The sequence below is a fragment of the Streptosporangium album genome (assembly GCF_014203795.1).
Classification (GTDB): Bacteria; Actinomycetota; Actinomycetes; order Streptosporangiales; family Streptosporangiaceae; genus Streptosporangium; species Streptosporangium album.
Genome location: NZ_JACHJU010000004.1, coordinates 284,557 through 341,133, shown reverse-complemented (window position 1 = coordinate 341,133; position 56,577 = coordinate 284,557). Strand labels below are relative to the sequence as shown.

The window sequence follows — 56,577 nt, the reverse complement described above, 5'->3', positions numbered from 1 at the left end:
TCGTTCGGGACGAAGTCCTCCGCGGCGGCGCGTTCGATCTCCTCCCAGGTCTCGCCCCAACCATGAGCCGGCGCGATGTCGGTGAGAAGCCGCTGAACCGACTCCACCAGGATGGCTCCCGGCGCGACGACGTTCGACGTCACACCGAGCCCTTGAGGTCGCGCGCGAGAGAGAGCGCGAGGTTGTGCCGGGCGGCCAGCGAGGCGTTGTAATGGGGTTGGAGGTTCATCGGCTGCAGTGCCAGTCCTCCTCCGACCTGGATCACCCGCCCCCAGCGCCGTTCGCACATCTGTGGCACCAGCCGCTGGCCACCCCCGCGGAGGTCACGACCCGGTCGTCTGCGACATAGATCACGTCGCGCACCACGACCGCCTCCGGGTACAGGCGGGCCAGTTCGTCCTGGACCGTGTGGTGCGTGGTGCAGCGACGGCCGTCGAGCAGCCCGGCACGATGACGAGATCTTCGGGCGCGAGGGCCGGCCAGGTGTCGTCGGCACGCAGGGGCAGCCCCTGCACGGTGGCGACGTCCTTGTCCTCTGAGACGTAGGAGATGGTGTGGTCGTATCCGAGATCGGCCGCCGTGGAGAAGACTTGAGCGGGTCCGGCCACATCGAGCAGGTGCACCCGGGGGATGAGCAGGAAGACGACGCGTGGCATGGTCCGATCGAGCTTACTCGCCGGGGTCGGCGAACCTATGCGCTGGTCAGCTCGTCGACCGTGCGGATGGTGGCGAAGGTGACGTCGAAGCCCAGGTCGGAGGCGACCCGGGTCGTGGTCTCGCAGCACTGTTCGGTCCGGAGGCCGCACACGGTGAGTGCCCGGACGCCGCGGCTCGTGAGGAACTGGTGGAGGTTCGTGGTGGTGAAGGCGTTGTGCGCCGTCTTCGTGATCAACGGTTCGTCCTCGTGCGGGACGAGACCGTCCATCAGGCGGACGTACCCGCGGGCAGGGTCGAACAGTGCGCTGTTCATCCGTCCAGGATGCGGTGATCCGGCGGCGGGCTGAAGGCACAAGGCGGTCAGGCCGTGGACCGATCCGGTCATCTCCGCCTCCGGAGGGGGCGCCGGACGGCGAGGCCCGGCACCGTCACCGTCGGCGGTCTCAGATGCCCACACGTACGGCGATGCCGTCGAGGACGCAGTCCAGCCCGATCTCGAACTGCCATTGCGGGTCGTCCTTGCGGGCGGCTTCGAAGGTGTAGCGCCGGTAGGTGGGATAGTGGCCGGTGTCCATCAGCCAGATCATCTGCGGGGCCAACCCCGTCCGCACCTCGTCACCGCTGGACCATCCCTGGCCCTCCATCAGCTGGTGCAGGGCGATCTCGGCGTGAGTGGTGCCGTACACGTAGGCTTCGACGGTGCGGACGACGGCCATCATCGTGTCGGCGTCCAGGCCCAGGTCGTCGAGTGCGGTCAGGCTCCGTTCCGCCACGGCCATCCGGTTCGGGGTCAGCGCCAACAGCGCCTGCGGGGAGAGCTGGGCGAGCCATGAATGCTTCAGCATCAGGGCGCGGGTGCGGATGGCGAGGGCCCGCACGCTCTCCCGCCAGCCGGTGGCGTCGGGAAGCTGCAGTTCGGCGTAGACCAGGTCGACCATCAGTTGCAGGACGTCGTCCTTGCCGGACACGTAGCGGTAGGCCGCCATGGGGGCGACGCCCAGCTCGGTGGCCAGGCGCCGCATGGTGATGGCGTCGAGGCCCTCGGCGTCGGCGATCTCGACCGCCACCGAGGCGATCCGGTTGGGTGTCAGGGTCTGGCGGGGCGCCGGAGCGGGGCGTTCAAGGCGCTCCCACAGAGAGGTGTGCGCCTTGCCGTCGTCTTTCTTCTGAGCGGCCATGGATGCGGTTCCCTTCCAGGTCACGGTGTATACACCGTATCAAGATTAGACAACGTACACAGCCATGTGTACGTTGTACTCGCTAAGATACGTTGTACACATCAAGGGATCCCTCATGAGCGACATGAACGACAACCGCCTTCAGATCGCGGTCCTCCTCGGCAGCACCAGGGACGGACGGTTCGGCCCGGTCGTGGCGAACTGGCTGCTCAGCCACTTCGCGCGGCGCGAGGACATGGACGCCGACCTCATCGACCTGGTCGAGACCCCGCTGCCCACCGTCTTCCCGGTTCTCGGGGAGCCTCCGGCCTCCCCGGAGGCCAGGGAACTGCTGGCCGCCGTGTCGCCGCGGCTGGCCACGGCCGACGCCTTCGTCATCGTCACGCCCGAGTACAACCACAGCTTTCCGGCGGTGCTGAAGAACGCCATCGACTGGCACGGCAGGGAGTGGCATGCCAAGCCGGTCGGCTTCGTCTCCTACGGTGGTTTCTCCGCCGGCCTGCGCGCGGTCGAACAGCTCCGTCTCGTCCTGGCCGAGCTGCACGCCGTCACCATCCGCGACAGCGTCGGCTTCCAGGGCGTGTGGGCGCAGTTCGACCCGGCCGGTACGGCCACCGACCCGGCCTGTGACGTCGCGGCCAAGACCATGCTCGACCAGCTGGCCTGGTGGGCGCATGCCCTGCGCGAGGCCAGAGCCGTCCGCCCGTACTCGGCCTGATGCCGCTCCGGGAAACAGCGATGAACCACAGCGGACCACCGGCAGGACGGCGGTCGATCTACTTCGGTGTCTTCGGCCTGATGCTCGGCATGTTCCTGGCCATGCTGGACGGCCTGATCGTCGGCACCGCGCTGCCCACGATCGTGGGTGACCTCGGCGGGCTGAACCACCTGTCCTGGGTGGTGACGGCCTACCTGCTCGCCGCCGCCGCGACCACTCCGATCTGGGGGAAGCTCGGCGACCTGTACGGCCGCAAGGGCACCTTCATGGCCGCGATCCTGCTCTTTCTGGCCGGCTCGACACTCGCCGGTCTGTCTCAGGACATGGGTCAGCTCATCGCGTTCCGCGCGGTACAGGGGCTGGGGGCGGGCGGGCTGATGGTCGGCGCGCTGGCGATCATCGGCGTGCTGGTCCCCCCGCGCGAGAGCGGCCGCCTGCAGTCGATGATCGGCGCGATGCTGCCGGTCGCCTTCGTCGGCGGACCGCTGGTCGGTGGCTTCCTCACCGACCAGCTGAGCTGGCGCTGGACCTTCTACGTGAACGTGCCCATCGGGGCCGTCGCCCTGCTGATCATCGGCATGGGGATCCGGCTGCGGACCGAGCGGATCACGGCCCGCATCGACTACGCCGGCGCGCTGCTGCTGACCGCCGCCATCCTGGCCCTGACCCTGCTCGCCGGCTGGGGCGGGAGCAGCTACGCCTGGTCCTCACCGCAGATCCTCACCCTGGGCACCGCCGGCGTCCTGGCGCTGGCCGGATTCGTGTACGTCGAGCGGCGCGCCGTCGAACCGGTCATCCCGCCCCGGCTGTTCCGCAACCGCAACTTCACCCTCGCCCAGGTTCTCAGCTTCCTCGTCGGAGCGGTCATGCTCAGCGTGACGAACTACCTGCCGCAGTACATGCAGTTCGTCCGGGGAGCCTCTCCGACGGCCAGCGGCATGCTGCTGCTGCCCCTGATGTTCGGCATGCTCGCCGCGCAGCTCACCACCGGCCACCTCGTCAGCCGCAACGGCCGCTACCGCGTCTACCCGATCCTCGGCGGCGCCGTTACGGTGACGGGCGCCCTCGCCTTGTTGCTGCTCGACGTGGACACCGCTACGGCTGTCGCCTCGGCCCTCACCCTGGTCGCCGGGCTCGGCATGGGCCTGCTGATGCAGAGCACCATGCTGATCACGATGAACAGCGCCGACGCCCGTGACATGGGCGCCGCCAGCGGGACGGTCACTTTGGTCCGCACCATCGGCGGCTCGCTGGGCATCGCGCTGCTGGGTGCCCTCTACGCGGGCCGCATGGAGGCGAGCCTCGCCGGGGGGCTCGGCGCCGAGACCGCGCACCGGATGGCCGCCGGGGGCGGTGACCTGACGCCGGCCCTGCTGCGGGACATGCTCCCCTCCGTCCGCGAGGCCTACCGGACGGCCGTCACCAGCGGCCTGCACGGCATCCTCCTCGGTGCCGCGGTCCTGTCGGTGATCGCCTTCGCCGCCTCCTGGCTCCTCCGCGAGATCCCGCTCCGCACCGGAGCCCTGGTAGGGGCCGGTCTCGAGGAAGACGGTCCGTGAGGAACATCGGAGGGCCTGTGTCCATGGCGGCTCCTGGGCCGCGCACTTCGACCAGCTCACCGGCCTGCCCCGTATGGAGGGGTCATACGGTGCGGCCACGGCGTTCGGCGGGCGCCATGCGGGCGGCGTAGCCGGCGAGCATCGCCCACAGGGTGCCGCCCATGACGCCGGCCAGCAGCCGGGCCACGAAGATCAACTGTCCCGGCGCACCGGCGTCCCCGCCAGGATGCTGCGCTACTACGAGGAGCAGGACCTGCTGCATCCCGAGCGGACCGACAACGGCTACCGCTCCTACGACGCATCGGCGGTCTACCGGGTTCAGCAGATCCGCGGGCTCCTCGACTCCGGCCTCACCACCGAGATCATCCGTAATATCCTGCCCTACCTGAACAGGCCGGACGAGATCCACCTCCATCCGGAATGCCTGACCCCGGAGACCGACGGGCTGCTGCGGGGCGAGGCCGAGCGGATTCAGCAGCGCATCGACTGCCTGACCCGCAATCGCGACGCCATCCGGGCCTATCTCGCCGTCGTCCAGCCGGACACCGCGCCACGCCCTCGCCCGGGTCCCCGGCCCGACGGCGGGCCGGGGAGCGCGAAACAGCCACAGCCGTATGGGGCCGGCCATCGAGGCCGCCTTAACGGTAACCGAAGAAATTCGAAGTAGTCCTTGACAGTTGGAGCACGCGAGACTGAGGCCTCGCGGTATGAGGAGGAGAGCGTTGTCCCAGGTAACGGTGGTCGAAGTGCCCCAGTGGCAGGGATCGTCCTCCCCGGCGGCCGTCCGGCTGGCCGAGGGGGCCGCCCGGCTGGCCGCCATGATCCCCGACGCCGAGCACCTGCGCGTGACGATCGGAGAGACCCTCGCGGAGACCGCCGCGAGGACCCGGGAGGCGCTTTCGCGGGCCCGGGGCGGTTTCACGGTCACGGTCGGCGGAGACTGCGGCGTGGAGCTCGAACCGATCTCGGCGGCTCTGCGAGAGTACGGCGAGCGGCTGAGGGTCGTATGGTTCGACGCGCACGGCGACCTCAACACCCCCGATTCGTCCCCCTCGGGCGCCTTCCACGGCATGGTGTTGCGCACGCTCCTGGGTGAGGGGCCACCAGACCTGGTGCCCGATCGAGTGCTCCGGCCGGAGCAGGTCGTCCTCGCCGGGGTCCGCGCACTGGACCCCGCTGAATCTGAATACGTGCGAGTGACGGGCCTGGGCGACCTGTCCGCACTCGCCGACGGGGCGGCGCTCTACATCCACCTCGATCTCGACGTGCTCGACCCGGAGTTCTTCGGCTCCGTCGGCACCCCGGAGCCCGGAGGCCTTCTCCCCGGGGAGCTGACCGATCAGATCGCCGCCCTGGCCTCGCGATTCGAGGTCGTGGGACTCGGCGTGACCGAGTACGAACCCGCACGCCCTCAGGACGACGACCTGCTCGCCAAGCTGGTTCCCGAGCTCGTGACGCTCTGCGGTGCTTCGGCCGCCTGGCAGATCGAACGGCGTGCCGCCCAGGCCTGGCCCGCCTCGTTCACCGAGGATCGCGAGGGCTGGTTGCTGAGACACACTCCCGGCGGGGGGTGGAAACGCTCGAACTCCGCGCTGCCGCTGCTCGGCCGCACGACCACAGTCGACGAGGTCGAGGCCTTCTATCGGGAGCGGGGACAGCCGGCATGCGTCCAGGTGAGCCCCGCGGAACATCATCGCTCGCTCGACGCGGCACTGGCGGCCCGCGGCTATGCCCTCACCGGTAAGACCCTGGTGCTCACCGCCTCGACCGCCGACGTCATCGCCGAGACCACGTCGACCATCCCCGTCGAAACGGTGGACGACCCCGCCCGCTGGCCCCGGCTCTTCGCCGGCCTGGACGGCCGTCCGGCCAGCAGCGAGGTCATCGCGCGTATCGCCTCGCCCACCGCTCTCCTGGCCGTCGACACAGCCGGGCGGACCGCCGGCATGGGACTGTTCGTGGCCGACTCCGGCTGGGCGGGGATCTTCTGCATGGCGACCCACCCCGACCACCGCCGCCGGGGCGTCGCCACCGCGATCCTGGGGGCCGGCGCCCGCTGGGCGGCTGGTCAGGGGGCCGAACGCCTCTATCTTCAGGTCGAAGAGCACAACGAAACAGCCCGTAATCTCTACGCCCGGATCGGCTTCACTCCTTCACACACCTATCACTACCGGCAATGAGCGTCCGTCCGTTCTTCTTAATTTCGCCATAGAGAAATTGGAAGGGCTCATGTCGACTCAGGAAGCGGCCGTCCGGGCGGCCGCGCCCGAAGACCTCGGCCGCATAGCCGAGATCTTCTCCCACTACGTCATCGGCGGCGTCACCACCTTCGAGGAGGTCCCGCCGACCGTCGCGCACCGGCGGCAACGGTTCGGCGACCTGGCGGAGCGCCGGTTGCCGTGCGCCAAACGCTGTTCCCGATAATGGGTTGTCGCGCCTGACCGCGGTCAGCCAGAGTTCTGGAATGCGCAATGTCCTTCTGCTGCCCGGTGCCGGCCGTACCAAGGCGGACTGGCGGCTGGTCAGGCCGGCTCTGGACCACTCTTGAGTCCCGGCGGTGCCGTGCGGGCGCACGATCACCACGGTGGCGCTCTTTCCCTCGTGCCGCCCAGGTCGTCCCGTGTTCCCTAGATCACGTGCTGCGGGCACGGCGCCGCAGGACACGCGGGTCCGGTCGCTGTGGCGCGATCGCGACTTCGGCGTCTTCTGGGCCGCGCAGACCCTCTCGGTCGCCGGAGACTCCTTCGCCTACATCGCGGTCCCGCTGCTGGTGCTGCAGGCGACCGGGTCCGTGGCCCAGATGGGCCTGCTGACAGGCATCTCGGGGGCGGCGTCGGTCGGCGCCGGGATCTTCGCCGGGATTCTGGTGGACCGGTTCGACCGGCGGTCACTGCTGATCTGCTGCGACCTCGCCCGGCTGGTGCTGTACGCGGTCATTCCCCTGGCATGGGCGATGGGCCCGCAGGTCGGGGTCTTGTACGTCGTGTTGCCGGCCGCCGAGGCCGTCGGCATGGTCTTCCAGGTGACCTATGTGGCCGCGGTGCGCAACCTCGTCGGGGAGGAACAGATCACCGAGGCCAACGGTCGGCTCTACGCCACCTCAGCCGCGGCGGGGATCCTGGGCCCCGTGCTCGCCGGTGTCATGGCCGGGCACTTCGGCCTGACCACCGCGATCGCCATCAACGCCGCCAGCTTCGCGGTGTCCGCCGTCGCCGTTTACCTCATCCGGATCGACAGACGCCAGGCGCCGGCGCCGACCGGCGCCGGGACGCGGGCTGCGGAGCCGGATACCCCGATGCCGGACGTGGGCGGTACGGTGGCGCGGGAGAAACGGGCCTGGCAGGAGCTGCTCGCCGGTGTGCGCTTCCTGTGGGCGAACCCGGTCCTGCGCACCCTGACGATCCTGCTGTCCTTCTTCATCTTCCTGACACTCGGCCTCACAGATATCGTGATCTATCGCCTCAAACACGACCTTGGCCAGTCCGATTCCACCGTCGGCACCGTACTCGGAGCCGCCGCCGTCGGCACGGTCGCAGGCGCCCTGCTGGTCGCGCGCCTGCGTCAACGGCTGGGGTTCGGGCCCTGCTGGATCGGCGCGCAGTCGGTGTGCGGGCTGGCCATAGCCGGGATCGGCTCCGTCGGCACCTCCTGGGGCGTGGCCGCGCTGATGGGCGTCTACCTCGGCTGCGTCAGCGTGGCCGGGATCTGCTCGATGTCGCTGCGCCAGCAGGTCACCCCCGACCACCTGCTCGGCCGCGTCACCTCGGCATTCTGGACCATCCACTTCTCCATGGGGCCGGTGGGAGCCGCCGGTCTGTCGTGGGTCGCGGCCCGCTTCGGAGCCACCACGGTCTGCGTGATCGCCGGTACCGGTTGCCTGCTCATCGCGGTCGCCGCCCTCTTCACCCCGGCACGCCGTCGGCACCCTGAACGTGTGGTGGCCGACACGTGAGCAGGGCGCCCCTGGACGCAGAGCAGGCCCCCGGGGTGGCGCGGGCGTTCAAGGCTCTGGACGATTCCGGTACGGCTGCGCATCCTGTCGGTCGTGGCGAGCCACGCAGCGTGGTCTCGGCCGTGACCTGACCCAGGACGTGGGTCGCCACGCACGGTCCAGCCTCCGCAAAACCCTTTGCGCGACGGCAGGAACGGCCGCCACACTCTCGGGATGATGGAGAGTTCGCACATCGACGGACGTGCCGGAATCGATGCGTCGCTGGTGAAGCGACTGATCGCGGACCAGTTCCCGGAATGGGTCGGCCTGTCCGTGACACCGGTCGAGGTCGATGGCTGGGACAACCGCACCTACCGCCTCGGAGAGAAGATGACGGTGCGTCTTCCGACCGCCGCCGGCTACGCACCGGCGGTGGACAAGGAACATCGATGGCTGCCGATCCTCGCGCCGTCGTTGCCGGTTGCTGTTCCCATGCCGCTGGCGAAGGGGGCTCCGGGCGCGGGATATCCGTTCAACTGGTCGATCCGCAGGTGGTTGGAGGGCGAGACCGCCAGCCCTGACCGCATCGACGACCTGCCCGCGTTCGCGGCCTCGGTGGCCGATTTCATCCTCGCCCTGCAGCGCGCCGACGCGACGGATGGGCCACAGGCGGGTGCGCACAGCTTCTACCGGGGTGCCTCTCCGGCACACTACGACGACGAGACCCGTCGCTCCCTCGCCGTGCTGGACGGCCGCATCGACACCGACCGGGCATCGGCTGTGTGGGACACCGCCCTCGATGCGACCTGGGCCGGGGCGCCGGTGTGGTTCCACGGTGACTTCGCGAGCGGCAACCTGTTGGTCAGGGAGGGAGGGCTGGCTGCCGTCATCGACTTCGGAACATCGGGTGTCGGCGATCCCGCGTGCGATCTGGTGATCGCGTGGACGATGTTCTCGGGCGATAGCCGGGAGGCCTTCCGCAGCGCTGTCAGCCAGGACTCCGCCACGTGGGCGCGGGCCCGGGGCTGGGCACTGTGGAAGGCGCTGATCGTCCTGGCAAAGGAGATCGACACGGACGAGAGGCAAGCCGCCGCCAACCGCCGCGTGATCGATGAAGTTCTGTCCGATCATGATGGCGTCGGCTGGTAGTGCTCTGCCAGGTCAGCCTGTTGTGGCTGTTCGGGCCAGCCGGCCGGGTGGTGGTTCGATGGATCCGAAAGCATGCGCCCGTCCCGATCTGGGCGTGTCCTCCATGACCGTGGCGAGTTCCTCCCGCAGGTGCTCATAGGTGGGGGCCAGTTGTCGCAGCCCCAGTTCCAGGGCTTGATCATCTCCGGAGACGAGAGAGTGTTGCAGGCTTCCGAGGGTCGTGGACGGTGATCGCCCCACCTCCGTGCGGGGCGTCTTCGTAGTAGGCGATGCCGGGGCCGGTCGGGACCACCCCGGCATCGCTCAGGCGGCGACACAGTTCGTCGTAGAGGGGCCCGATGACCGGTCCGACGTCCTGTGGATCGAAGCTCATGGCTGTGCCGGTCAGCTCGGCCAGCCGGACGGGTGGAAGGCTCTTGACGGCGATGTCGTCGGTGGGCATACGCCCCTCGCTCTCGATCGTCCGGAGCCTCGCCTCGACCTGGGTCAGCCGGGCCGCCGCATCGGTCATGGCCGCCTCCAATTCCGCCTGCCTCAGCCGCAGCATGCCGCGTAGTTCCTCGACGCTCACGTGCTCGTTGAGGATCGACTGGACCTGCTGAAGGGTGAAGCCGAGGTCCTTGAGCGCGATGACGCGGTTGAGCCGGGCGAGCTGCCCGGCCTCGTAGAGGCGGTAGCCGCTGGCCGGATCGACGTGGGCGGGACGCAGCAGCCCGATGGCGTCGTAGTGACGCAGCATGCGGACCGACACGCGGCCGTGCTTGGCGAAGTCTCCGATGGTGAACATGGTGCCTTCCAGTGCAGGGCCTCACACAGTGGCAGGGTCAAGTGCATCGCTCAACGAGTGGTGTGCCCGGAAGGCCGTGGCGCTCCTCTGCGACCGGGTGTCGGCACGCATGAGTGTGAACCCTCCCGGTCGAGATTGCCCGGACAGAGCAGCACCACGGCCGGGTGCGGCCCGTTACCTGCGGGCAGGGCCAGAGTGTCGGCCATGACCAGCCCGTCGTCCGCGGTCACCGTCATGCCGATCTCCCGTATCGACGGCACAACGTCATGCTGCATTGACTCTCCTGCGGAGTAGGTGGGCTCTGGACACTTCCTCGCGAACCCCCTGAGCTTCTATTGCTTCATTGAAGTTCTGAGTTGAGACTTTCCTCACGGGCTAACGGCTCAGGTGCTGTGAACACTTCGAAAGCCTCAAACGAAGGTGGATAGAGCCGTGTGGCTCAAGCAGCCCTCGGCAACCTCGACCTCGACGGGATTCGCCCTCCTCTGCCCGTTCCTGTGCTGTCTGCCCTGATCGGCGGGGTCCATTCCCGGGACCCGGTAAACAGGTGGAGGCGGCGTGATCCGAGCTGTTAGTGTCGCGATCATGTCCAGCCCCGAGGCGAACAGACGCTAGCCACCGGTCGACCGGTGGCTGACCCGCTGTCGAGTTGAAGCCACGCGGCCGAAGAGGTCGCCGGCCTGCCTCCGCACGGCTGCCGTCGCCGGATCACCGTACTGTGGGCTGCCCCCAAGGCGGTCGTGCGCCGATTCCCCGGCGTCGACGGATCTCCTTCGTGAGCGAAGCGCGGTCGTCGAGTCGTGTCCGTGAAGAGACCGGACGGTCATCTGCGCTGCCACCCGTCGTGATGAGCGGGCGCGGCCCACCCCACCCCGTTGATCTACTAGCCGTCTCTGGAGCTTTTCATGCCATTCGCCGTCTACATGCTCGGGCTTGCGGTGTTCGCCCAGGGCACGTCGGAGTTCATGCTGTCCGGTCTGATACCGGGCATCGCCGGCGACCTCCACGTATCCATCGCGGCCGCCGGGCTGCTGACCTCGGCGTTCGCGATCGGAATGGTGATCGGTGCGCCGTTGATGGCGCTTCTCAGCCGACGATGGCCACAGCGCCGCGCGCTGGTCATCTTCCTCTGCGTCTTCGCCGCCGTCCACGTCATCGGCGCCCTTACCCCCAGCTACGGAGTGCTGCTCGCGACGCGCGTCGTCGGGGCGCTGGCAAACGCCGGGTTCTGGGCCGTTGCCCTGGCGGCCGCGGTCGGCATGGTCGATCCCAATGCCAGGGCGCGCGCCACCTCCGTTGTGGTCGGGGGTGTCACCATCGCCTGCGTGGCGGGGGTCCCCGCCGGCGCACTGCTGGGAGAGCAGTGGGGATGGCGATCGGCGTTCTGGGCGGTGGCCGCCGTCTCGGTACCGGCCATCATCGCGATCGCAAGGACGATTCCGGAAGGACGGCCCCGGTCCACCGGCACGAGCGCCCGCGGGGAACTGCGCGTCCTGACCAGTCGTGAGCTCCTGTTGACCCTGCTGATGAGCACACTCGTGCAGGGCGCGACGTTCTGCACGTTCACCTACCTTGCGCTGCTGGTCACGAACGTCACCGGTTTCGGCCCTGGATGGGTGCCCGCCGTGCTCGCACTCTTCGGGTTGGGCTCGTTCGCCGGTGTCACCGTCGGGGGCCGGCTCATCGATGCGCGGCCGGTCACGCTCATGATGGCCGGCATGGCGTCGCTCGCCGTCGGCTGGACCGTGCTCGCGCTGACCGCGGGGAACCCGGTGGCAGCGATCATGCTCGTCTTCATCCAGGGGATGCTCTCGTTCGGCACCGGGCCGGCATTGATCTCGCGAGTGCTCCACCTGGCGGCCGACGCGCCGACCCTGGCCGGTGGGTCCGCCACGGCAGCCTTCAACGTGGGCGCCACGATCGGTCCGTGGTTCGGCGGGCTCGCGATCGGCGCGGGGTTCGGCTTCCGCTCGCCGGTGTGGGTGAGCGCGCTGCTGATGGTCCTTGCACTCGCCGCAGCCGGTGTGGTGCCAGTGGTACGGCGTGCCTCAGCACGTGGTCGCGAGGAGATCCCGGCGGCGTAGCGCCGACTCGGCTCTGCCCGGCTCCCCGTATGGGGAGCCGGGCAGAGAGCCGGACACGGCCTCTTCGCCCGTCGGTTACCTGTCCGCGGTGAGCGTTCCCGCCGCGCCCCAGCTGTCGGTGGGCACCTCGTGGATCCAGACCTGAACGGTTTCGGCGGGGACCTGGTAGGCGTCCACGAACGCGTCGGTGATTTTCCTGACCGGCTCGCGCTCAGGAGCCGTTCCAGGCCGGGAGGCGGGGATACGCGGCGGACCACGAGCGAGGTGACCATCGCCAGCCGTGATTCGCGGAACGGCATCCCGGCCAGGTCGGCGAGTAACACCTCGGGCGCGCCGGCGAGCGGATGGTGGGCGGGAAGCACGGCGACCAGTGGATCCCGCCACACCGGCAGGGCGGTCAGACCGGGATGCCCGGCCACCTCCCGGGCGCCGGCGACCGCCGCTCTGGCCCGCTCCTCGGCCTCCAGCACGGCCCGCGCCTCCGGCAGGAACCGTTCGCCCATCGTGGTCAGCCTGACGTGTCTGGGCGAGCGGTCCACCAGCTCAACTCCCAGCTCCCGCTTTCCGTGCGGCGGCGCGTCGGCCTGGCCGTGCTCGCGATCAGTACGTTCGTCGTCGTCACGACCGAGATGCTGCCGGTCGGCCTGCTGCCCTCGATCAGTGAAGACATGGGCGTCGCGCGGTCACGGGTCGGACTGCTGATCACCTTCTACTCGCCTTCTTCGAGTCCGAGGGCGGGCCGGTGGCGGCGTTCGACCACGCGGTGGCGCCGGCTTACCGGTGGCCGATCGACGACCTTGCCGGGCTGGCACACGAGGCCGAGTTCGTCGAGGTCGGCCGGATGCTGCGTGAGCCCCGAGAGGGGGAGCGGTTCCGCCGAGGTCACCTGTTGCTGCGTAGACAGTAGATTCGGCGACTGGAGGCACAGGTGGAGGTCTGTCATGGTTTCGATCTCCCGCGGCGGAGTGTTAGGCGGCCAGCCCCAGCGCCGATGGTGCCGGCCTTGCCGTAGAACAGATCCGCGTTGATCGATGACGCTCCACCGGGCCGCGACCGCGGCGTGCAGGGCCCGCAGGGTCTGTCCAGTAAACCCGTACAGTCCGCCTCGTGCACTCCTCCTGCTATCGCGGGGTCCTCGCCCGCCGACACAGGAAACCAGCACAACAATCCTGAACCGCCCTCCGGGGCTAATGGGAGCTACCGGGTCACTTCGGCCCTTGAGGCGTGTGCCGCGATGAGTGGCCCGCACGGTTCTGAGGGGGCCGGGGCGCAATAATGCGCTCCGGCTACCCGCCGAGTACAGGGCCGTGATGCTGGCAGCGGTTCGGTATAGACGTACTGGAAGATCAGCGTATTCAGCGGTCGACTGAACTGCTGGAGGTGTTTGCGCAGTTCAGGAGACTGCCACTTATGAAGGTGGCTATGGCGCCGGTCGCGCTTTCGTCAGCCGAGGTCGAGTTCAAAGTCGAGGCCGCGGAGTTCGGCGCGTGCGGAAATCCCGAGTTTGGGGAACGCCCGGTACAGATGCGAGCCCACCGTTCGCGGGCTGAGGTGCATCCGGTCGCCGATCTCGCGGTTACTCAGCCCTTTGGACGCGAGCCTGGACACCTCCAGTTCCTGCGGGCTGAGCAGAACGGCGACCGCCCGGATCTGGTGCGGTACGGCGCCGCCGGCCGCGCGGAACTGGGCGACCGCGCGCCGTGCCCATGGTGCCGCTCCTAGCGCCTCGAACGTCTCGCCTGCGGCCCTCAGTATCGGCTGGGCCTCGATCCTGTGGTGGTTGCGGCGCAGCCATTCCCCGTAGAGAAGTTCGGTCCGCGCCCGATCGAAGGGGTGCTGGTCGAGCCCGCCGCCCGCGAGCGCGCTCCGGTAGTGCGACTCGGCGTGCGCGTCGTCTGCCAGGATCGCGCGGTAGCGGTGCTTCCGGGCCAGGGCGGCGGGCCCGCGGATGCCGCCGGTCTGAGGTTCCATGGCCGCGACGACCCGCCGGGCCGGTTCCGGATGTCCAGCGCGCACGGCGGCCTCAACGAGGTCCGGGAGCATCGCGAAGGCGACGAAGTCATTGGACCGAGGTGAACCTCGGTCGACCAGGCGCATCAACTCCGTGAATGCCTCCCCTGACGCGTCTTCGCCCAGCGCCAGCAGCCCCAGGGCGCCGGTCGCGGTCGCCGCGGCGATACGCTCGCGCAGCGGGAGCGCGATCTCCAGCGCCTGCCGGGCGAGCTTGCGGCATTCCGCGGCCTCGCCGCGCACGGCGGCGAACCGGGCCGACTGGGCGAGGAAGTTGGCTGTCCATCCCCGCTGGCCGGTCTCGTAGCTCAACCGCAAGCCCTCCTCGGCATGCGCGGCCCCCTCGGTCCAGCGCCCGAGCCGGAACTCGATGTCGGCGTGGTAGAACAGCACCTCGGTCAGGAGCGCGGGAGAGCCCGCGGCGCGGACCCGGCGGCCGGTGGCTTCGGCGAGCCGGAGGGCCTGGTGGTCGTCGGGCCCCATCCAGCCGATCACGGTCGCCCACATCCACTCCCGCTCACCGCCCCCGCCCCCGGCCTGGACCATGGCGCCCGGCAGTTCCCACAGTTCGGCCCCGGTGATGACACCCTCGTAGCCCTCGAGGAGGCCTTCGGCGGCGCGAAGCGTCGCCGGGGAGCAGTCCAGGTCGGTGATGCGCCTGGTCGCCAGCATCGTCGCCTCCATGTCTCCGGCGTGCAACGCCGATCCCGCCGCAAGCGTGAGGATCCAGGCTGCCTCCTCGGGTTCGGTGGATGCCATGAGCTCGGCGCACCGCATCAGGTGTGAGTAGGCGATCGCGGGGTCCCCGCTGTACAGCTCGATGGTCCCGTTGAGCTGGGCCAGTATCGCGGGGGGCACGGGCTCGGCCATGACCTGGTCGACGAGCGTCCGTGCCAGGCCGGGCCGGCCTGCGTCCAGCGCCACGAAAGCGGCGGTCACCGTCCTGCGGCAGCGGTCGATGGGCGACTCGCTGAGCCGCGCGGCCTGCTGCAGGACGGAGATCGCCGCGGCCGCGCCACCGCGCCGTCGGGCGGCGTCGGCGCCTCGCTCCAGCGCGGCGGCGATCTTCTCATCCGGTGCGGTCGTGGCCACGGCGAGATGCCAGGTCGCCTGGTCGTCCTCTCCGGCGGCGCTCAGGTACGCGGCGATGGCCAGATGCGCGGCGCGGCGGCGGTCGAAAGAGGCGTCGGCGTAGACGGCGGAGCGGACCAGCGGATGCCGGAAGCGGATCTCGACCCCGGTGAGCTGCACCAGTCCCGACCGCTCGGCCGGGTCCAGAGCGTCGGCCGGTAGGCCCAGCCGGGCGGCGGCTCCGAGGACGGTGCCGACGTTCCCGCTCTCCTCTGCGGCCGCCACCAGCAGCGCCGCGCGGCCGTCCGCGGACAGGGCTTCGACCTGGCGCAGGAACGCCGCGCGGACACGGGCGCTCACAGGCAGGGTTCCGGTCATGGCGAGGTCGGGCAGGGCCCGCTCGGGCTCGTCGAGCCGGGCCAACTCGATCAGCGCCAGCGGGTTGCCACCGGTCGCCGCGACGAGGGCATCTCGTTGACGGGTGGGCAGCGTCCAGCCGTACGCGTCGAGCAGTTGCGCGGCGTCCTCGGGGGGCAGTCCGTGCAGCACCAGTTCGGTCAGCCCGGCCGTATTGACCGGCAGCGGTTCGGGTTCGCGCACGGCGAGCAGCATCGCGACGGGCTCGCCGGCCAGCCGGCGAGCGGCGAACAGCAGGGCGGCGGCGGAGGCACGGTCCAGCCACTGCACGTCGTCGACCGTGACCAGCAGAGGGCGGTCCGCCGCCACCGCCGCGAGCAGGGTGAGCACCGCCGCCGAGACCAGGAAGTCCGAGGCAGGGGAGTCGGCTATGCCGAGCGCGCCGCGCAGCGCCTCGGCCTGGACGCCGGGCAGCGCGTCGAGGTGATCGAGCACCGGCCGCAGCAGCCCGAGTAGCCCGCTGAACGCGTGCTCGACCTCGGATTCCACCCCGGCGCACGCGAGCACCCGCATGGGCTCGGGGGCGGCTGCGGTCTCGGCGGCATGGCGTAGCAGTGAACTCTTGCCTATCCCCGCTTCGCCGCGCAGGACCAGCACCCCGCTGCGTCCGCTCCGCGCGTCGGCGAGCAGCCGGGCGACGGCTTCTTGTTCCCCGTGCCGACCGTGCATCACGTGTGAGTCCCAGGTCTCCACCGGCGGTCTCCCGGGTGACTGCAGTCGGTTCGACTCTGGCCCCAGATCCGCGTCCCCGCGAGGCTAGCCCCAATGGGCGGGTAACGCCCGCCGACCCCGACGACGATGAGGAGACCCTCTGTGGCCACAATGCTGGGAGGACCGGGCTCGGTGCCCGACGAGGACGGGGCCGAGGCACCGCCTCCGCAGCCGGCGGCGCGACCACGGCGGCGGCGCCAGTTTCGCTGGATCATTCCGCTGTTCATCGTGATGCTCGCTTTCGTGGTGTATTCCGTGCCGCCGTACCTCACCTTCGATCCGGCGCAATCGCGGGTCGAGGTGTCCGATTCTCCGCCATTCTTCTATCCCCTGCTCGTGGCGCACATCATGTTCGGCACGGTGGCCCTGCTGACGGGGTGCTTTCAGGTGTGGCCGTGGTTCCGTCGTTCGTTTCCCCGGGTGCACCGTTGGATGGGGCGAGCGTACTTCTTCCTCGGGGTCTTCCCGGCCGGCATCACCGTGCTCGGGGTCGCTCCGTTCGGCCACACGGGGTTCGGGGGGAACGCTGGGAACACCATGCTGGGCGTGGTGTGGCTGATCACCGGTATCGCCGGATGGCGGATGGCGCGGCAGCGGCGGTTCCCCGAGCACCGCAGGTGGATGATCCGCAGCTTCGCGCTGACCACGTCCATCGTCGTGAGTCGTCTGTGGGCCGGGGTGTTGCTCCTTGTCCAGCTTCCGCGGCTCGACACCGCCTACGGCGGCGACGAGCAGGCGATGATCATGGCGATCGGAGCCGCCGGTGTTTGGCTCAGCTGGGTCGTCAACCTGGTGATCGCGGAATGGTGGCTGGAGTACACGGACCATACCGGCAAGCCCAGGTCCCGCAGGCGCCCGCGGGGAGGCGTCGCGTCCGCACCGGTTTCCGCATCCGCACCCGTGTCCGGGAGAGGACGTTCCGCGGGCTGAGCCGGATGGCCGCGTCCGAAGGCCGCCCGCCGCAGCTGGGCGTTCTCCTCCTCCAGCAGCCGTCGCTTGACACCACAACATGCTCGGGTGTCTGGGGAAACGTTCGGGAGGAGGAAGCCAGTACGAGGCGCATTTCAACGAGCACCGTCCGCACCTTTCTGGCACCCGCAGGGTCTCATCGATACCCAGCACCTTCGGGGTTCCGGCTCGCGCAGGAGGGCGTTGGCGTGGTCGACGAAGTGCCGGTGCATCAGCGGCCAGCCCGACTTGGTACGCCTCTTGGTGCGCGAGTTCCTCACTGCGGAGTACCAGCTGCCACGTTGGGGCGAACCATCGCGGCCCCACTCATCCGGCGAACGCCGTCGACGGCATGCCCACGGCGCCCAACTGGTCGATGGCGAGCACTGATCCCGCGGGGTCGTTGCCGGAAAGATCGAGCCCTTCACGGGCCGACGTGATGTACAGGATGTCGAGACGGGATCCGCCGAACGTGCAGGAGGACGGCTGGTGCACGGGCAGCGGGACCTCGCCGAGCAAGTCTCCGTCCGGAGAGATCCGTGCCAAGCGGTCGCCGCCCCATACCGCGACCCATAGGCACCCTGCTGTGTCGACGGTGAGTCCGTCCGGCATGCCTGTGCGAGCGGGGATCCGGAACAACGTGCGTCGACGACTGATCCTGGTGGACCCGGGATCGGTGTCGAAGGCCGAAATCTCGCCGGCAATGGTGTCGGCGAGGTAGAAGGTGCGTCCATCGGGACTCCAGCCAAGCCCGTTGGGCAGGGCCAGTTCCTCAAGGACAACGCGGCTTGTCCAATCCGGCATGAGGACATGCAGAGCGCCTTTGCCGGGCTGGAAATCCATCGTGGTACTGCCGGCCCAGAGTCGCCCCTGCCTGTCGCACTTCGCATCGTTCATGCGCTCGCCGTCGGGCAGGATCGCGCGCCGGATGTTCATCGATCCGTCGGCTTCGACGGTCGCGAACCCTTCGGCCGTTGCGGCGACGAAGCCTCCGCTGCGTCGTGGTACCGCGGCGCCGACGAGCGTCGGCAGCTCGACGCTGGTGGTCTGACCGGTGGTCGGGTCGCTGGTATGGATGTGTCCGGCGGGGATGTCGACCCAGTGCAGGCGACAGATCTCGGCGTCCCACACCGGCCCTTCGCCGACTCGGGCCCTACTGGGAACCGCAACCTCAGCCGTCATCTGGAGTCCTCGGTCATCCCCGGCTGGCCGGGCCGGCCAGGGCTGACCCAGCGGCTGTTCGGGACAAGTGGAAACCAGTCTGGCCGACCGGGATCACGGTCGTAACGGATGTTCTCCCTCATTCGGGAAGCACCACCGCGGCGTTGGCCAGCAGCCCACCATCAACGGGTAGCGCGATACCGGTGATGAAGCTGGCGCGGTCACTGGCCAGGAAGGCGATCGCTTCGGCAACCTCATCCGGTTGCGCCACTCGTCCCAGTGGGTGCATCCGTCCCCAGGACTCGACCAGTGCTTGCGCGGCTTGGTCGCTGCCGTCGGAGAAGGTGCGGGCCGAGAACCGCAGCATCGGGGTGTCCACCGATGCGGGACAGACGGTGTTGACTCTGATCCCGTTCTTCGCCTCGTCGATCGCGATCGATCGTGCGAGTGCGTTGAGCGCCCCTTTGCTGGTGGTGTAGGCGGCGACGGCGTTTTGGGTGACGAAGGCTTGAACGGAGGAGACGATCACGATCGCCCCCGTTCCGCGAGCGCGCAGGTGGGGTAACGCGTGCTTGATGGTGTGGAAGGCGCCGGTCACGTTGACGGCGAGCACCTCGTTCCATTCATCGGCGCTGGTCTTCGCCGCCGTGCCGTAGCGTTGGATTCCGGCGGCGGCGACGACGATGTCGAGTCCGCCGTGTGTGGCGGCGACGTGTGCGACGAGTTGCGCGGTGGCGGTCTCGTCGGTGACGTCAACGTCGACGTGTTCGATACCTGGAAGCGGAGCTTCGGAGTCACGTGTCGGTGGGACACCCGCGGCCACGACCGTCGCGCCGCGCGCCGAAAGCACTCGGGCTGTCGCGCGTCCAATGCCGCTAAGTCCACCAGTGACGATGGCGACCTTGCCGTCGAACTCCGCCACGATCCACTCCCTTGATATCGTCCACGGGCTCCGCGCCGTGGACGGCGCGGGGGTCAGCCGCGGTGGGCATTTTCGTTGAACGATCGCCGCAACTGTCGTGCCAGGACGGGCTGTGAGCCGGTTGCGCGGGTTCACTCTAAACAACGTTGTCTCAAGCCGCTAGTCTGATCTTGTCGCAACCTGGCGCTGTTCCGGGCGGTGATCCTCAGGCTGCGTTTGACGGTCTCCCGACGTCGTGTCGGGGTGCTGGTCCGCGGTTGGTGGAGCCGGGTGGTCGTCCGGGGTCGGGCTTACCGGGTTTCGGTTTGCTGGCTGGCAAGGCGGTCTTCGCGTGGATGTTCGTTCGTTGGGCAGTGAGGAGAAGAGTTCGTGACGGCAGAGTGGATCCGGTGGCCCGCCAACGTCGTGGCCCGGTTCGGCGGCGAACCCGTGGCTTTCGGAGGCGATTACAACCCTGAGCAGTGGGACGAGAGCGTGTGGCACGAGGACGTGCGATTGATGCGCGAGGCCGGTGTCAACCTCGTCACGGTCGGTGTCTTCGCCTGGTCGACGCTGCAGCCGGCGCCCGATCGATGGAACTTCGGATGGCTCGACCGCGTGCTCGACCTGCTGCATGCGAACGACATCGCCGTCGATCTCGCCACGGCCACCGCATCGCCTCCGCCGTGGCTCACCACACAGTTTCCGGAGGTGCTGCCCGTCGATCGGTACGGGCGGATGATGTCGCAGGGCGGACGCCAGGCCTGGTCGCCGTCGTCGCAGGTCTATCGCGAGCACTCGCTCGCGCTGGTGGAGAAGATGGCGGAGCGCTACGGCGAGCACCCGGCTCTCGCGCTGTGGCACGTGTCCAACGAGCTCGGCGGCCACAATTCGCGGTGCTACGACGACGCGAGCGCCGTGGCCTTCCAGAGCTGGCTGAAAGAGCGGTACCGGGACTCGCTCCACGAGCTGAACGCCGCGTGGACGACCGCCGCGTGGAGCCAGGCCTACTCGGCGTGGGAGCAGATTCAGCCTCCGCGGGTGACGTTCACCGACTCGAACCCCACTCACGTGCTGGACTTTGACCGGTTCAGCTCCGACCGGCTGCGCGAGCAGCTGCGAGCAGAGACCGCCGTGCTGCGGCGTGTCACCCCGGCTGTGCCGATCACCACGAACCTGGTGCTCTTCGACGCCGGAAAGAACATGGACTACAGCTCGTGGACCGACGACCTGGATCTCATCGCGAGCGACCACTACCTCAGGTCGACGCCCGACGCTCACGTCGAGCTGTCGTTCTCGGCCGACCGGGCACGCGGCTTGTCGCAAGGGAAGCCGTGGCTGCTCATGGAGACGGCCACCAGTGCCACGAGCTGGCGCCCTGTCAACCCCGCGAAGCGCCTCGGGCAACTCCGGCGGGACGTGTTCTCCTACGTCGCCCGCGGATCCGACGGGATCTGCTTCTTCCAGTGGCGGGCCGCCAACGCGGGCGCCGAACGGTTTCATTCCGCGATGCTCCCGCATGCCGGTGCCGACAGCCGGAAGTTCCGGGAGGTGACGGCGCTCGGCGTGGAGCTCGCATCCTGTGCCGAAGTGCTCGGAACCCGGGTAGTCGCGGACTGCGCGTTGCTGTTCTCCGAGGAGTCGTGGTGGGCGGCCGAGCGAGAGTCGCATCCGCACAACGGTCTCTCGTACATGGAGTCCGCCCTCAATTGGTACCGGAGTCTCTGGGAGGCGGGCATCACCGTCGACGTCATGCCGCCGTCGGCCGACCTGTCGGGCTACCGACTGATCGTCGTGCCCATGCTCTACCTGGTCTCCGACCACGACGCAGCCGCCATTGCCGCCGCCGCAGACGCGGGGGCGACCGTGATCGTCACCTACTTCTCCGGCATCGTCGATCCGCTCGACCGGGTACGGCTCGGCGGTTACCCCGGGGCGTTCCGCGAGCTGCTGGGGGTGCGCGTGGAGGAGTTCGCGCCCATGATGGAGGCGGACTCCGTGGAGATCGACGGGGTCACGGGGCCCACCCGGGTCTCGACCTGGCACGAGGAGATCGATCTAACGGATGCGGTGGCCGAGGCCCGGTACCTCAGCGGCGACTTCGCGGGTGCGCCGGCGATCACGCGCGCGACCCGAGGCGCAGGGGAAGCCTGGTACGTGGGCGTGGAACTGGCCGCCGGCGCCCGAGCGCGTCTGGTGGAGGCGATCGCGAAGCGGCTTGCGGCGGCGACACCTTCCGACGGCAGACTCGAGGTCGTGACGCGCCGCTCGGCCGATCACGACTACGTCTTCCTAATCAACCACGGCGACACCGAGACGACCGTTCCGGGGGCGGGAGCCGACCTGCTGGACGGGTCCGTTCACGAGGGGGAGATCACGGTGCCCGCGGGCGGGGTGAGGGTCGTCAGACGGGCCGGCTGAGCGAATCAGGGCACCGGCCGCGCCGCCTCCTCCAGACGGATACGCGTGCGTGAGATCGATGATGACGAGGGCAGACGGCTGCTGCGGATCATCCGCCGCGGTACGGGGTCGGTGGTGACCTGGCGATGGGCCCAGACGGTGCTGCTGTCCGCGCAGGGCATGCCCGTGGCAAAGATCGCCGAAGTCACCTTCACCAGCGCAGACCGGGTCCGGGATGTGATCCACAACTTCGACGCCGACGGCTTCGAGTCTCTTTACCCGAAGTACAAGGAGGGCAAACGTTGCCTGATGCGGCACTACACTGCACCTGCTCGCCGAGCACGATGGCGCGGTGGCACAGCAGAATACGATCGGGCGGTAACAGTCGTCGACTGGAGAGACCAGGTGCCACGCAACCCTACGATGAATGATGTTGCTCACGAAGCAAGGGTCAGCTTGAAGACCGTCTCGCGTCACGTCAACGGGGAAACGAACATCGATCCTGACCTCGTGGATCGAATCAGTGCAGCGATCGTGAAGCTCGGCTACCGCCGCAACCTCTCCGCGGCGAGCATCCGGCCCGGTCGGACGAGCAAGACCATCGGCCTGGTCATCAGCGACCTCGCGAACCCCTATTACTCAGCGCTCGCACGAGCCATCGAAAGTGTGGCGGATGCGGCGGGATACCTCGTCACGATCGCCAGTTCCGAAGAGGAAGGGCTGCGGCACGATCGCCTGGTCGATCGGCTCATGGAGCAGCGGGTGGATGGCCTGATCGTAGTGCCGCCGCGGAACGCCGTCCGCGACTGGTCCGACGTCGTTTCGCCCATCCCTCCGCTGGTCTTCCTTGACCGGCCCGTGCCGTACTCTGATGCCGACGCCGTGCTCGCGGACAACGCGGGCGGGGCGCGCGAGGCCACCTTCGCGCTCGCCTCCTCCGGCTCGCGGCGCATCGCCTTCGTCGGCGACTCGCTCGACATCTACACGATGCGCGAACGTCACGCCGGATACGCCGCGGCGCTCGCCGAGGCCGGGATCGGCGTTGACGACTCGCTCACGATCACGACGGCGCGCACCAGGGAACAGGCGGAACACGAGGTCGGCGCCGTGCTCGGCGACGACTCGGCCGACGCCGTCTTCGCGGCCAACAACCGCTCGACGATCGGTGCGTTGCTCGCATTCCAGAAGGCCGGCCGACGGTTGCCCCTCGTCGGCTTCGACGACTTCGAGACATCGTTGCTCGGCAGCCCTCCGGTGTCGGTGGTGAGCCAGGACATCGAGCTGATGGGGCGCACCGCTGCCGAGATCGTACTCGGTCGCCTGAATGGCGACACCTCGGCGTTTGCCACCCGGATGCTCCCCACACAGCTCATCCTCAGGGGCTCCGAAAAGCCGGAGCCGGAAGAAGCCGAGGAGAGGCTCTAGGCGCGATGATCACGCCGCGAACCGACGCGAGCCAGGGTTGTGGTCGATCCGGATCGCAGCTCGGACGTGCTGTCGCTGGTCGAGCCCCGAACGGGTATCGATGTCCTGTTCTCGGTTCCCCGGTGCGGCCACGCCGACGCGATCCCCGGTGCGGCCGCGCCGACGCGATCCCCGGTGCGGCCGCGCCGACGCGATCCGCGAAGCCGGGCGTGCACCACTTCGGTCGGGGCGTCGACCGACTGATCGGGTGATCGTGTAGCGCGTGGTGACACCGCATCCTCGCTCGTCACAGGTTGGCCGGGAGCTGACTGTTCGCCGGCAGACCACGTGTGCCGTCTGGCTCGTCGAGCGCCAGGCCGTTCAGGACGCCTTGCAGGTATCCGATCGCGTGTGCTCGGCCTCGGCTGCAGTATGCCTCGGACGATGTGTCGCCCCAGGTGTCCAGGTCTCCGATCAGTGCTGGGACGTGGTCGTCGATGAGGAATCCGTCGAATCCGGAGTCGTTGAGCCGGCGGATCACTCGTGCCGGGTTGAAGTTGCCCTCGCCGAGGAAGGACTCGCTGAAGCGCGGTACAGTGCCGCGTACGTCCCGAAAATGGACGTAGAAGATGGCCGGTCCCATGAGGTCGATGACCTCGTTGATGCTCTGCTCGCCGGCCATTTCCGACACCGTTCCGAGGCAGAGGTTCAGCCCCCATGACGGACTGCCGCCGGCTTGCTTGTGGGCTTGTCCAATGGCGGCAGGGGAGATGAAGATCCGGGCTGCGCCGCCCAGGGGCTCATTGACGGGTGGATCGTCGGGGTGCAGGGCGAGCCGCACGCCGACTTCCTCGGCGACGGGTAGAACAGCGTCGAGGAAGTACTGGTGGTTGGCCCACATCTGGTCGGCCGTGATCGGCTCGTCCACGGGCTGCTCCGGGGTCAGCCGGTACCCGGCGAGCGCGTTGCCGCGGTGCACGTCGGCCAGGTCGAAGGCGGTGACCTTGGCGCCGCCGCGTCCTTTCGCGGCCATGTCGGTGCGCCAGACGTAGGTGGCGAGGAAGTTGTAGCCGAGCAGATCGATTCCGACGGCGGCAAGGTTGCGGATCGTCTTCCGGTAGTTTTCGATCTGTTCATCCCGCCCGGGCAGGCCGCGTTGGATCTTCCAGAAGTGGGCGAGCGGGACGTTTTCGAGGCCGTCGATCGCCAGCCCGTCAGCGTCGCAGCGTTCCCGGAGGGCCCTCAACTCGGCCAGGCTCCAGAAGCCGTCGACTCCGGGCAGCAGGTCGGGGGTGTGCAGCTGCACGCCGGTGAGTCCGAGCTGGTGGGCGAACGTCGCGACGTGGGAGTCGTACTTGTCGATGTGGCCGAGGGAGAGGCGGATGGTCATGCCTGCCCGACCCGCTGCCGCTGCCGGCCCAGCCCGTCGATCTCGAGTTCCATGATGTCACCTTCCATCAGGTAGGGGAAACGGCCTGACAGCGCAACACCTTCGGGCGTGCCGGTATTGATTACGTCGCCCGGTTCGAGGACGGTCACCTGGCTGAGTTCGTAGATCAGCGTAGCGACGTTGAAGATCATGTCCTTGGTGTTGGACGCCTGCCGGGCCTCACCGTTGACCCACGCGCGCAAGCCGAGGGTCTGGGGGTCTGGAATCTCGTCGGGGGTGACCAGCCAGGGTCCGAGCGGATTGAACGTCTCGCAGCTCTTGCCCTTCGACCACTGTCCACCGCTGGTTTCCAGCTGCAGGGCTCGCTCGGACACGTCGTTGCAGATGGCGTAGCCGCCGACGTGAGCCGGCGCGTCGGCAGGGGAGCCGAGGTAGCGGGCGCGGCGCCCGATCACGATCGCGAGCTCGACCTCCCAGTCCGCCTTCGCCGACCCGCGTGGCAGCAAAACCTCGTCGTACGGGCCGACGACGGTGTTGGGAGCCTTGTAGAAGATGACCGGCCACTGCGGCGCATCGGAGCCTGATTCGGCGGCGTGCGCGGCGTAGTTCATGCCGATGCAGAGCACAACCCCGGGCCGGGCAATGGGAGGGCCGACGCGCTGCCCGACGACGTCGATCTCCGGCAACCTGTCCCCAGCGACCGCGTCGCGCAGCCGGCCCGGGCCGTCACCGGCGAGAAATTCGCCATCGATGTCGTCGGTAAGCCCGGACAGGTCGAGGTGACGACCGTCGGGGAGCAGAACGACGGGCCGTTCGGCGCCGGGTGCGCCGATACGCATTATTCTCATGGTGATCCGTTCGTGGTAGGGGCTGTCAACCGGCGAGCAGGCCGCCGTCGATGACCAGTTCGGTGCCAGTGATGAACGCGGCCTCGTCCGAGGCGAGGTAGAGGGCCGCTGCCGCGACCTCCATCGGCGTGCCGAGCCGGCCCATCGGCTGCCTGGCGACGAGCTGGACGCGGGCGTGTGCCGGGTCGTCGGCCGCCGCGAGCAGCCGCCCGACCCACGGCGAATCGACCGTCCCGGGGCAGACGCTGTTGCAGCGCACACCGGTTCCCGCGTATTGCACCGCGACCTGGCGGGTGAAGGCAATTACCGCGCCCTTGCTGGCGCAGTAGGCCGCACGGTCCTTCAACCCGACGAGTCCGGCTGCGGACGCGGTGTTGACGATGACTCCGTATTGCTGGGCGAGCATGTGCGGCAGCGCGAACTTGGTGCCGAGGAAGACACCGCGGCTGTTGACCGCGAAGGTGTGTTCCCACTCCTCCACGGTGCAGGCGATCGGGTCCGTGGTCGAGGACGTCCCCGCGTTGTTGCACAGGACGTGCAGTGAGCCGGTCTCGGCCACCGCACGGGACACCGCCGCCGCGAAAGAGTCGGGGTCGGTCACGTCAACCGCGAGAGGGATGCTGCCGTCCGGTACGCCCGCGGGGTTGAGATCCGCCGCGTACACCGTTGCCCCTTCGTCCAGAAATCGGCGAGTCATTTCGTAGCCGATGCCGGAACCCGCGCCTGTGACGAGTACCGTCCGCCCGTCGAACCTGCTCACGTGGTGATGTCCTTCCTGGACCGAGCGTTGCGCCACGGGCCCGCGAATGCGGTTCCCGCCAGCGCCTCGAGTTGCGGCAACCTGTTCCATGTCGACGTCGAGCAGGTCGGGTGTCTGGTCAGGGGCGATCCGGTACGACACCGGAGCGCGTCTGTCCGCGGTCCCGGTAGCCGTCGTCGCGCTCATTCCGTGAAATAGTCCGGGTACTTGGCGCGCAGCGTCGGGCCGAGTTCCAGAGCGCGCCTGGCGTGCCGGCTGATCAGGGAGCGACCGGCTGACAGATCAGAGGTCTCCAGCGCGTCCACGATCAGTCGATGCTCGTCGATCAGCTTGCGCACCGCGGCGGAGTCGGGCAGGGTGAGCCGCCGAAGCCGGTCCAACTGCAGCTTCATCCGTTGCACGGCTTGCCACGCTCCCGGATAGCCGCTGAGCGTGAAGATCTCGCTGTGCAGCGCCTCGTCGGCCGCGAAGAAGGCGTCATAGTTTTCGGTGCGGTAGCTGTGCTCTTGCCGTTCGAGCAGTTCGCGCAGCACAGTGACGTTCGGCGCCGGGCCGGCGCACGCCACCTCGAAGGCCGCAACCTCCAGACTCTCGCGGACAAAGCGCGCCTCTTCCACATCACGCAGGCGGATCAACCCAACCCGGGTGCCAACCTGCGGCACGACCCGCACGAGTCCCGCGTCGACGAGCCGCGCGAGGGCCTCGCGCACCGGCGTACGACTGACGTGCAGCCGCTCGGCGAGGTCTGTCTCGGACAGGGACGCTCCAGGGGCGAGTCGCAGTTCGCGGATCGCGGAGACCAACTCGTCGTAGACGCGATCGGACGTCCGTGCTGACGGACGGTCTCGGACGACCGGTGACAGCATCGGATCGCGCCCGACGGGTGTCGGCTCAGGGATGAGCGCTTGATTGGAACTCACGAAAATGATCGTTGCATGCCGCCGAGCTTGTATGCAAGTATCCGAGCATTAACCTGATCGTCGTAAAGGGGAAACAAAGTGTCCGCCGACCCGCACGACTCGTCGGCGCCGGCCCCGAGCCCGCCCCCGGGGCGCGGTGCCACCGCGGTGTTGTCGGCCGCGAACATCTCCCAGCATTTCGGTCACCCCACCGCCCTGAGCGATGTCTCCCTCGAAGTCGCTCCCGGGGAGGTGCCGGCACTCGTGGGCGGCACCGGCGCCGATGAGTCCACACTGGTCAAGATCATGGCCGGGGTGCAGGCGCCAGGCAGCGGGGAGATGCGGCTGGCCGGGCAACCTGAATGACCCGGCGACACGCAACGCGCTTACAAGTAGCAGTCGAGAGGAAGTCATGCTCAACCGAAATGCGCGACTCACTGCGGCCGCAGTCATCGCCGCCACCGGCATCGCGCTGACGGGGTGCTCCGGCAGCACCGGGGCGAGCACCGGCGGCCCGGTGAAAATCACCTTCTGGGGCTGGGCTTCGGGCTACGAGAAGTCCGTCGCGCTGTGGAACGAGTCTCACCCCGACATCCAGGTGAAGTACGAGGCCATCGCCAACGGCGGCGCGGGCGGCTACGACAAGATGCTCACGGCCGCAAAGGCGGGCACGGCCCCGTGCCTGGCGCAGATCGGCTACGAGACGTTCTCGAGCTTCCTCGCCGCCGGCATGCTGCAGGACATCAGCCAGTACGTCAAACCACGGCAGGCCGAATTCGCCGACTGGGTGTGGGGCAATGTCGGCATCGACGGTACCGCCTACGGCGTGCCGGTCGACACCGCGCCGATGGGCATGTTCTACCGTTCCGACCTCTTCACCGCCGCGGGCATCGCGGCTCCGAAGACCTGGGAGGAGTTCAAGGCGGCCGCCGCCGCGGTGAAGGCCGCCGACCCGAAGGCCCGCATCATGAACCTGCCCACCGACCCGTACCTCTATGCCGGTTTCGCTTGGCAGGGCGGTGCTCCCTGGTTCGGAGTCAACGGCGACGCCTGGACGGTCTCGCTCGACAGCGCCACCAACAGCAAGGTCGCCGGCTACTGGCAGGGGCTCTTCGACCAGGATCTCGTCACCTCCTATCCCGCCTTCGACGCGGCGCTCTACTCCGCGTGGAACAGCGGCAAAGTCTGGGCGGAGGTCGGTCCGGTCTGGTCGGCATCACTTATCCGCGACAACGCCGCCGGCTCCGCGGGCAAGTGGGCCGTCGCGGCCATGCCCCGGTGGGGCACCACAGACTCCGTCGGCAACTCGGGCGGATCCGCCACGGCCGTCATGAAGGGCTGTGCGAACCCGAAGGAGGCCACCGAGTTCGCCATGTGGATGTCGACCAACGACAAATCCGTGTCGAACCTGATCGAATCCGCAGCCATCCTTCCGGCTTCCAAATCCGGGCTCGCCAACGCGGCACTCGACACTCCGGAGAGCTACTACGGCGGCCAGGCCATTTACCAGCTGTTCCGTACGGAGTCGGCCAAGGTGAACCCGAACTGGCGGTGGGGTCCGGTGATGTCCACCACGGCCTCGGCACTCGGCGACGGCCTCGGCAAGGTGCCCACCAAGAGTGCGACCTTCCAGGACGCCCTGAACGGCGCCCAGACGGGCACGGTCTCCGCGCTGCAAGCCCAAGGGTTCTCCGTCAGCAAGTAGCGCTTCGCGGGGGCGCACGCTACGCGAGCCACGCGAATCCGCATCCCCCGGTCCTTCGACAGGTTAGGTGACCGTGTCCCGTGTGACGATTCAGCGGCAGAGCCGACTCCGCGAGCTTAGGCGAGCTGCGCCGTTCGTTCTGCCGTTCCTCCTGCTCTTCGTCGTTGTCTACCTGGTGCCAACCGGGTACTCCGTGGTTCAGAGCTTCTTCGCGGTGAAACGCTCGGGCCTCGGCCTCGGCGGCGCCGAGGCCGTCTTCGCGGGCTTGGGCAACTACGTGCGCGTGTTCCAGGACGGGGACTTCATCGCATCCTTGGGCCGGGTGAGCTTCATCGGCATCATCCAGGTGCCCGTGATGCTCGGCATCGCGCTCATCCTCGCCCTTCTCATCGACTCGTCGGTTTCGACGGGGCGCAAGTTCTTCCGGGTCGCCTACTTCGTGCCCTACGGGCTGCCCGGCGTGATCGCGGCACTGGTGTGGTCGTTCCTGTACGCGCCCACGCTGAGTCCCATCACCGGATTCTTCGCATCGATCGGCGTCGACGTCAGCTTCGTCACCGACGGCGCCCTGCCGTTCTCGATCGCGAACATCCTGACCTGGGCATGGACCGGCTACAACACGATCCTGATCTTCGCGGCCCTGCAGGCCATCCCCGAGGAGACGATGGAGGCCGCCGCTCTCGACGGCTGCTCCGGTTGGAAGGCCGCGCTGCTCATCAAGGTCCCGCTGATCCGGCCGGCCCTGCTGCTCACCCTCGTCTTCTCCATCATCGGCACGTTCCAGCTCTACAACGAGCCGGCCACCATGAAATCCGTGGCGCCGAATCTGCCGTCCACCTACACACCGATCATGGCCGCTCTCCGTTCACTCTCGGCCAATGACTTCAACTACGCGGCCGCGCAGTCCGTGGTGCTCGGCGCCCTGATCTGCGTGCTGTCCGTTCTTGTCTTCCGCGCATCGGCCAGGAGCGTCGACTGATGACCGCAGCACTGCAATCGCCCGCACGGACCGAACCCGTCGCCGAACCGCCGAGCCGGCGGCGCCCCCGGGCGCATCCGCTGACGACGGTGAACCCCGCCTCGCGCCTGTTCGTGCTGGCCGTCATGACCCTCTTCGCCCTCTACTTCCTGCTCCCGGTGTGGTGGCTGGTCGTCTCCGCCACCAAGGGCAGCGGAGAGATCTTCTCGGGCAACGGCTTCTGGTTCGGCGAGAGCTTCGCCCTCGCGGAGAACATCCAGACCCTGTTCCAGGCCCAGGGCGGCATCTACTCGCGCTGGCTGCTCAACTCGCTGCTGTACGCGGTGGGCGGCGGCATCGTCTCCACGCTCCTGGCGTCCATGTGCGGGTACGCGCTCGCGAAGTTCCCCTTCCCGGGGCGCGAGGCGGTCTTCGGCACCGTGCTCGCCGCGGTGCTCCTGCCCGCACCCGTGCTCGCCATCCCGCTCTACCTCGTGTTCAGCTTCACCGGAACCATCAACACCTTCTGGGCCGTCTTCATCCCCAGCATCGTCAGCCCCTTCGGCGTGTACCTCAGCCGGATCTACGCCGCGTCGTCGATACCAGACGCCCTGCTCGAGGCCGGCCGTCTCGACGGTGCCGGCGAAATGCGCATCTTCGCGATGGGCGTGCGGCTCATGGCACCCGCGATGGTCACGATCTTCCTTTTCCAGTTCGTCGCGATCTGGACGAACTTCCTCCTGCCCTCGCTCATGCTCGCCGACACCTCCCTCCAACCAGTGACCGTGGGCCTCGTCGGCTGGCGCGAACTTCAGGGCTATCCCATCAGCTACACCACCGTCGTCACAGGCGCGTTCGTCTCCGTCGTGCCCGTCGTCGCCATGTTCCTGTCGCTGCAGTCGTTCTGGAGCAAGGGCCTCGCAACGGGGGCCGTCAAGTAGCTCACCCGCACACCAACGAGAAGGACATCTACGCGCAGCTCCAGTTCGGCAACTTCGACAACAATCTCGTGCCGCGGTTTCCGATTCCGTCAGTGAGCATCACGACCACCTCCGCGTACACCGCCGCATCCGGCGCCCTGTCGCGGGTCGGCGACACCGACATCCCGCAGTACCGCTTCACGATCGTGCCCAACGGCGGGCAGCGGGTCATCTCGACGGTCGAGCTCGGATTTTCGGTGCGCGTCGACACCGGCGGCACCGACGAGGCGATCACCGTCGACAACATCGGAATCTACGAAGTGGGCGGCGGCATCTCCGACACGGCGCCGCCGACCGCGCCGACGTCACTCGCGCGTGGCCGTATCCGCCGGCAGCGTCTCGCTCGCCTGGACGGCGTCGACCGACAACGTCGGAGTGACCGGATACGACGTCTACCGTGACGGCTACCAGGTCGCGTCCGTCAGCGGGAACACCACCTCGGCGGTCGTCGGCGGCCTGATGCCCGCAACGGGCTACAGATTCACGGTGCGGGCGAAGGATGCGCGCGGCAACGTCAGCGCGCCGAGCGCACCACACGAGCTACGTACGACCCACCTGGGGTCTCGGCACCGAGGTCCAGTACCGTCGGGTCGACAACTGGATCGAGGATCTGCCGGTCGTGCTCCGCTGGCACTCCGACGCCGCGAATCCGCTTTTCCGGCTGTCGGTCGACCAGGGCAACGCTCCGATCGGCACCTACAACCAGCCTGCCAACCAACGGGTGATGCAGAATGGCCCTACGGCGGTGGGCGTCTACAAGTCGTCGGGCGACCAGACCTCGAACTACATCAACGCGCTGTTCCCCGCATCCGGTTCGATTCTCGAACGGCGTGAGGTCGGTGGATGGACGGTCGCCGACGCCGGGTCGATGTACTTCGCGTACAAGCTGATGAAGCCGGGAACGTGGTACCACCAGACGCCGAATGACCCGGCGAACAAAGTGAAGACGACGTCGCAGACCCACCCGACCGCCAGCCTCAGCTACAGCTACGACATCCTGCGCAGCCAAGCCGACAAGAACGGCTGGGTGCTGGACACGGCGGATGCGTCCGCGTACGCCGACCTCGACGCGTTCGCGAGCGCCCTTATCGGTACCACGAGCATGGACGTGAGCCATCTCGAGGATGCGAATCCGCGACTCGTATACCACAGCCTGAGCGGGGACGACCTCGACATCACGTTCGACTCTGCGTCGCAGGCACCCGGCGCCACCCATCTCGTGAATGGCACGGCGATCGACTACGACTCGTTCGTGTTGGACCGGCGTTTTGGTGCGGGGTCAGATCGCTCGGGTGAGTTCGGTGAACGCCGCGGCTACCCGACGAGCCGGCGGGCCGAGGCGAGGACGTCGATGGCTTGCCCATGCTGGTCGACCGCTGCTCCAGGGGGCGATGAAGGAGTACGGCCGGCCCGGGATCAGCTGGGCCTGGTTCTTCGCGAGGCCGTGGACGTGGCAGAACAGTCGCTCCCCGTTGGCCGGCGCGTCCGCCCGTAGCCGGGGTGTCGATCGCGACCTTGGACGACATGAAGGCGCAGAACGGTACCCTCAGCCCGGCTGAGCTACACCACGGAGCTGGCCTACCTCGCGGACCGTGACCTCGTCATCGAGGCCGCGGTGGCGGATCTCGACCTCAAGATCTCGCTGTCCGCGGAGATCGACGGAACCGTGAAGCGGCCCGACGCCATCCTCGCGTCCAGCACCCCGTCCATCCCCATCGCCCGGCTCGCCCAGGCTACCGGCCGCCTGGCGCAGGTGGTCGGCCTGCACTTCTTCAACCCCGTTTCCGTTCATCCGCCTGCCACGGCTCGCTAACGCCACCGGCTGTTCCGTTGTTTCTCAGGCCCCGGATACTTTGCGGAATACGTGAGTTCGCCGGGCAGTGATGGCCGTCCACCGCGTGGCGGCCGGGGTGCTGCCGGCGTTGACCAGGGCACCGGGCTGGTTGCTGTGGATTACGCTGCCGGAGTCGAATGGACGTTTCCATGTCCGGCAAGACGTTCCGTGGCTTCGCCAGCCGCTTTTGAGCTTCCGCACGGGGAACGGGTGACGCCCGGCCGGGTGTCAGGGAATGTCGGCCATTGGCAGGGGCAGGACAGCCCGCTCACCCGGACGCCTCCGCAGGAACGCGAAAAGCCGGACGCTCGCACCGAAAAGGCACGGGCGTCCGGCTTCAGGACCAGGTCAGACCTGTCGGGCGAGGCCCTTCTCGACCGCCTCGATGATCTGCGGCCGCAGCTCGGCGCAGCTGATGATCGCGTCCACCGAGCCGACGTCGACCGCCCGCTGGATGCTGTGCACACGGTCGAACTCGGTGGCCACCTCGGTGAGCTTCTCGGCCCGCACGGACGACCGCAGCTCGGCCAGCTCGCCGGCCAACGTGGCCCGCATGGCAGCCGGCGCCTCCGCGACACGGGCGGCGAGCGCGAGCACGCGGGGGTCGTTGCCGGTCCGCTTGTCGACGTCGCGCGCGAAGACCACCGCGGCGGCCGGAGCACCGCCGAGCACCGAGGCGAACGAGCCCTCGACCGCGAGCACGGTCATGTTCGGGTTGAGCGCCTTGGAGAACACCACGAACGCGCCGCCGTGGTAGCGCGAGATCACGCAGAACACGATGGGGCCCTTGAAGTTCACCACCGCGCGGCCGATCTCCGCGCCGTACTCCAGCTGCAGCTTGCGCATCGACTCGGGCGACCCGTCGAACCCTGACAGGTTGGCCAGCACGACCAGCGGACGGTTCCCGCTGGCGGCGTTGATGGCCCGAGCGGCCTTCTTGGACGACCGCGGGAACAAGGTGCCCGCGGTGTAGGTGTCCGGGCCATCGGTGGGAGGGAATCCGCGACGCGGCACGGATCGGGACTCGATGCCCAGCAGGCACACCGGTCGACCACCGAGGTGGACGTCCTGGACCGCGGCGGTGTCCGCGTCGGCCATGCCCGCCCACCGCTCCAGCACCGGGTGGTCCTGATCGGACAGCGCGCGCATGACCGTGCGGATGTCGAACGGCTTCTTGCGGTCCGGGTTGGACTCGACGGAGAAGATCTCGCCCACTGTTGTGAAGTCGCTGTCCGGTACGGCGTGCGGGAACGTCGACACGTCGCGGTCCACCGGGTCGCTGGTGACCGTCTTGCGCGGCAGACTCTCCCCCGGCGCGACGTAGCTGTGGTCGTAGTGTGACATCAGGACTTCCCGCGCACCGCGGATGTCCGGCGCCCAGTACTGCGCCTGGCCGTTCGGGCCCATGATCCGGTCGTACCCGCCGATGCCATGGTTGTCCTCGGCCGACACACCGCCGGAGAAGTCGAGCGACTGCTTGCCCGTCAGCACCATCGCGGAGTCCGGCGTCATCACCAGGATGCCCTTGGTGTGCATGAGCATCGTGGCCTCGGCGTTCCAGTACGGCTGGGCGCCGACGTTGATGCCCGCGACCACGATGTTGATCTCGCCGCCGTCCTGGGTGAAGTTCACGATCCGCTTCAGCGCGGCCGCCACCCAGTCCATGTTCTCGGTGCCGGACGACATCGAGATCCGGGCGCCCGCGGAGAGCGCGAACCACTCCAGCGGCACCCGCATCTGCTCGGCCAGGTCGAGCGCGGCGATCACCCGCGCGCATTCGGGCTCGGACAGCGCGCCGAGCGCCTTCGTCGGGTCGCCCAGCAGCACGACGCGGGTCATGCCCTCCGGGTGGCGCGGCGTGGGCGTGCTGACGACACCCGCGACGAGCGCGGCGGTGTTGCGCCCCTTGGGCCGGTTCACCGGCACCAGCTTCGAGTGCTCGTCCAGGTCGTACTCGGTGAACGAGCCGAACGGCCCGGCGAGCATGCCGGTCAGCTCGTACGGGTAGTGCGTGCCGCGGCTGTGCGCGCGCAGCACTTCCTGGCGGTAGTCGTCCAGCGGCTCGATGGGCTCGGTCGGCGGCAGCACGACGGACAGTCGCACGCCGGAGTCCACGTCGTAGCCGATCCGGACGGCGATGTCGACGAGCTCGCCGGTGGCGCTGTCGCGGCGCCTGCCGAGGAACAGCACCTCCTCCAGGCCCGCGCCCGCCGTCGTTGGCAACACGCGCTTCGCCACGGTGTTCAGGTCGTCCGGCGAGAGGTCGGTCGGCGGCCACACGTAGATGACGATCCGGTTCGTGGCGGACGTCTTCGCGCCGGGCTTCTTGGCCCGGCGGATCGCGTCGAGGCACGTGGCCAGGATGTCCTCGGCCGCGGGCAGCGCGACGAGCCTGCCCTCGTCGTCGCGCAACGGGGTCAGGTCGCGGACCTGCCCCAGGGCGACGAGGCGCTCGTCGGACGGGTTCTGCCGTGCCGCGGCCCGGAAGAGGTAGACCTCCTCGTCGGGTGAGGGCAGCCGGGTGAGGTCGAAGTCGCGCAACCGCTCCAGCTGCATGCGCTCGGCGATGCGCGGGTGCAGACCGCGCAGTAGCCGTTCCTCCACGAAGCCGTCCGCGGACGGCCGGAAGGTGAAGTGGTGGTGCATCACGGCGCCGCTGTTGCCCGCGACGGTCGTGGTGATGCGGCCGACCCGGTTCGACGGCTGCTGCGCGACCAGGACCTCGTGCAGGCGCGTGGCCATCTCGTCGGGGTCGCTCGGACCGTCCGGCCAGGTCAGGTAGACGTCCGCCACCAGCTCGCCGTCACCGGCGAGCTCGTCGACCGCCTTGACCGCCTCGGCCAGCGCCGGGAAGTCGACCGCGGTGGTCACGACGCGGCCGTTGCCGGTCGCGGTGCGGTGGTCGGCGACGACGAACGTGCAGCCCGCCACCTTGCTCACCCGGATGTCGCTAAGCGCGCGGTTGCCGTAGTAGCGGCGGCTCAGCACCTCCAGCAGCGGCACGGGGTCCGCGCCTTCGCGGCCGATCCGCTGGCCGACCAGCCGGACGAGCGGCTCGGCGCTGGCGACCATCGCGGAGATCCGCTCGGCACGGTCGGGCGCGTCCGGGTGCCGGTCGAGGTGGCGCAGGTGCTTGCGCACGGCCGTGTAGACCTTGGCGCGGGTGCGGCGCAGCAGCGGCTGGGCGAACCAGGCGAACACGATGCCGCGCGCCAGGTCCGCGACGGCCGGGAACCGGACCTGGGTGGCGGCGACCAGGTGCTCCAGCGCCAGGCCGACGGTGACGCGGTCCGCCTCGGCGGGCGGGGCCTCGTTCACCCACTGGCGCAGCAGGGTCGTCACCACGGCGACGTCGGCGGACGCGCGCTGCTGGGCCAGGAAGATCCGGAAGACCGCGTCCTCCAGTTCCGGCGTGCGGTCCAGGCCTTCGACGCCGTAGCGGGACAGCACGTGTGTGAGCCGCTGCTGGAAGCTCTCCGACAGCCCGGACCGGTCCGAGTCGAGGCACTGCAGGTACGTGTGGAAGTACTCGCGGGGGCTGTGCACCGCGGAGTCGGACTTCGACTCCTCGCCGGCGGGCCGGTTGCGGCTCAGTTCGCTCAGGTCGGCGAACAGGCGCAGCAGCTCGACCTCACCGGCCAGCTCGTGTTTGCCCTCCGCAACGAGCTCGGCGCGCGCGGCCAGGTAGTTGACGAGCAGGCGCTTCTCGTCCTGCGAGTCGATGTCGAAGCCCAGCAGGAGGCTGCGCAGGTCCTGCAGACCACGCGCGGCCCGCTCGGCCGCGGGCACGTCCACCGGCTCGGACGGCAGGTCCAGCTCGACTTCCTTCGCCGCGGCGGTGGGACCGGCCGCCTCGTCGCCGTCACCCAGCGGCTCCAGGCGGAGCAGACGGGCGCCCGCCTCCACCTGGCTGCCGACCGACACCGCGAGCTCCCGCACGCGGCTGCGGAACGGCGCGCGCAGCACGGTCTCCATCTTCATGCTCTCGACCACGAGCAGCGGCGCACCGGCCTCGACCTCGTCGCCCGCCTGCAGCGGCGTGGCCACCACAAGCGCGGGCACGGGCGAGCGCACGATGCCGCCCTCGTCGCGGCTGATCCGGTGCGTGATGCCGTCGACCTCGACCAGGTGGATCGGGCCGTGAGTGCTCGTGACGACCTTGAAGCGGACGCCGTTCACGGTGATCTGGCCGCTGTGCTCGTCGAAGCGGTCGATGTCGACGTCGGCCGCGTGCTCGGGGCCGCCCGCCGAGATGCCGATGCGGAACCGATGGCCGCCGGTGCGGGCGACCTGGACGCGGTAGCCGGCGTCGCGGAGCTTGAGCTCCAGCGCGCGGCCGCTCTCGTGCTGCGCCTGCGGACGGCCGCCGTGCGCGGCGGACAGGAAGCGCTGCCGCGTCACGGCCTCCTCGTCCTCGTAGGCCTCGATGGCGGCGGCGATCAGCGCGATCGCGGAGTGCTGGTGCGACACGAGGGCGCCCTGGGCGCGCACGCGGTCGATCCAGCCGGTGTCGGCGGACCCGTCGATCACCGCGGGCTCGTCGAGCAGCATGCGGACGAAGCCCTTGTTCGTCACGCCGCCCTCGATGACGACGGTCGTCTGCGTCATCGCGCGGCGCAGGCGGGCCAACGCCTCCGTGCGGTCACGGCCGTGCGCGATGATCTTGGCGATCATCGAGTCGAAGTCGGCGGGGATCGCGTCGCCCTCGCTGAACCCGGTGTCCACCCGGATGCCGGGGCCGCTGGGCAGCGCCAGCCGCGCGATCCGGCCGGGTGAGGGTGCGAAGTCGCGGTCGGAGTCCTCGGCGTTGAGGCGCGCCTCAACGGCGTGACCCCACTCCTCGGGCGCGTCACCTTCGAGCTTGCCGCCCGCTGCGACGTGCAACTGGGCCTTCACCAGGTCGACGCCGGTGGTGATCTCGGTGATCGGGTGCTCGACCTGCAGGCGCGTGTTGACCTCGAGGAACGCGAACAGCCGCTCACCGGGGTGGTAGAGGAACTCGATGGTGCCCGCGCCCTGGTAGTCCACCGCGAGCACGAGCCGCTCGGCCGACGCCTTCAGCTCGGCGACCTGCTTGGCGTTGAGGACCGGGGAGGCGGACTCCTCGATGATCTTCTGGTTGCGCCGCTGCACGGAGCAGTCGCGCACGCCCAGCGCCCACGCGGTGCCCTGCCCGTCCGCGATGACCTGCACCTCGACGTGTCGGGCGCCCGTCACCAGGCGCTCCAGGAAAACGACTTCACTGCCGAACGCGCGCGCGGCTTCCTGGCGCGTCAGCTCGTAGGCCTGGGTCAGCTCGTCGGCGTTGGAGACCATCCGGATACCACGACCACCGCCGCCCGCGGTCGCCTTCAGCATCAACGGGTAGCCGATCCGGTCCGCCGCCGCCTTCGCGTCATCCAGCGTCTCCACCGGACCGCGGCTCCACGGCGCGACGGGCACACCGACCTCTTCGGCGATCAGCTTCGAGCCGATCTTGTCGCCCAGCTTGCGCATCGCCTCGGCGCTCGGGCCGACGAACGCCACGCCGATCTCGGCGCACAGGTCGGCGAACGCCGGATCCTCCGCCACGAAGCCCCAACCGACCCAGGCCGCGTCCGCACAGGTCTCGACCAGGGCTTTCTTGAGGACCGCGTGGTCCAGATAGGGCCGGTTCGCGGCGAGCCCCAAGTCGTAGGCGATGTCCGCCTCGCGGACGAACGTGGCCGTCCGGTCGGAGTCCGTGTACAGGGCGACGGTCTCGATCCGTGTCCCCGTCTCCGCTGCTAGGTCCCGAACGGCATGGATGAGCCGCATGGCGGCTTCACCGCGGTTGACGATGGCGACACGACTGAACACTGAGCGGGCCTTTCGAAGCCGGTGAACACGGCGGCCGTCCCCGCCCCAACCGGGGTACATACTCTCGGCTGCCCCCGGATATCGGAATGGCGGGGACTAAGCGTGTTTCGCGGCCGGAGTTGTGGGGATCGCACAAACGCGCCCGTCGGGGTGGTGTGACATGCGGCTGGTGTGATCTTGGTCGCGTAGCGGCTCGTGGACTCGGGGTCCGTTCGGACTAGCCGCGGGCGAGGGTGGTCCGTTTGTCAGGCAGCGACAAAGACGGCAGGTGAGCCCGCTCTGGTGCCGGACATGCTCCGATGGTGCTCGGCGGGTCTTCGGGGGTCCAGCCCACATAAGCCCAAAACCCGCATTTAGATGATCTTGAGGGTTGCGGGGTGCGCTGACCGGGTTGTGTCCGGTCGGTCGCTGACGCTTCTCTTGGCGTAGGTTCGGTTCAGTTGCGCGACGCTGAATCTCTGTCATGCGCAGTTCGCGCCGGTACGCGGCGCCACGCTGCCGCACATGAGCGATCCCCACCCGGCCCTGGACGAGCTAGGCGACGACCGCGATGTCCGGCTGAGTGTTGAGGATCAGAGCGAAGCCGCTGCATACGAGCTCCTGGTCGTCGGCGACCACGACGCGGATGGTCACGAGGCGGCTCCCGGCAGCCGTATCGAGTCGAAGGCCGCTTCGGCGCGGCTGGGGTCAGGTCGTACGGCCAAGGGTCCGGCCTCCGCCTGCACGATCATCAAGCTGATCGCATGGCCGGGGATGTCGTGCATGTCCCGGGCGATAGCCGCCCGCTCTCGCTCGGCCGCCCGGCGCGTCTCCCTGTCCTTCTCGTGAGTGCCGTTCCCGCTTCCCGCTGTCGAGCTGACAGGCGTTGCGGCTGGCCCGTAGCTCGCGCAGGTCGGGAATGTGGTTGTACAGCGTCCCCGCGCTCACCCCGAGCAGCTTGGCGATCGAGGTGACGGAGTGTTCGGGGTCGGGCAGCATGTCACGGGCCGCGCGCAGGATCTCGGGGGTGATGACGCTGGGCCGGCCGCCGACGCGGCCGCCGGGAGATGGAGCGGCGGCGAGGAGTGGCGAAGGCACGAGCGAGGTCGGACTCGCAGCGGCGCTGATAGGCGTCGTCGGTGTCGGGGCGCAGGGACACGATCAGGTCGTCGAGCTCATTCATGACTGCTCCTGGAAGGTGAGGCGGGTGAGGTCGAGTGCGTCGGCCAGGCGGCGACGGGCGCGGTGCAGGCGGACGTTGAACGTGCGAGCCGGGCAACCCGCGACCTTCGCGGCCTCGGCTGGGCTGAGGCCGTACCAACTGGCCAGGAGCACGGCCTCGGCATCGCGCTCGGACAGGTCCGCGAGCGCGTTCAACGCCGCCTGCCGCTCGGCAACCTGCTCGGCAACATCGTCGGCCGGGGCCAACTCGGCGAGCCGCTCAACCAGGCTCTGCCCGCGCAGCCGGGACCGGCGTTGCGTCCGCAACAGATTGCGGGCCACACCGATCAGCCAGGGCAGCGGCGGCTCAGGCACGCGCTCGAGTCTTCGCCAGGCGATCGGGAAGGTCTCGCTGGTGATGTCCTCAGCCGTCTGCTGCTCGGCTCGCAACAGCACGTAACTGAGCACGCTGCGGTAGTGCCCCTTTCGTTTGCAACGACTCATGAAACGCGCTTCGCCCGAACGGCCGACGCCGGGCGGCCCGTTTCATAGGCGACCACCTATGAAACATCTGGCGACACACCGACCAGTAGCTCTGAAACGACCAGTCGCGCCAAATCGGACCGCCCGCGCCCTTTAACGTGACTGTGCGTTTCGCTGCTACATCAGCTCTGCGGCTGCGCGGGGAGGGGCGAGGGCGGGGCCAGTTGGTGGCGCGGATCGGCAAGTTCATGGGCGGAGCGGGCCAGCCAGATCATCATCAGGGCGTCGGCGGCCGTCATGGCGTCGTCGTAGACGTTCCCCTCGCTTGCGAGCAGCCAGCCCACCGACCCGAAACCCACCAAGGAGGCGACGCCGTACAGGACGGTGGTCCGCTGCCAGCGGCCGTCCCGCCGCTGCGCCCGCAGGACCAGCACCATCCAGATCAGGCCCGCCAGGCCGCAGACCAGGGGCAGCCAGCGGGGCACGGGCCAGTCGAGGACGTCCAGCACTTCAGCGGCGGCAGCGCCTCCGTACGCCAGCACACCCGCGGCCCGCGCGTGATCGGCATGCTTCAGGTTGCGTACCAGCACCGGCTGGAACAGCACCACGACCGCCCACATCACCACGGCGTCGAGCACCGCCACCCACCAGGGCCAAGACGACATGAGGAAGTAGAACAGCCAGGACGCCACCGCAGCGTACAGCGCCACCCGCAGCCGTCGCGCGTCCCGGTCCAGCTCGGGCGGCAGCCCCGCCAGCGGCCCGCGCAGGCTCTGCCACAGCGCCCAGGCCCACGCCATGCCGGCCAGAACCAGGATGAGCACGTTCGGCCACGTCACCGCGACGCCTTCGTCCACCTCCGTGAACAGCGTCAACCGCCACAACGCGCCGAGGTCGCCGACGGTTAGCGCGATCACGGCGGCGACCGCCACCGCGACGACGTACACACTCATGATGAGCAGGGCGGGAACGCCGAAACGGTGACGACGGAGCACGTGACACTTCCTGGGGGGCGAATGGGATCGAACGCCCCACCTTAGCGAGCCATCGCCACGAAACCGAGCTTCTCCCCGTCGTACGGGGGGAACCTCAACCCCGCCATCATTCGAAGCGAAGCCAGACCCCAACATCTTCAGTGATCTTCCAGTGATCTTCTAGTCGAAGAACTGCCAGATGCTGAACCTTCGCACATAGAGGGGGGTGGAGTCCCGGCCGAGCACCCGGATTCGCCTGATGCGGGTCTTCTGGTTCATCGTGACCTTCACACACTTCAGGCACGCCTCGTGGAATCCCGGCAGGGCGTAGTAGGAGATGGACGCGCTGTGGTGTCCCAGACCCCGTTTGGAGACTCCCACCCCCACCTCCCGGTAGATATGTCTCGACCCCTTCAGGTTGAACGCGGTGGAGCCGATGATCGCGTGATTCGACTTCGGAGGGCAGTGCACGAATATCCGGACGTGGCTGGCCTGGCGGGGCTGCAGGGGAAGGATGCGGAGTGACGGGATGTTCTTCAGCATCGGGGGGATGGTGTTTCTGCCGCCTGTGGAGGGCAGCGACATTGTGTGGTTGGTTCTGGTCGTCACGCTGGCGCTGGCGCTGGCGCTGGCGGTGGCGGTGGCGGTGGGCGTGGGCGTGGGTGTGGCGGTGGGTGTGGGTGTGGCGACCGGCCCGGTCGGGGTGCCCGGGCCCACCATGAGAGTGGCGGCCACTCCGATCTGTGTAACGAGACGCATGTGTTCCTCCTGCCGGACGCCCGGGCGGCACGCTCGCCGGGTGGCGTGACACGGGTGTTGGTGAAGGGGACGTGCCTGGGATTGCCCGGGTGAGGGCATCGAGTATCGATCCTGACCAGGTTGATCGTCTCAATTATGTTGATCGTGTCACGAAAAGGAGGGAGCCGCGCTGGTACGAACCCGGTATGGACCTGGTCGCGGCCACATACAGGTACGGTTCGCGTCCATCAAGGGGGGCTTACCAAGTACGCCGGAAAGGGGCAGCGGGCTGGTCAAATGGCTTACTGAAGCCTGAAGCGTGACTGTCTGCGCCGATCTTCCCGTGTTTGGCGAACTTGGCCTTCAATGGCTTCCGGCTTCCGGAAACACTCAGCTGGTTCTGCGCGACCCCCTGACTATGAGGAGGTGCTCGCCGCGTACACGGTCGCGCTGGAGGGTTCGCCGCTGGCCCGACTCGAGCCCCGAAAACCGGTTGTCCGGGGGACCCGCCAAGGCCTAGATCCCTGAGTCCAGGGGGTCTGGTCACGTTCAGTGGTCGTAAGCGATCAGGGATCGTTTGATCGGCTGGCCGGTTTTGTCGTTGTGCCAGATCGCGGCGGTCAGCGCGAGGATCCGGGTAAGCACGCGGATGACGACTCCGGCAGGCGTGCGGCCGCCGTGACGCTCCAGGTCAAGCGGCCCCTTGAAGGTCTGGTTGATCGACTCTATGACCTGTCGTAACGGCTTGAACAGCTGTGCGCCGGCCCGTTCGGGCTCGTTCTTGCGGGCCGGCCGCAGCAAGGTCAGGTCACGGTCGGCGACAGCCCGTTCGAACGCGCGGCCGTAGTAGTTCTTGTCGCCGATGATCGTTTGACCCGGGTGGGCCGCCACCAGCTCGGGGGCGGCGTCGAGCATCCCCAGCAGGGTCTTTCGTTCGTCGGCCTTGGCGCCGGTGAGCGCGAAGGCGACCGGCAGCCCGCCCAGGGTGCACAGCAGATGCAGCCGCAACCCCCAAAAATACCGGGAGTGACTGGCGCAGTAGCCGTAAGTCGCCCACCCGGCGAGATCACTGCGCCGGGCCGTCTCCCGGGAGCGGCCGCACTCCACCGGGGTGGAGTCGATGACCCACACGTCATCGCTCCACAGCGAGGTGTCGGCCGCGAGCATCCTGATCATGTGCAGGACCAGGCCGGACGCCTTGCGGAGCCGCTTGCCGTAGCCCGACTGGCCAGGCAGATACGGGAACATGCCGGTCAGTTCGGCGTACGCGTGGCGCAGCCGGCGCCGCTCGGAGGTGAAGCCCAGCAGCGCCGACATCACCGCCGGCGTGATCAGCTCAGCGTCACTGAGCGTAGGTGCGATGCCACCCTTCGGACGCCAGGGCACCAAATCCGGCGAAGCCTTCAGCGCGTCGTCGATCTTGACGTAGATTGCGATGGCGAGGGTGTTTAGGTCTGTCGTCACAAACGGATCCTGAACGCCCTCGCCCTGTTTCCGCAGGCGATCCCCTGGACTCAATCATCCAGTCGGTGGTTTGTTAGGGCGGGGCGTAGAGGTTGAGGGATCATCCTGCGGTGACGGCTGTGACCAGGGCTTGTAGTTCAGCGAGCGGGGGCCTGCTCGACCAGTTGCGCCACCAGCGTTGCAGCAGTGCGCAGGGGGTCAGCCAGCCGCGGACGTAGCGGACGGCCCGGGGCCGGCACAGTGGCACGGGTGGCACCGTGACGGTGAGCCCTCTCTCTCCGCCGCTAACCTCGGCCGGGGCGGGCGGGACCTGCGGTGATGTGGCCGGATCGGCGGGCCGGGTATGCCGGCAGAAGGTGAACGCGCACATCACCAGGGCCCGGTGGCGGCGGATCGCGGCATCGGAGCCCTCTCTGTCAGACTCTTGTGAGACATGGGATGAATGAGTCTTCATGATGTGAAACAGGGCGAGACAGGATGATCGAGACAGTGACGATGACCCTCGCAGACCAGGCCGCCATGAGGGGGCAGGATGGTCTGGTGACCGACGATCGGGTGCGCCGGCCGGTGCGCCGGACCTTCACCGCCGCCTACAAGGCGCGGATCTTGGCGGCCTATGACGCCCTGCCCGAGGGCAGCCCCGAGCGTGGCGCGCTGATGCGCACCGAGAAGCTGTATCACTCCCACATCGAGCACTGGCGAAAGCAGCAGGAGAACGGCACACTGGCCGCTTCGACGGGTAAGCCGAAAAAAAGCACGGAGTCGGAGGAGCTGGCCCGGTTGCGGGCCGAGAACAGAAAGCTCAAGGCCGACGCGGCGAAACTGGAGGCCAAAAACGAGAAGCTCAGCGGCGAACTCGGGAAGACCAGGACCGCGCTTGATATCGCGGGAAAAGCATTCGCGCTGCTTCGGGACATCTCAAGCAGCGCGGACTCCGACACGAACTGACTCGGGTCATCGACGAGCATTTCCCGGAAATGGAGGAGTTGCTCGGCACGGCCAGGGCATGTGCGATCTTGGGAAGGTCGCGGGCCACGTTGCACCGGCGCCGTAATCCCACCCCGCCCCGGCTGGGTCCACGCCGCCCATTTCATCACCCGGCCCAATTGTCGGAACACGAGCGCGAGCAGGTGCTGGCCGTGCTGGACTCGCCCCGGTTCGCCGACAAGTCACCGGGCCAGGCGTGGGCGACCCTGCTGGACGAGGGCGTCTACCTGTGCTCGCAGGCCACGATGTACCGGCTGCTGCGCCAGCGCGGCCAGTCCGGTGAGCGGCGCGTCCAGGCCGTCCATCCGGCGAAGAAGAAACCCGAACTGGAAGCCGACGGGCCGAATCAGGTGTGGTCGTGGGATATCACGAAACTAAAAGGACCGGTGCGCGGCGTCTATTACCTGCTGTATGTCATCATCGATATCTTCTCGCGGAAAGTGATCTGGTGGGAGATCTGGCCGACGGAGACGGGAACCCTTGCCAGGGAGTTCATCGAGCACGCGATCGAGGCCAACGGCGGGATCGCCCCCGGCGCGATCCACGCCGACCGTGGCACCTCGATGACCTCGAACACCGTTTCCGGGCTGCTCGCGCTGCTGGGAATCGACCAGTCCCATTCACGGCCGCGTGTGTCCAACGACAATCCGTACTCAGAAGCGCAGTTCAAAACACTCAAGTACTGTCCCGCGTTTCCTGGCCCGTTCGGGTCCATCGAAGATGCCAACGTCTTTTGCGACCAGTTCTTCCGGTACTACAACAATGAGCATCGCCATTCCGGCATCGGAATGCACACCCCGGCATCGGTGCACGACGGCTCCGCGGCCGAGATCCACGCCAGGCGGGCCGCCACGCTGAACGCGGCGTTCCTGGCCCACCCCGAGCGGTTCCACGGCCGGCGGCCCTGTCCGCCGCCGCTGCCCTCACGAGTGTGGATCAACAAACCACCCACGACCCAAGAGGTCGATCCTTCACCACAAACCACACAAGTAGCCTGATGTCTCAACCGGTTTGACAGATTCCGGAGCGGACCTGGAAGTCGGCCCAGCCCAGTTCGTCCTTGACCTGCTTGTAGCCCTGTTCGATCCAGGTGCGCAGGCCGTAGAGGCGCACGATCTCGGCCAGGTCGGCGGGCGGGAAAGACGAGAGGGCAGCGCGCGGACCGCCGGGGCGGGGCAGACTGGTGGCCAGGTACCAGGTGGCCTTGGCCGGCAGCGTCGCCGGGTCGGTGGTCGCGATGATCAGCCGGACCGCCTGGTGCGGGCCGTAACCGCCCAGGACCGCGTCGGCGGCCCACCACACGCTGGTGTGGCCGTCGCGGAACCGCCGCACGACCGTGGTCCAGGCGCCCGGTGCTTGGGGACCTCCCCAGGCAAGCTCACGGGCGGCGTCGATCGGCGTGTGCGCCTCATTCATCGGGGCCCAGGAGCCCTGGTGCGGCTTGAGCGCGAGCACGAACGGCCAATCCAGCGGCCCACAGTTCAGCGGCGTGGGCCGCATTGTCACCGTAGGCGCAGTCGGCCACCAGCGCCCGAAACGGCACGGCGGCGGCCTGAGCTTGGCCCGCCAGAGCGGCCGCGAGCTGCGGTTTGGTGTGAAACGCCGGATCGCTGCGGCCCCGGGCAGCCGACCCGCGGGGGTATAGGGCAGCGCGTGCAGCGGATAGTAGACCCGCTCGTCGGCCCACAGGGTGGTCACCGCCACGATCCCGTTCTCGATCTTCCCGACCGAGCCCAGGTACTGATGGGCGGTGTGCGCGGTGGCCGGTCCAACACGGCTCGTCCGATGGTGCCAACGAGGTCGATGGTGGTGCCGGCGATCACGTTCGCGGCTTGGACGATCTGATCGCGGGCGGTCTGAAAGGCGACGGTGAAGCTCCCCCGGTCGGGATCGATGCCACAGGCGGTGGCGTCGGCGATGGCGATCCGGATGACCTGATAGGCGCTCAGCAGGGCGTAGATCTCCTGGGCGGCACCGGGCAGGGTGCGGGCGCGCAGTACGCGGCGGCCGAGCATGCTCTTTTTGATCGCGAAGTATGCCGATTCCACTTCCCACCGTTGGTGATACAGCGTGACCAGTTTGAGCTTTCCCCCGTAGCACGGCCACCTCACCCGAGTTGATCCTGTGTCGGCTGGGAAACTCAGTGGGGGAGTGGCCTGGTGGTTGTGTTCGCGTTGTTGGGTGTGCCGGTGAGGGCCGGGCTTTCAGCGCGTTCCTGTCTTTCTGCTGGTCGTTCGTGGGTGGGGGATGAGGTGGATCACCAAGAGAGGGAGTCTCACCTGTTGAGGATCGTGGCACTCGAGATGGTGCGCATGGTCGTGTCCTCGACGATGACGGCGAGGCGCCGCCAAGTTGTTAATCTACATAGTAAAGGCGTCCGGTCAATTTCAAGATCACTTACAGATGGACTAAAGACTCTCTCCAGAAAGAAAAGGTGGGTGGCTACATCAGTAGGGGTGTCGGTAAGGCTCGATCCACCAGCCGCAAACGACGGCGTCCGCCCAGGTGAGCACCCTGCCTGCCCAGCACCCGCTCTTGGTCGGCTAGACCTGCCGGTAAGCCGGCTCCGCCTCCTCATGCCGCCCGCGCTGGTGCAGCACGGTGGCGAGGGCGCGGCGGAGCGACATAGGGGTCCTGGTAGTACTGGGGAAATTTTCGACGGATCTGCAGGTCGAAGCCCCCGTAAAGAGCTTCGAGCACAGCCTGGAAAACGGACCGCTGACCTGCATATCCGTTGTTTCCTGCGCCGTTACTACCGGGACCCCGGATGTCGGGGAGGACGGGAGCCACCCTGAAGGCCGGCTCGACGCGCTCAAGACCGCCGGATGCCGGAGGTTTTGGCCAGGGGGCGAGCCTGTCGGTCGGTGTCGGTCCGCGGGTTTGAGTGAGGGGTCATGATCAGTTCCTTGGACGAATGTCCGGGTCGCTCTGTATGGTGCAGGGCCATGACCTCCGCTTCAGGAACTCCCGATCTGTCGGCCCTGTCCGCCAAGCTCGCGTCCGCGTCGCCCGCGCGGGCGTGGAAGGCGGTCAGGGAACTCGTTCTGAGCGGCGGTGGCGATGCTCTCGAACTGGCCGCCGAGTTCGCGGAGGTCGCGGACGCCTCCACCGACAAGCTGCTCAAGCTCTGGGCGCAGGCCTCTGACCCGGACGGGTTCGCCGAGTTCCTTCTCGCCCCGGCGTTCGTGCGCGAGGGGCGCACCGCGCTGGAACTGCGCAAGCGTGAGTCCTTGGACGGCGTCCGGCATCTGACGAGCCTGCGGTCGCTGCGGCTGGTCGGCTGCAGGCACCTGACGGATCTGTCCGAGTTGGCCCCGCTGACCGGGCTGGTCGAGCTCGACCTCCAGGGCGCTGCGGCCGTTACCGATCTCACCCCGCTCGCCGGGCTGACTGCCCTGAAGAACCTCAACCTGCGCAGCTGCCGCGGGGTGTCGGATATCTCTGCGCTGTTCGGCCTGCGTCGTCTTCGCCGGCTCGACCTGCAGAGTTCCGGGGTGCGCAGTGTCGCCGGGGTCGGCGGCGCCTTTGGCGAGCTGGAGTATCTCAACCTCGAGAACTGCCGTTTCGTCCATGACGTGAGCTCTCTGGCGGGGCTGCGCAACTTGACCGAGCTGGACCTGGCCTTCACCAAGATCGAGTCTCTTGCCGGGCTGCGCGATCTCGGCTCCGTCTCCGAGCTGACGCTGCACTGTTCGCGTCTGACCAGTCTGGAGGGCATCGACTCGATGCCCGGGCTGCGTCGGCTGTGGCTCAGCGGAGCCACGAACTTGAAGAGCCTGGACGGTCTCGGTCACCACCCCCGTCTCACCGCTCTGGGCTTGCCGTCCGCTTCGCTTCCCGACCTGCGTCCGCTCTCGCGGCTCCCGGCCCTCACCGAGATCGTGATCAACGGTTGCAATAGGCTCACCTCGCTCGACGGGCTCGAAGGGCATCCATCGATCAACGAGGTCACCTTGTGCTATTCGACGGACCTGCGAGACTTCTCGGCCCTCGCCGCGATGCCCGCCCTGCGGGAGCTAACCCTCCAGGGCCTCGACCAACTCGCCGATCTCAGCCCCTTCTCCGGGCTGTGGCACCTCGAAATCCTCAGGGTGGTGTTCACCGATAGCTTGCAGACCCTCGGCGTCCCTGATGATCTGCCGGCCCTGCGCACGCTGGAGCTCTACCAGTGCCCCTCGCTGGTCGATCTGGGCGCGGTCCCCGATCTTCCGGCTCTCAAGGAGATCAAGGTGGCGGAGTGCGCGGCGATCCCGTCCGCCACTCTCGCCGACCTGGAGTCCCGGGGGCTCCTCACGCGCTGAGGACGACCGGGCGTCTACTCGGGGTCGTGGTCATATACGGCCGGGATTTCCCGCTAAGCGTTGGGTCGCTGGTCAGCGGGGTTCGTCCCGGGTGGTCCAGCCGTGCTTGGTGATGAGTTTGGACAGCGCGTCGCGGAGTTGGTTGATGCGTTCTTGGGTGTCGGGGCCTTGGATGCCGATGGTGATGGCGGTGTCGGTAGCGTGGTAGATGGGGTTCCGGTAGCAATGAAGAAATTTCCAGCGAAGTAGCCTCTGACCTGCGGTAATGGAGGTGTTTGACCGCCTGTGGCGGTTGGTGATCACTGCCGCTACGTTCGTTCCGGTTTTGTCCGGTACGGCATGTGGGGTGGTGCGTTGTCAGAGAAGATGTTCTCCGAGGAGCGGTTGGAGCAGCTGTGCTCGTTCCCGGAGATCAGCAGCGATGAGTTGATTTGGTATTTCACGCCGACGTCGGCTGATGTGGCGTTTGTCGATCCAGGTCGTGGGCGGCGCTCCGTGGATCAGTTGGGCATGCTGGTCCAGCTCTGTGCGCTGCCGTGGCTCGGGTTCGTGCCCGATGATGTGGCCTTGGCGCCGCCGGTGGCGGTGGCCTGGGTCGCGGAGCGGCTGGGCGTGTCGTCGGTGGCGTTGTCGTTATACGGGCAACGTGCGCAGGCCCGTTCGGATCATCTGGCGCAGGTCGCCAAGTATCTGGAGTGGAAGACCGCTCCCGCAGAGGGCCGGGCGATGAAGGAGTTGGAGCAGTTCCTGCTGGATCGGGCGATGGAGCATGATTCGCCGATGCTGCTGTTCAACCTGGCGCGCGAGTATCTGGTGGCGGCCAAGGTGATCCGGCCCGGTGCCCTGGTCTTGGCCAAGATGGTCGGCACGGCGCGCAAGGGCGGCGCCGGTCTGACCTCGTAGTTGGTGGGGCACTTGCTGACGGAGGAGGTCCGCGCCGACCTGGAGCGGATGCTGGTGGTGGATGCGGGGCTGGGGATGACCCGGCTGGAGTGGCTGGTGGCCCCGGCCTGGGACGCTTCGGTGACCTGGGTGAAGACCGCGATCGACAAGCTGGCCTGGCTGCGGGCGATCGACGCTCACCAGATGGATGTGTCGGTGCTGCCGAACGAGCGGCGCCGGTTCCTGGCCCAGGTCGCGCGCCGCTCGACCAATCAGGGGTTGGAGCGGCGCAGGGAGCGTAAGTTCCCGATCCTGCCGGCGTTCGTGGCCCAGGCCGCGGTCGATCAGCTCGATGAGGTGGTGGCCCTGTTCGACCAGGCTGTGTCGGCGCGGGAGTCGGGGGTTGAGGAACATCGGAACGAAAACCGGCGCTAAGCCCTGGTGGTGCTCAGGGAGGCTTTGACCTGGGCTTCTGTGGCAGCGGAACCTTCGGCAGTCGTTGTTGATCGACTGTTTGGAGGTCCGGGGTGCCGGTCGAGTTTTTGACGGATGAGCAGGCCGCCGCGTATGCGGCGTTTCGCGGAGCGCCGTCCCGCACAGAGCTGGAGCGATTCTTCTTCCTGGACGACGCGGACCGGGAGCTGATCGAGGGCAAGCGGCGGTCCCATAACCGTCTGGGCTTCGCGGTGCAGCTGACGACCGCGCGGTATCTGGGGGTGTTCCTCGATGATGCCACGGACGTGCCGGCGGAGGTTGTCGACTACCTCGCCGAGCAGCTCGACATCGGCGACGTGTCGGTTCTGAAGGCGTACGGCGAGCGGGAGAACACCCGCCTGGACCACGTACGCGAGCTGCGGCGGGTCCTGGAGTACACGGAGTACGCCGAGGTCGAGGCGGAGCTTCGGGTGTGGGTGGACGCGCGGGCCTGGACGACCGGGGAGGGGCCGAAGGCGCTGTTCGACGCGGCGGCGGGGTGGCTGCGCGAGCGGCGGGTGCTGCTGCCCGGCGTGACAACGCTCGCGCGACTGGTCGCCTCGGTGCGGGAGGCGGCGAACCAGCGGCTGTGGGACAGCCTCTACGGGCTGCTCAACACCGGTCAGCGGGCGGTGCTCGACTCCCTGTTGAGCGTGCCGCCGGGGGCGCGGGTGTCTGAGCTGGACCGGCTGCGGCGCGGCCCGGTAGGCATCTCCGGGCCCCAGATGAAGTGGGCGCTGGAACGGGCGGAGGAGATCACAGACCTGGGCATGGGCGAGCTGGACGTGTCCGCGATACCGCCGCGCCGGCTGGCGGAGCTGTCGCGGTACGGGGTGGACGGCAAGGCGTCACTGCTGCGCCGTCACGGCGACTCCCGCAGGTTGGCCACCCTGCTGGCCACCGCGGTTTACCTGACGACCCGCGCGGTCGACGACGCGCTGGACCTGCTGGAAGTGCTCATTGCCACGAAGCTGCTGGCCAGGGCGGAGCGGGAGACGGCGAAGCAGAAGATGAAGACCTTGCCGCGGGTCGAGCGGGCCTCGGCGAAGCTGGCGACCGCGTTCCAGGTCGTGTTCGACACGATGTCCGAGCAGGTCGACACCGACACCGGGGAGGTCTCCCCGCCGGAGGTGGAGACGGTTGAGGCGATGTGGGAGCGGATCGAGGCGGTGGTGCCCCGGCAGGAGCTGGCGGCCGTGATCGCCGCGCTGTTCGAGCTGACCCCACCGCTGGACTCCGACGCCGACGAGGCATGGCGGGCGATGCTGGTCACCCGATTCGGCACCGTACGGCCGTTTCTCAAGCTCCTCGTCCAGGTCGTCGACTTCGGCGCCACCCCGGAGGGTCTGCCGGTCCTCAAGGCTCTGAAGTCGCTGCCTGACCTGATGGGGCGCAAGAAGGTCGGGCCCGCCGAGATCGACACGTCGCTGCTCGTGGGCTCGTGGCGGCAGCTGGTGCTGACGGCGCCACACCTGGAGTGAGCACCTGGCGGCGCGGGCCGCGCTGCTGGACGGCACCTACCGGGAGGTCGCCGCCCGGGTGCCGGCGAACTCCCAGATCGTGTTCGACGACGACGGACGGCTGCACTTTGCCGCCCTGGAGCCGGAGCCGGAGCCGGAGCCCGAACCCGCCTCCCTGCTCCATCTGCGGAAGGCGGTGGAGGCGATGCTGCCCCGCGTCGACCTGCCGGAGGTGCTGCTGGAGGTGTTCTCGTGGACCGGCGCCGACCAGGCGTTCACCTCCATCACCGGCGGCGAGGCCCGGCTGCGGGACCTGCACGTCACGATCGCCGCACTGCTGGTCGCGCACAGCTGCAATGTCGGCTACACCCCGGTCATCGGCTCCGTCGACGCCCTCAAGTACGGGCGGCTGTCCCACGTCGACCAGACCTATCTGCGGCTGGCCACCTACCGGGCCGCGAACGCCACGCTCATCGAGCACCAGGCCGTGATCCCGCTCGCCCTCGCGTGGGGCGGCGGGCTGGTCGCCTCGGTCGACGGGATGCGGTTCGTCGTCCCCGTCCCGTCCGTCTACGCCAGGCCCAATCCCCGCTATTTCGGGCGCCGGGGCGGAGCAACTTGGCTGAACATGATTAACGATCAGGCGGCGGGACTGGGCGGGAAGGTGGTGGCCGGCACCTCGCGCGACTCCCTGTACGTGCTCGACGTCCTCTACGACCGCGACGGCGGCAAGCGCCCGGAGATGATCGTCACCGACACCGCCTCGTACAGCGACATCGTGTTCGGACTCCTGACACTGGCCGGGTTCGCGTACGCGCCGCAGCTGGCGGACCTGCCGGACCAGAGGATGTGGCGCATCGACCGTACCGCCGACTACGGCGCCTTCACCGACGCCGCCCGCGGCCGGGTCGACCTCGTCCGGATCGAGCGGCAGTGGGAGGACATCCTGAGGATCATCGGCTCCATCCACACCGGCGCCGTGCGCGCGTACGACGTCATCCGGATGCTGTCGCGGGATGGACGGCCCACGCCGCTGGGGGACGCGATCGCGCACTACGGGCGGATCGCCAAGAGCCTGCACGTCCTTCGCCTGGCTGACGAGCCCGGCTACCGGCGGCAGATCAAGGCGCAAGCCAACCTCCAGGAGGGCCGCCACGCGCTCGCCCGGAAGATCTTCCACGGCCGCTCGGGGCAGCTGTACCAGCGCTACCAGGACGGCATGGAGGACCAGATCGGCGCGCTGGGACTCGTGCTCAATGCCATGGTCCTCTTCAACACCAGGTACATGGACGCTGCGGTGGCCCAGCTGCGGGCGGACGGCTTCGACGTCCGCGACGAGGACGTGGCCCGCCTCTCACCGTTCGTACGGCACCACATCGACATGTTCGGCCGCTACTCCTTCCAGCTCCCGGACCTCCCCGGCGGCCTGCGACCGCTGCGCGACCCGGACGCCATCGACGAGTGATGCGCCGGGCCGGGCGGGGAGCGTTGAGCTCTCCCCGCCCGGCGCCAATGGGCTGGGTTTGCCTGCGGGGAGAGAGCTGTGCAAACCTCTTACGTCATCTCTCTGAAAGGGCTGGTCGTGACGCTCGGCATGGTTCTCGGCGATTTCTCCTCTCGCGCTTCGACGCGGGAGCGGTAGCCCTGCCTGCCCTGACACTCGCGCCCGTGCTGTAGCACGGGCCGTTTCTCCTGCTCCTCGTCGAAGTGCTCTTCGTGCCCCTGCACGTTCGATCACGAGGAGTACGTGGTGTCCACGATCCACTGGACCGAATCCCACACCGCCCGATCCGCCCGCTGGCATTCCGAGAGCGCGACACCGCTTCCCCGCCGGGTCGTCGTCGCGGACGACCGCACGAAAGCCGATACCGCCTACCGGCTGGCCTGTGAAGGCACGGCCTTGTTGTGGCGCGGCGACTTCCACAACGCCCGTCAGCTGCTGCAAGCGATGAGCCGTCGCATCGGCCGGAAAGCTCCCCGGCCGGGTGACACCCCGGCTGACTCCTTCCATCTGCACCGCCGGGCCCGCGGCCACCGTGCCCGCGTCTTGGGCAGGCTCCTCGTGCTGCTGGAGGACGACTATTCCCTGGGCCTGCGCAGAGCTCCCGATGTGCGTCAGGCATGCTCCGAGGCATACGGTCCGCCTCACAAGCCATTGGTGGTCTCCCTCACAGAGCTGCTGGGCGTGATCGGGGCGCATCAGTGGCGCAAGAAGGGCGTGGCGGTACCGGCCCTCGACGCTCGTATTCACCCGCATTACGGCGTGTTCTCCCCGGTCAGGGGTGAGTACGTCGACCTGGTCGCGCAGGCGTCACTCCCTGGGCCGGCAGACCACCGTGCCGGTCGCCGTACCGCGTTCGACCTCGGCACGGGGACGGGTGTGCTCGCCGTCGTCCTGGCCCACCGGGGGCTCGACCACATCGTGGCCACCGACATCAGCCCGCGCGCCCTGGCCTGCGCGCGCCAGAACGTCCGCCGACTGCACTTCAGCGCGCACATCGATGTCTGGGGCCCTGGCCTCTTTCCCGAAGGCCGCGCCGACCTCATCGTCTGCAACCCGCCCTGGATTCCCGCCCGGCCCACCTCGGCGGTCGAGCAAGGCGTTTACGACCCGGACAGCAACATGCTTCACAGCTTCCTCAACGGACTTACCGCCCACCTCGAACCGGGAGGTGAAGGATGGCTCATCCTGTCGGACCTGGCCGAGCGCCTCGGACTCCGGACGCGCCGTGAACTGCTGGCCGTCATTGAGGCAGCAGGTCTGCACGTGCTGGACAGGGTTGACGCCAGGCCACGGCATCCACGAACGAGGGACACCACCGATCCCCTCCACGCTGCCCGCGCTGCGGAGATCACATCGCTTTGGCGCCTGACCGGTAATTGACCACAGCTCAGTGTCGGCTGTCGCCGGGGGCCAGCAGGCTGGTGACCTCGGCGATGGCTTCGGGGAGGGCTTGAAGTAGCGGCGGACGTTCTCCGGCTTCTTGTGCCTCGACTTGGCCATCAGCATCAGCAGGCTCGCTCCGGCCTTGCCGAGGTGGGTCATGGAGGAGTGGCGGTATTCGTGCAGGTCCCAGCCCGTGCCCGGCCCGCGTACGGCGGTGTGCTCGTCCAGTAGGGCACGGGCCTGGCCGTACGAGAGGCGTGCAAATCCGGTGTCCGGGCACACGTCGCGCGGGCTGACGACCTTCCCCGGACCGGGCCGGCGGTGGGTGACGAACACCGGCCCGCACGTACGGCCCTTGAGCAGGCGAGGCAGTAGCCGGGCGGTGCCGGCGTCCCAGTAGACCGTCTCCAGATCGGCACGTTGAGCCGCACCCGCCCCGTGCTGGGGTGGGCGTCGAGGAGCTCGGGGATCCCGGCGCGGGCGACGACGATGCAGGCGTGGCGGTGGCGTGAGGCCAGCACGCACAGGCGCCCGGATTCGAGGTGGAACGCGGTGGCGTCGCGCCGTCTGGACAGCGGGTGGAGGACGATGGTCACGGCGTACTCGCGGCGATCGTTCCCGGGGGCGGGGAACCGGGGAACGAGCCCGCCGTCCGCGACGACGACAGCCGGACCCAGAGCATGCGAAACTGACATACAGATGGCCTCCGGGCCTGTGGTGACGAAGCGTAGAGAACTCCATCATCCCAGGCCAGAGGCCATCGTCATGTCACCAGACGGGGCGCGCACGCCAGCGGACAAGCAGCCAAACAATGATCAACTAACTTTGAAAAGACCATGGCCGACTCCATGCCGACCGGACACCTCACCCGCCGACGCGCCGATCTCCCGGCGCACCACACCGGCGAACGTGGGCGTCGTGCGACTGCCCGCTCACTCAGCCGCAGTGCACCCTGTTCAGATTCCGCACCCCGGTCGCGACCTGCCCCCGGACGTCGATGCACTTGCCCCGGGCCGAGACGTACACCGGACCCGCGTAGTGCGCGAACATTCCGTTGTCGGCGCCGGCCCAGGCCGTCGCTCCTCCGAGGCCGATCGCGACCGCCTTGCGGTTCACCCGGCCGGCGTAGGAACCGTAGCCGTAGGTGAGGGCGCAGTTCTTGCCCGAGCTGGAGCTGTAGTAGACCTCCAGGGTGCCCGTCCTGGCACCGCTGGCGGGGATGGCGTAGACGCCGACGCGGCTGTAGCCGCCGCCGCAGGGACCGGCCGCACTGGCCGGAGTGGCACCGGCCACCAGCCAGGTGGAGACCAGCGCCGCACTCGCCAGAGTTGCGATCTTGCTCCGAGTTCTCATGGGGTTCGTTCCTTCTGTCGATCATTGCCGCCCCACGAGACCCGTGGGCCTCGTGGGGACGAAGGGTCCCATGATCTTATATGGGAGGATTTATGGCGTATTAGGTAAGCGCCGAAACGACCTCGCCGGGTGCGGGCGGCCTGCTCGATGGTGCCTGGCTCGATGTCCGATGCCCATGAGATGAGACCGGGTGCTACATGCTGCGGCATGAGGGGACCTTGATCCCAAGCGGTGAAGGCAATCGGACCTTCCGGAAGATCGGCGGGTTGGGGACTTACCGGGAGAAGTAGGCTTCCTGCCCTCGTTGAGCTTTTGACCTTGGCAGTCTCGACGGACCGATCCATGAGGGAGTGGTCCGTGGGGCAACAGCGCCGTCCGCTGACGATGGCCGACCGTGAGGAGATCTCGCGATGTCTGGCGGTGAACTTGTCGAACAAGGAGATAGTAGGGCTTTGTTAGGTCCTGTGATGAGGTTCGGGGGTTGGGGCGGGTTGGCCGCATATCGAGCAGGCGCCGGTCCAGGTGGCCAGGAGGGCCTGGAGTTCGCGGAGGACCGCGTAGAGGGTCAGGCCGGCGCAGGGACTTTTGGGTCGAGCCTGAGCAGGGTGCAGAAGGCCTGGGCGAGTGAGGCGAGGGTGACGTGGCGGTGCCAGCCGAGGTAGTTGCGGCCCTCGAAGTGGTCCAGTCCCAGACCGTCTTTGAGCTCGCGGTAGTCGTGCTCAACTCTCCAGCGGATCTTGGCGATTCGGGCCAGCTCGCGCAGTGGGGTGTCGACGGGCAGTGTCGAGAGCCAGTAGTCGGTCGGCTCGGCGGAGTCAGGTGGCCACTCGACGAGCAGCCGGCATTCGGGCAGCGCACCGTCGGCGCTTCGCCGGATGGATCGGTTGGCCGGGCGGACCCGCAGGGACAGGAACCGCGAGCGCATGTGGGCGTTCGGGTTGCGTTTGGTGGCCTTGCCGCCCTGGCGCCAGGTGACGGTGCGGGTGGCCGCTTGTCCGGCTGCCAGGGCCAGCGCGCGCAAGGTGGTGTGCGGCTGGGGGTAGGCGGACACGGGAGGCCGGCCCTGCCCGGAGTACGGCGGGCGCTCGGGGCTCGCGTCGCCCGGGTGTGCGGTCGTGGTGGCCTTGACCGCGACC

The 56,577-nt window shown here is 68.4% G+C and carries 56 protein-coding genes and 2 pseudogenes (1 of these 58 only partly in view); 28 read left to right on the top strand and 30 right to left on the bottom strand.

The window, feature by feature from the left end:
* Positions 1-139 precede the first annotated feature (139 nt).
* From FHR32_RS43510 to FHR32_RS35445, 4 genes are all read right to left on the bottom strand, one after another.
* Entirely contained in the window at positions 140-298 is a 159-nt protein-coding gene (locus FHR32_RS43510) for an SDR family NAD(P)-dependent oxidoreductase (protein WP_221466684.1), read from the bottom strand.
* 52 nt (positions 299-350) lie between these two features.
* Positions 351-656, bottom strand: coding sequence for a helix-turn-helix domain-containing protein (locus FHR32_RS35455; protein ID WP_221466683.1), 306 nt, complete (start codon positions 654-656; stop codon positions 351-353).
* Between the two features lie 35 nt (positions 657-691).
* Positions 692-970, bottom strand: coding sequence for an isochorismatase family protein (locus FHR32_RS35450; RefSeq protein WP_246468308.1), 279 nt, complete (start codon positions 968-970; stop codon positions 692-694).
* Between the two features lie 130 nt (positions 971-1,100).
* Entirely contained in the window at positions 1,101-1,835 is a 735-nt protein-coding gene (locus FHR32_RS35445; protein WP_184758879.1) for a TetR/AcrR family transcriptional regulator, read from the bottom strand.
* A gap of 124 nt (positions 1,836-1,959) precedes the next feature.
* On the opposite strand from FHR32_RS35445, the gene FHR32_RS35440 reads away from it, so the two are divergent.
* The 7 genes from FHR32_RS35440 to FHR32_RS35410 all read left to right on the top strand — a co-directional run bounded on the left by FHR32_RS35440 (position 1,960) and on the right by FHR32_RS35410 (position 9,192).
* Positions 1,960-2,553, top strand: coding sequence for an NADPH-dependent FMN reductase (locus tag FHR32_RS35440; RefSeq protein WP_184759038.1), 594 nt, complete (start codon positions 1,960-1,962; stop codon positions 2,551-2,553).
* Between the two features lie 20 nt (positions 2,554-2,573).
* A complete protein-coding gene (locus FHR32_RS35435; protein ID WP_221466682.1) occupies positions 2,574-4,112 on the top strand; it encodes an MDR family MFS transporter in 1,539 nt (512 codons plus the stop codon).
* 226 nt (positions 4,113-4,338) lie between these two features.
* The gene (locus tag FHR32_RS45190; RefSeq protein WP_312882844.1) at positions 4,339-4,779 is read left to right on the top strand and encodes a MerR family transcriptional regulator; all 441 of its coding nucleotides are present in this window, start codon (positions 4,339-4,341) and stop codon (positions 4,777-4,779) included.
* Between the two features lie 55 nt (positions 4,780-4,834).
* Positions 4,835-6,292, top strand: a complete 1,458-nt coding sequence (locus tag FHR32_RS35425; protein WP_184758877.1) for a GNAT family N-acetyltransferase — start codon at positions 4,835-4,837, stop codon at positions 6,290-6,292.
* A gap of 49 nt (positions 6,293-6,341) precedes the next feature.
* Positions 6,342-6,536, top strand: a complete 195-nt coding sequence (locus FHR32_RS35420; RefSeq protein WP_184758876.1) for a GNAT family N-acetyltransferase — start codon at positions 6,342-6,344, stop codon at positions 6,534-6,536.
* A gap of 196 nt (positions 6,537-6,732) precedes the next feature.
* Entirely contained in the window at positions 6,733-8,064 is a 1,332-nt protein-coding gene (locus FHR32_RS35415; RefSeq protein ID WP_184758875.1) for an MFS transporter, read from the top strand.
* 213 nt (positions 8,065-8,277) lie between these two features.
* Positions 8,278-9,192, top strand: a complete 915-nt coding sequence (locus FHR32_RS35410; protein WP_246468307.1) for an aminoglycoside phosphotransferase family protein — start codon at positions 8,278-8,280, stop codon at positions 9,190-9,192.
* A gap of 12 nt (positions 9,193-9,204) precedes the next feature.
* Here the strand turns inward: FHR32_RS35410 and FHR32_RS47800 are convergent, their stop codons facing one another.
* Genes FHR32_RS47800 through FHR32_RS35400 form a run of 3 tightly spaced genes read right to left on the bottom strand, consistent with a single transcriptional unit; the run spans position 9,205 to position 10,254 of the window.
* Complete coding sequence (locus tag FHR32_RS47800; RefSeq protein WP_512700857.1) at positions 9,205-9,432, bottom strand: YobF C-terminal domain-containing protein; 228 nt, start codon at positions 9,430-9,432, stop codon at positions 9,205-9,207.
* A complete protein-coding gene (locus FHR32_RS35405) occupies positions 9,371-9,979 on the bottom strand; it encodes a MerR family transcriptional regulator (protein ID WP_184758874.1) in 609 nt (202 codons plus the stop codon). Before FHR32_RS35405 ends, FHR32_RS47800 begins: the two co-directional genes overlap by 62 nt.
* 50 nt (positions 9,980-10,029) lie before the next feature.
* Positions 10,030-10,254 (bottom strand): hypothetical protein, encoded by a 225-nt coding sequence (locus FHR32_RS35400; protein WP_184758873.1) that lies wholly within the window; start codon positions 10,252-10,254, stop codon positions 10,030-10,032.
* A 630-nt stretch (positions 10,255-10,884) separates the two neighbouring features.
* Here FHR32_RS35400 and FHR32_RS35395 point away from each other — a divergent pair.
* The gene (locus FHR32_RS35395) at positions 10,885-12,063 is read left to right on the top strand and encodes a Cmx/CmrA family chloramphenicol efflux MFS transporter (protein WP_184758872.1); all 1,179 of its coding nucleotides are present in this window, start codon (positions 10,885-10,887) and stop codon (positions 12,061-12,063) included.
* Positions 12,064-12,138: 75 nt separating this feature from the next.
* Here FHR32_RS35395 and FHR32_RS46900 read toward each other — a convergent pair whose 3' ends face one another.
* Positions 12,139-12,447 carry a tautomerase family protein gene (locus FHR32_RS46900; RefSeq protein ID WP_221466681.1) on the bottom strand — a complete coding sequence of 103 codons (309 nt, stop codon included), beginning with the start codon at positions 12,445-12,447 and terminating at the stop codon, positions 12,139-12,141.
* Positions 12,366-12,566, bottom strand: a pseudogene (locus FHR32_RS43500) (LysR substrate-binding domain-containing protein); the annotation flags it as partial. The pseudogene FHR32_RS43500 and the gene FHR32_RS46900, both read right to left, overlap by 82 nt.
* A gap of 200 nt (positions 12,567-12,766) precedes the next feature.
* Between FHR32_RS43500 and FHR32_RS35385 the strand changes: the two are divergent.
* Positions 12,767-12,970: pseudogene (locus FHR32_RS35385) on the top strand (SAM-dependent methyltransferase); the annotation flags it as partial.
* A gap of 536 nt (positions 12,971-13,506) precedes the next feature.
* Here FHR32_RS35385 and FHR32_RS35380 read toward each other — a convergent pair.
* Positions 13,507-16,254 carry an AAA family ATPase gene (locus FHR32_RS35380; RefSeq protein WP_184758871.1) on the bottom strand — a complete coding sequence of 916 codons (2,748 nt, stop codon included), beginning with the start codon at positions 16,252-16,254 and terminating at the stop codon, positions 13,507-13,509.
* Positions 16,255-16,383: 129 nt separating this feature from the next.
* Between FHR32_RS35380 and FHR32_RS35375 the strand changes: the two genes are divergently transcribed.
* On the top strand, positions 16,384-17,202 hold the full coding sequence (locus tag FHR32_RS35375; protein WP_246468371.1) for a DUF2306 domain-containing protein: 819 nt from the start codon (positions 16,384-16,386) through the stop codon (positions 17,200-17,202).
* Between the two features lie 345 nt (positions 17,203-17,547).
* Here the strand turns inward: FHR32_RS35375 and FHR32_RS35370 are convergent, their stop codons facing one another.
* Positions 17,548-18,402, bottom strand: a complete 855-nt coding sequence (locus tag FHR32_RS35370) for an SMP-30/gluconolactonase/LRE family protein (RefSeq protein WP_246468305.1) — start codon at positions 18,400-18,402, stop codon at positions 17,548-17,550.
* A 118-nt stretch (positions 18,403-18,520) separates the two neighbouring features.
* Positions 18,521-19,303 carry an SDR family NAD(P)-dependent oxidoreductase gene (locus FHR32_RS35365; RefSeq protein ID WP_184758868.1) on the bottom strand — a complete coding sequence of 261 codons (783 nt, stop codon included), beginning with the start codon at positions 19,301-19,303 and terminating at the stop codon, positions 18,521-18,523.
* 369 nt (positions 19,304-19,672) lie between these two features.
* Here FHR32_RS35365 and FHR32_RS46895 point away from each other — a divergent pair, with 369 nt between their 5' ends.
* Both FHR32_RS46895 and FHR32_RS35355 read left to right on the top strand, forming a co-directional pair.
* Entirely contained in the window at positions 19,673-21,703 is a 2,031-nt protein-coding gene (locus tag FHR32_RS46895; RefSeq protein ID WP_221466680.1) for a beta-galactosidase, read from the top strand.
* Between the two features lie 45 nt (positions 21,704-21,748).
* Positions 21,749-23,107, top strand: coding sequence for a LacI family DNA-binding transcriptional regulator (locus FHR32_RS35355; RefSeq protein WP_221466679.1), 1,359 nt, complete (start codon positions 21,749-21,751; stop codon positions 23,105-23,107).
* A 286-nt stretch (positions 23,108-23,393) separates the two neighbouring features.
* On the opposite strand, the gene FHR32_RS35350 is transcribed toward FHR32_RS35355, so the two are convergent.
* The 4 genes from FHR32_RS35350 to FHR32_RS35335 all read right to left on the bottom strand — a co-directional run bounded on the left by FHR32_RS35350 (position 23,394) and on the right by FHR32_RS35335 (position 27,004).
* Positions 23,394-24,476: a mannonate dehydratase gene (locus tag FHR32_RS35350; RefSeq protein WP_184758867.1), complete on the bottom strand. Its 1,083-nt coding sequence runs from the start codon at positions 24,474-24,476 to the stop codon at positions 23,394-23,396.
* Positions 24,473-25,315 (bottom strand): fumarylacetoacetate hydrolase family protein, encoded by an 843-nt coding sequence (locus FHR32_RS35345; RefSeq protein WP_312882843.1) that lies wholly within the window; start codon positions 25,313-25,315, stop codon positions 24,473-24,475. Before FHR32_RS35345 ends, FHR32_RS35350 begins: the two co-directional genes overlap by 4 nt.
* Before the next feature lie 34 nt (positions 25,316-25,349).
* Positions 25,350-26,174, bottom strand: a complete 825-nt coding sequence (locus FHR32_RS35340; protein ID WP_184759032.1) for an SDR family NAD(P)-dependent oxidoreductase — start codon at positions 26,172-26,174, stop codon at positions 25,350-25,352.
* Between the two features lie 92 nt (positions 26,175-26,266).
* Positions 26,267-27,004: a GntR family transcriptional regulator gene (locus tag FHR32_RS35335; protein ID WP_221466677.1), complete on the bottom strand. Its 738-nt coding sequence runs from the start codon at positions 27,002-27,004 to the stop codon at positions 26,267-26,269.
* A gap of 78 nt (positions 27,005-27,082) precedes the next feature.
* Between FHR32_RS35335 and FHR32_RS35330 the strand changes: the two genes are divergently transcribed.
* The 8 genes from FHR32_RS35330 to FHR32_RS35295 all read left to right on the top strand — a co-directional run bounded on the left by FHR32_RS35330 (position 27,083) and on the right by FHR32_RS35295 (position 32,439).
* On the top strand, positions 27,083-27,349 hold the full coding sequence (locus FHR32_RS35330) for an ATP-binding cassette domain-containing protein (protein WP_221466676.1): 267 nt from the start codon (positions 27,083-27,085) through the stop codon (positions 27,347-27,349).
* Positions 27,350-27,395: 46 nt separating this feature from the next.
* Positions 27,396-28,688, top strand: coding sequence for an ABC transporter substrate-binding protein (locus tag FHR32_RS35325; RefSeq protein ID WP_184758865.1), 1,293 nt, complete (start codon positions 27,396-27,398; stop codon positions 28,686-28,688).
* An 82-nt stretch (positions 28,689-28,770) separates the two neighbouring features.
* Entirely contained in the window at positions 28,771-29,667 is an 897-nt protein-coding gene (locus FHR32_RS35320; protein ID WP_221466675.1) for a carbohydrate ABC transporter permease, read from the top strand.
* A complete protein-coding gene (locus tag FHR32_RS35315; protein ID WP_184758863.1) occupies positions 29,667-30,587 on the top strand; it encodes a carbohydrate ABC transporter permease in 921 nt (306 codons plus the stop codon). Before FHR32_RS35320 ends, FHR32_RS35315 begins: the two co-directional genes overlap by 1 nt.
* 92 nt (positions 30,588-30,679) lie before the next feature.
* The gene (locus FHR32_RS35310) at positions 30,680-31,027 is read left to right on the top strand and encodes a hypothetical protein (RefSeq protein WP_184758862.1); all 348 of its coding nucleotides are present in this window, start codon (positions 30,680-30,682) and stop codon (positions 31,025-31,027) included.
* Positions 30,942-31,460, top strand: coding sequence for a fibronectin type III domain-containing protein (locus tag FHR32_RS47435; RefSeq protein ID WP_184758861.1), 519 nt, complete (start codon positions 30,942-30,944; stop codon positions 31,458-31,460). Before FHR32_RS35310 ends, FHR32_RS47435 begins: the two co-directional genes overlap by 86 nt.
* The gene (locus FHR32_RS35300; protein WP_184758860.1) at positions 31,372-32,121 is read left to right on the top strand and encodes a hypothetical protein; all 750 of its coding nucleotides are present in this window, start codon (positions 31,372-31,374) and stop codon (positions 32,119-32,121) included. The genes FHR32_RS47435 and FHR32_RS35300 overlap by 89 nt, the downstream gene beginning before the upstream one ends.
* Positions 32,122-32,181: 60 nt before the next feature.
* The gene (locus tag FHR32_RS35295; protein WP_184759029.1) at positions 32,182-32,439 is read left to right on the top strand and encodes a 3-hydroxyacyl-CoA dehydrogenase NAD-binding domain-containing protein; all 258 of its coding nucleotides are present in this window, start codon (positions 32,182-32,184) and stop codon (positions 32,437-32,439) included.
* A gap of 369 nt (positions 32,440-32,808) precedes the next feature.
* Here the strand turns inward: FHR32_RS35295 and FHR32_RS35290 are convergent, their stop codons facing one another.
* From FHR32_RS35290 to FHR32_RS35255, 8 genes are all read right to left on the bottom strand, one after another.
* Positions 32,809-38,298, bottom strand: coding sequence for an ATP-binding protein (locus tag FHR32_RS35290; RefSeq protein WP_184758859.1), 5,490 nt, complete (start codon positions 38,296-38,298; stop codon positions 32,809-32,811).
* A gap of 629 nt (positions 38,299-38,927) precedes the next feature.
* Positions 38,928-39,029 (bottom strand): hypothetical protein, encoded by a 102-nt coding sequence (locus FHR32_RS35285; protein WP_246468363.1) that lies wholly within the window; start codon positions 39,027-39,029, stop codon positions 38,928-38,930.
* Positions 39,030-39,277: 248 nt separating this feature from the next.
* Complete coding sequence (locus FHR32_RS35280; protein WP_184758858.1) at positions 39,278-39,460, bottom strand: hypothetical protein; 183 nt, start codon at positions 39,458-39,460, stop codon at positions 39,278-39,280.
* On the bottom strand, positions 39,457-39,942 hold the full coding sequence (locus FHR32_RS35275) for an RNA polymerase sigma factor (RefSeq protein ID WP_246468302.1): 486 nt from the start codon (positions 39,940-39,942) through the stop codon (positions 39,457-39,459). The genes FHR32_RS35280 and FHR32_RS35275 overlap by 4 nt, the downstream gene beginning before the upstream one ends.
* Before the next feature lie 161 nt (positions 39,943-40,103).
* Entirely contained in the window at positions 40,104-40,916 is an 813-nt protein-coding gene (locus FHR32_RS35270; protein WP_184758856.1) for a hypothetical protein, read from the bottom strand.
* Between the two features lie 159 nt (positions 40,917-41,075).
* Complete coding sequence (locus FHR32_RS35265) at positions 41,076-41,654, bottom strand: hypothetical protein (RefSeq protein WP_184758855.1); 579 nt, start codon at positions 41,652-41,654, stop codon at positions 41,076-41,078.
* A 528-nt stretch (positions 41,655-42,182) separates the two neighbouring features.
* Positions 42,183-43,097, bottom strand: coding sequence for an IS982 family transposase (locus tag FHR32_RS35260; protein WP_184758854.1), 915 nt, complete (start codon positions 43,095-43,097; stop codon positions 42,183-42,185).
* A gap of 100 nt (positions 43,098-43,197) precedes the next feature.
* Positions 43,198-43,344: a hypothetical protein gene (locus FHR32_RS35255; RefSeq protein ID WP_184758853.1), complete on the bottom strand. Its 147-nt coding sequence runs from the start codon at positions 43,342-43,344 to the stop codon at positions 43,198-43,200.
* A gap of 230 nt (positions 43,345-43,574) precedes the next feature.
* Between FHR32_RS35255 and FHR32_RS35250 the strand changes: the two genes are divergently transcribed.
* Together FHR32_RS35250 and FHR32_RS35245 are read left to right on the top strand one after the other, a co-directional pair.
* On the top strand, positions 43,575-44,045 hold the full coding sequence (locus FHR32_RS35250; protein ID WP_184754836.1) for a hypothetical protein: 471 nt from the start codon (positions 43,575-43,577) through the stop codon (positions 44,043-44,045).
* Positions 44,042-45,082, top strand: a complete 1,041-nt coding sequence (locus tag FHR32_RS35245) for an IS3 family transposase (RefSeq protein WP_281391169.1) — start codon at positions 44,042-44,044, stop codon at positions 45,080-45,082. Before FHR32_RS35250 ends, FHR32_RS35245 begins: the two co-directional genes overlap by 4 nt.
* A gap of 4 nt (positions 45,083-45,086) precedes the next feature.
* On the opposite strand, the gene FHR32_RS45180 is transcribed toward FHR32_RS35245, so the two are convergent.
* Complete coding sequence (locus tag FHR32_RS45180) at positions 45,087-45,782, bottom strand: hypothetical protein (protein ID WP_376773433.1); 696 nt, start codon at positions 45,780-45,782, stop codon at positions 45,087-45,089.
* A complete protein-coding gene (locus FHR32_RS43490) occupies positions 45,779-46,195 on the bottom strand; it encodes a transposase (protein ID WP_345006384.1) in 417 nt (138 codons plus the stop codon). Before FHR32_RS43490 ends, FHR32_RS45180 begins: the two co-directional genes overlap by 4 nt.
* An 834-nt stretch (positions 46,196-47,029) precedes the next feature.
* On the opposite strand from FHR32_RS43490, the gene FHR32_RS35235 reads away from it, so the two are divergent.
* Complete coding sequence (locus FHR32_RS35235; RefSeq protein ID WP_184758850.1) at positions 47,030-48,385, top strand: leucine-rich repeat domain-containing protein; 1,356 nt, start codon at positions 47,030-47,032, stop codon at positions 48,383-48,385.
* A gap of 72 nt (positions 48,386-48,457) precedes the next feature.
* On the opposite strand, the gene FHR32_RS35230 is transcribed toward FHR32_RS35235, so the two are convergent.
* Positions 48,458-48,688, bottom strand: a complete 231-nt coding sequence (locus tag FHR32_RS35230; RefSeq protein ID WP_184758849.1) for a hypothetical protein — start codon at positions 48,686-48,688, stop codon at positions 48,458-48,460.
* A gap of 51 nt (positions 48,689-48,739) precedes the next feature.
* On the opposite strand from FHR32_RS35230, the gene FHR32_RS35225 reads away from it, so the two are divergent.
* The 5 genes from FHR32_RS35225 to FHR32_RS35210 all read left to right on the top strand — a co-directional run bounded on the left by FHR32_RS35225 (position 48,740) and on the right by FHR32_RS35210 (position 54,085).
* Positions 48,740-49,288, top strand: coding sequence for a DUF4158 domain-containing protein (locus FHR32_RS35225; RefSeq protein WP_184758848.1), 549 nt, complete (start codon positions 48,740-48,742; stop codon positions 49,286-49,288).
* A gap of 12 nt (positions 49,289-49,300) precedes the next feature.
* Positions 49,301-49,702, top strand: coding sequence for a hypothetical protein (locus FHR32_RS35220; RefSeq protein WP_184758847.1), 402 nt, complete (start codon positions 49,301-49,303; stop codon positions 49,700-49,702).
* 92 nt (positions 49,703-49,794) lie between these two features.
* A complete protein-coding gene (locus tag FHR32_RS47750) occupies positions 49,795-51,222 on the top strand; it encodes a DUF4158 domain-containing protein (protein WP_425584264.1) in 1,428 nt (475 codons plus the stop codon).
* A 58-nt stretch (positions 51,223-51,280) separates the two neighbouring features.
* Positions 51,281-52,666, top strand: a complete 1,386-nt coding sequence (locus tag FHR32_RS47745; protein ID WP_425584263.1) for a Tn3 family transposase — start codon at positions 51,281-51,283, stop codon at positions 52,664-52,666.
* A gap of 285 nt (positions 52,667-52,951) precedes the next feature.
* Complete coding sequence (locus tag FHR32_RS35210) at positions 52,952-54,085, top strand: methyltransferase (protein WP_184758846.1); 1,134 nt, start codon at positions 52,952-52,954, stop codon at positions 54,083-54,085.
* 158 nt (positions 54,086-54,243) lie between these two features.
* Here the strand turns inward: FHR32_RS35210 and FHR32_RS45175 are convergent, their stop codons facing one another.
* From FHR32_RS45175 to FHR32_RS35195, 3 genes are all read right to left on the bottom strand, one after another.
* Complete coding sequence (locus FHR32_RS45175) at positions 54,244-54,783, bottom strand: hypothetical protein (RefSeq protein WP_246468301.1); 540 nt, start codon at positions 54,781-54,783, stop codon at positions 54,244-54,246.
* Positions 54,784-55,024: 241 nt separating this feature from the next.
* Positions 55,025-55,441, bottom strand: coding sequence for a hypothetical protein (locus tag FHR32_RS35200; RefSeq protein WP_184758845.1), 417 nt, complete (start codon positions 55,439-55,441; stop codon positions 55,025-55,027).
* Positions 55,442-56,006: 565 nt separating this feature from the next.
* Positions 56,007-56,577, bottom strand: the 3' portion of a protein-coding gene (locus FHR32_RS35195; RefSeq protein ID WP_281391168.1) for an IS701 family transposase. 338 nt of this gene lie beyond the right edge of the window; the window shows 571 of its 909 coding nt (coding positions 339-909); its start codon lies off the right edge, out of view; its stop codon occupies positions 56,007-56,009.

Coding starts and splice junctions, on each gene's coding strand:
- FHR32_RS35455 (WP_221466683.1), bottom strand. CDS start 656: ATGCCACGCGTCGTCTTCCTGCTCATCCCCCGGGTGCACCTGCTCGAT.
- FHR32_RS35450 (WP_246468308.1), bottom strand. CDS start 970: ATGAACAGCGCACTGTTCGACCCTGCCCGCGGGTACGTCCGCCTGATG.
- FHR32_RS35445 (WP_184758879.1), bottom strand. CDS start 1,835: ATGGCCGCTCAGAAGAAAGACGACGGCAAGGCGCACACCTCTCTGTGG.
- FHR32_RS35440 (WP_184759038.1), top strand. CDS start 1,960: ATGAACGACAACCGCCTTCAGATCGCGGTCCTCCTCGGCAGCACCAGG.
- FHR32_RS35435 (WP_221466682.1), top strand. CDS start 2,574: ATGAACCACAGCGGACCACCGGCAGGACGGCGGTCGATCTACTTCGGT.
- FHR32_RS45190 (WP_312882844.1), top strand. CDS start 4,339: ATGCTGCGCTACTACGAGGAGCAGGACCTGCTGCATCCCGAGCGGACC.
- FHR32_RS35420 (WP_184758876.1), top strand. CDS start 6,342: ATGTCGACTCAGGAAGCGGCCGTCCGGGCGGCCGCGCCCGAAGACCTC.
- FHR32_RS35410 (WP_246468307.1), top strand. CDS start 8,278: ATGATGGAGAGTTCGCACATCGACGGACGTGCCGGAATCGATGCGTCG.
- FHR32_RS35405 (WP_184758874.1), bottom strand. CDS start 9,979: ATGTTCACCATCGGAGACTTCGCCAAGCACGGCCGCGTGTCGGTCCGC.
- FHR32_RS35400 (WP_184758873.1), bottom strand. CDS start 10,254: ATGCAGCATGACGTTGTGCCGTCGATACGGGAGATCGGCATGACGGTG.
- FHR32_RS35395 (WP_184758872.1), top strand. CDS start 10,885: ATGCCATTCGCCGTCTACATGCTCGGGCTTGCGGTGTTCGCCCAGGGC.
- FHR32_RS35375 (WP_246468371.1), top strand. CDS start 16,384: ATGCTGGGAGGACCGGGCTCGGTGCCCGACGAGGACGGGGCCGAGGCA.
- FHR32_RS35370 (WP_246468305.1), bottom strand. CDS start 18,402: ATGACGGCTGAGGTTGCGGTTCCCAGTAGGGCCCGAGTCGGCGAAGGG.
- FHR32_RS35350 (WP_184758867.1), bottom strand. CDS start 24,476: ATGACCATCCGCCTCTCCCTCGGCCACATCGACAAGTACGACTCCCAC.
- FHR32_RS35345 (WP_312882843.1), bottom strand. CDS start 25,315: ATGCGTATCGGCGCACCCGGCGCCGAACGGCCCGTCGTTCTGCTCCCC.
- FHR32_RS35340 (WP_184759032.1), bottom strand. CDS start 26,174: ATGGAACAGGTTGCCGCAACTCGAGGCGCTGGCGGGAACCGCATTCGC.
- FHR32_RS35325 (WP_184758865.1), top strand. CDS start 27,396: ATGCTCAACCGAAATGCGCGACTCACTGCGGCCGCAGTCATCGCCGCC.
- FHR32_RS35315 (WP_184758863.1), top strand. CDS start 29,667: ATGACCGCAGCACTGCAATCGCCCGCACGGACCGAACCCGTCGCCGAA.
- FHR32_RS35285 (WP_246468363.1), bottom strand. CDS start 39,029: ATGATCGTGCAGGCGGAGGCCGGACCCTTGGCCGTACGACCTGACCCC.
- FHR32_RS35280 (WP_184758858.1), bottom strand. CDS start 39,460: ATGAATGAGCTCGACGACCTGATCGTGTCCCTGCGCCCCGACACCGAC.
- FHR32_RS35275 (WP_246468302.1), bottom strand. CDS start 39,942: ATGAGTCGTTGCAAACGAAAGGGGCACTACCGCAGCGTGCTCAGTTAC.
- FHR32_RS35265 (WP_184758855.1), bottom strand. CDS start 41,654: ATGCGTCTCGTTACACAGATCGGAGTGGCCGCCACTCTCATGGTGGGC.
- FHR32_RS35250 (WP_184754836.1), top strand. CDS start 43,575: ATGATCGAGACAGTGACGATGACCCTCGCAGACCAGGCCGCCATGAGG.
- FHR32_RS35235 (WP_184758850.1), top strand. CDS start 47,030: ATGACCTCCGCTTCAGGAACTCCCGATCTGTCGGCCCTGTCCGCCAAG.
- FHR32_RS45175 (WP_246468301.1), bottom strand. CDS start 54,783: ATGTCAGTTTCGCATGCTCTGGGTCCGGCTGTCGTCGTCGCGGACGGC.
- FHR32_RS35200 (WP_184758845.1), bottom strand. CDS start 55,441: ATGAGAACTCGGAGCAAGATCGCAACTCTGGCGAGTGCGGCGCTGGTC.